This window comes from Nannocystis pusilla (assembly GCF_020073745.1).
Lineage (GTDB): Bacteria > Myxococcota_A > Polyangia > Nannocystales > Nannocystaceae > Nannocystis > Nannocystis radixulma.
In genome coordinates, this window is sequence record NZ_JAIRAU010000015.1 from 1 (window position 1) to 56,690 (window position 56,690).

The 56,690-nt window shown below is 71.9% G+C and carries 44 protein-coding genes, 1 tRNA gene and 3 pseudogenes (1 of these 48 running past the window's edge); 20 read left to right on the plus strand and 28 right to left on the minus strand.

Annotated features, from left to right (window positions below; translation table 11 throughout):
* Window positions 1-53: 53 nt before the first annotated feature.
* A tRNA-Gln gene (locus K7C98_RS13330) sits at window positions 54-124 on the minus strand.
* A 409-nt stretch (window positions 125-533) separates the two neighbouring features.
* Here K7C98_RS13330 and ggt point away from each other — a divergent pair.
* Window positions 534-2,147 (plus strand): gamma-glutamyltransferase, encoded by a 1,614-nt coding sequence (ggt, locus tag K7C98_RS13335; protein ID WP_224192015.1) that lies wholly within the window; start codon window positions 534-536, stop codon window positions 2,145-2,147.
* Between the two features lie 161 nt (window positions 2,148-2,308).
* Here ggt and K7C98_RS13340 read toward each other — a convergent pair whose 3' ends face one another.
* Window positions 2,309-3,784: a metallophosphoesterase gene (locus K7C98_RS13340; RefSeq protein WP_224192016.1), complete on the minus strand. Its 1,476-nt coding sequence runs from the start codon at window positions 3,782-3,784 to the stop codon at window positions 2,309-2,311.
* A gap of 113 nt (window positions 3,785-3,897) precedes the next feature.
* Here K7C98_RS13340 and K7C98_RS13345 point away from each other — a divergent pair, with 113 nt between their 5' ends.
* Together K7C98_RS13345 and K7C98_RS13350 are read left to right on the plus strand one after the other, a co-directional pair.
* Window positions 3,898-6,006: a (Fe-S)-binding protein gene (locus K7C98_RS13345; RefSeq protein ID WP_224192017.1), complete on the plus strand. Its 2,109-nt coding sequence runs from the start codon at window positions 3,898-3,900 to the stop codon at window positions 6,004-6,006.
* Window positions 6,003-6,341: a BolA family protein gene (locus K7C98_RS13350; RefSeq protein ID WP_224192018.1), complete on the plus strand. Its 339-nt coding sequence runs from the start codon at window positions 6,003-6,005 to the stop codon at window positions 6,339-6,341. Before K7C98_RS13345 ends, K7C98_RS13350 begins: the two co-directional genes overlap by 4 nt.
* A gap of 200 nt (window positions 6,342-6,541) precedes the next feature.
* Here K7C98_RS13350 and purM read toward each other — a convergent pair whose 3' ends face one another.
* Window positions 6,542-7,651: a phosphoribosylformylglycinamidine cyclo-ligase gene (gene purM, locus K7C98_RS13355; protein WP_263429472.1), complete on the minus strand. Its 1,110-nt coding sequence runs from the start codon at window positions 7,649-7,651 to the stop codon at window positions 6,542-6,544.
* Between the two features lie 92 nt (window positions 7,652-7,743).
* On the opposite strand from purM, the gene accD reads away from it, so the two are divergent.
* The 5 genes from accD to K7C98_RS13380 all read left to right on the plus strand — a co-directional run bounded on the left by accD (window position 7,744) and on the right by K7C98_RS13380 (window position 12,046).
* Window positions 7,744-8,637 carry an acetyl-CoA carboxylase, carboxyltransferase subunit beta gene (gene accD / locus K7C98_RS13360; protein WP_224192020.1) on the plus strand — a complete coding sequence of 298 codons (894 nt, stop codon included), beginning with the start codon at window positions 7,744-7,746 and terminating at the stop codon, window positions 8,635-8,637.
* A 6-nt stretch (window positions 8,638-8,643) separates the two neighbouring features.
* Window positions 8,644-9,870, plus strand: coding sequence for a bifunctional folylpolyglutamate synthase/dihydrofolate synthase (locus tag K7C98_RS13365; protein WP_224192021.1), 1,227 nt, complete (start codon window positions 8,644-8,646; stop codon window positions 9,868-9,870).
* Window positions 9,871-10,367: 497 nt separating this feature from the next.
* Window positions 10,368-10,712 carry an ArsR/SmtB family transcription factor gene (locus K7C98_RS13370; protein WP_224192022.1) on the plus strand — a complete coding sequence of 115 codons (345 nt, stop codon included), beginning with the start codon at window positions 10,368-10,370 and terminating at the stop codon, window positions 10,710-10,712.
* Entirely contained in the window at window positions 10,709-11,209 is a 501-nt protein-coding gene (locus K7C98_RS13375; RefSeq protein WP_224192023.1) for an SRPBCC family protein, read from the plus strand. Before K7C98_RS13370 ends, K7C98_RS13375 begins: the two co-directional genes overlap by 4 nt.
* Before the next feature lie 198 nt (window positions 11,210-11,407).
* Window positions 11,408-12,046, plus strand: coding sequence for a DNA-3-methyladenine glycosylase family protein (locus K7C98_RS13380; RefSeq protein WP_224192024.1), 639 nt, complete (start codon window positions 11,408-11,410; stop codon window positions 12,044-12,046).
* Between the two features lie 43 nt (window positions 12,047-12,089).
* Here K7C98_RS13380 and K7C98_RS13385 read toward each other — a convergent pair whose 3' ends face one another.
* Complete coding sequence (locus tag K7C98_RS13385) at window positions 12,090-12,428, minus strand: hypothetical protein (RefSeq protein WP_224192025.1); 339 nt, start codon at window positions 12,426-12,428, stop codon at window positions 12,090-12,092.
* Window positions 12,429-12,545: 117 nt separating this feature from the next.
* Window positions 12,546-13,112 (minus strand): 2OG-Fe(II) oxygenase, encoded by a 567-nt coding sequence (locus tag K7C98_RS44740; protein WP_224192026.1) that lies wholly within the window; start codon window positions 13,110-13,112, stop codon window positions 12,546-12,548.
* Window positions 13,113-13,152: 40 nt separating this feature from the next.
* On the opposite strand from K7C98_RS44740, the gene K7C98_RS13395 reads away from it, so the two are divergent.
* On the plus strand, window positions 13,153-13,863 hold the full coding sequence (locus K7C98_RS13395; protein ID WP_224192027.1) for a redoxin family protein: 711 nt from the start codon (window positions 13,153-13,155) through the stop codon (window positions 13,861-13,863).
* A 217-nt stretch (window positions 13,864-14,080) separates the two neighbouring features.
* On the opposite strand, the gene K7C98_RS45480 is transcribed toward K7C98_RS13395, so the two are convergent.
* Window positions 14,081-14,824 carry a MopE-related protein gene (locus K7C98_RS45480; RefSeq protein ID WP_224192028.1) on the minus strand — a complete coding sequence of 248 codons (744 nt, stop codon included), beginning with the start codon at window positions 14,822-14,824 and terminating at the stop codon, window positions 14,081-14,083.
* Between the two features lie 42 nt (window positions 14,825-14,866).
* On the opposite strand from K7C98_RS45480, the gene K7C98_RS13405 reads away from it, so the two are divergent.
* The 5 genes from K7C98_RS13405 to K7C98_RS13425 all read left to right on the plus strand — a co-directional run bounded on the left by K7C98_RS13405 (window position 14,867) and on the right by K7C98_RS13425 (window position 23,804).
* The gene (locus tag K7C98_RS13405; protein WP_224192029.1) at window positions 14,867-15,340 is read left to right on the plus strand and encodes a hypothetical protein; all 474 of its coding nucleotides are present in this window, start codon (window positions 14,867-14,869) and stop codon (window positions 15,338-15,340) included.
* Window positions 15,337-16,518, plus strand: a complete 1,182-nt coding sequence (locus tag K7C98_RS13410; protein WP_224192030.1) for a tetratricopeptide repeat protein — start codon at window positions 15,337-15,339, stop codon at window positions 16,516-16,518. The genes K7C98_RS13405 and K7C98_RS13410 overlap by 4 nt, the downstream gene beginning before the upstream one ends.
* Window positions 16,515-17,912, plus strand: a complete 1,398-nt coding sequence (locus K7C98_RS13415; protein ID WP_224192031.1) for an AI-2E family transporter — start codon at window positions 16,515-16,517, stop codon at window positions 17,910-17,912. Before K7C98_RS13410 ends, K7C98_RS13415 begins: the two co-directional genes overlap by 4 nt.
* Window positions 17,909-23,176, plus strand: coding sequence for a sigma 54-interacting transcriptional regulator (locus K7C98_RS13420; RefSeq protein ID WP_224192032.1), 5,268 nt, complete (start codon window positions 17,909-17,911; stop codon window positions 23,174-23,176). The genes K7C98_RS13415 and K7C98_RS13420 overlap by 4 nt, the downstream gene beginning before the upstream one ends.
* A gap of 196 nt (window positions 23,177-23,372) precedes the next feature.
* On the plus strand, window positions 23,373-23,804 hold the full coding sequence (locus K7C98_RS13425) for a hypothetical protein (RefSeq protein ID WP_224192033.1): 432 nt from the start codon (window positions 23,373-23,375) through the stop codon (window positions 23,802-23,804).
* A gap of 235 nt (window positions 23,805-24,039) precedes the next feature.
* On the opposite strand, the gene K7C98_RS13430 is transcribed toward K7C98_RS13425, so the two are convergent.
* From K7C98_RS13430 to ftsY, 3 genes are all read right to left on the minus strand, one after another.
* Window positions 24,040-25,020, minus strand: a complete 981-nt coding sequence (locus K7C98_RS13430; RefSeq protein WP_224192034.1) for an outer membrane beta-barrel domain-containing protein — start codon at window positions 25,018-25,020, stop codon at window positions 24,040-24,042.
* Between the two features lie 12 nt (window positions 25,021-25,032).
* A complete protein-coding gene (locus K7C98_RS13435; RefSeq protein WP_224192035.1) occupies window positions 25,033-26,040 on the minus strand; it encodes an outer membrane beta-barrel domain-containing protein in 1,008 nt (335 codons plus the stop codon).
* Window positions 26,041-26,572: 532 nt separating this feature from the next.
* Window positions 26,573-27,748, minus strand: coding sequence for a signal recognition particle-docking protein FtsY (ftsY, locus tag K7C98_RS13440; protein WP_224192036.1), 1,176 nt, complete (start codon window positions 27,746-27,748; stop codon window positions 26,573-26,575).
* A gap of 231 nt (window positions 27,749-27,979) precedes the next feature.
* Here ftsY and smc point away from each other — a divergent pair, with 231 nt between their 5' ends.
* Entirely contained in the window at window positions 27,980-31,606 is a 3,627-nt protein-coding gene (smc, locus tag K7C98_RS13445) for a chromosome segregation protein SMC (RefSeq protein ID WP_224192037.1), read from the plus strand.
* A gap of 531 nt (window positions 31,607-32,137) precedes the next feature.
* On the opposite strand, the gene K7C98_RS13450 is transcribed toward smc, so the two are convergent.
* Window positions 32,138-32,629, minus strand: coding sequence for an alpha/beta hydrolase (locus tag K7C98_RS13450; RefSeq protein WP_224192038.1), 492 nt, complete (start codon window positions 32,627-32,629; stop codon window positions 32,138-32,140).
* A 47-nt stretch (window positions 32,630-32,676) separates the two neighbouring features.
* On the opposite strand from K7C98_RS13450, the pseudogene aat reads away from it, so the two are divergent.
* Together aat and K7C98_RS13460 are read left to right on the plus strand one after the other, a co-directional pair.
* Window positions 32,677-33,357, plus strand: a pseudogene (aat, locus tag K7C98_RS44755) (leucyl/phenylalanyl-tRNA--protein transferase); the annotation flags it as partial.
* Between the two features lie 634 nt (window positions 33,358-33,991).
* Window positions 33,992-37,348, plus strand: a complete 3,357-nt coding sequence (locus tag K7C98_RS13460; RefSeq protein WP_224192039.1) for an amidohydrolase family protein — start codon at window positions 33,992-33,994, stop codon at window positions 37,346-37,348.
* Window positions 37,349-37,435: 87 nt separating this feature from the next.
* Here the strand turns inward: K7C98_RS13460 and K7C98_RS13465 are convergent, their stop codons facing one another.
* The 6 genes from K7C98_RS13465 to K7C98_RS13490 all read right to left on the minus strand — a co-directional run bounded on the left by K7C98_RS13465 (window position 37,436) and on the right by K7C98_RS13490 (window position 41,787).
* Window positions 37,436-37,957, minus strand: a complete 522-nt coding sequence (locus K7C98_RS13465) for a hypothetical protein (RefSeq protein WP_224192040.1) — start codon at window positions 37,955-37,957, stop codon at window positions 37,436-37,438.
* 40 nt (window positions 37,958-37,997) lie between these two features.
* Complete coding sequence (locus K7C98_RS13470; protein WP_224192041.1) at window positions 37,998-38,525, minus strand: hypothetical protein; 528 nt, start codon at window positions 38,523-38,525, stop codon at window positions 37,998-38,000.
* A gap of 156 nt (window positions 38,526-38,681) precedes the next feature.
* Window positions 38,682-39,032: a hypothetical protein gene (locus K7C98_RS13475; protein WP_224192042.1), complete on the minus strand. Its 351-nt coding sequence runs from the start codon at window positions 39,030-39,032 to the stop codon at window positions 38,682-38,684.
* Between the two features lie 32 nt (window positions 39,033-39,064).
* Window positions 39,065-39,661 (minus strand): HAD family hydrolase, encoded by a 597-nt coding sequence (locus K7C98_RS13480; protein WP_224192043.1) that lies wholly within the window; start codon window positions 39,659-39,661, stop codon window positions 39,065-39,067.
* Window positions 39,662-39,680: 19 nt separating this feature from the next.
* A complete protein-coding gene (locus K7C98_RS13485; RefSeq protein ID WP_224192044.1) occupies window positions 39,681-40,688 on the minus strand; it encodes a DUF294 nucleotidyltransferase-like domain-containing protein in 1,008 nt (335 codons plus the stop codon).
* Window position 40,689: 1 nt separating this feature from the next.
* Window positions 40,690-41,787 (minus strand): HD domain-containing protein, encoded by a 1,098-nt coding sequence (locus K7C98_RS13490; RefSeq protein ID WP_224192045.1) that lies wholly within the window; start codon window positions 41,785-41,787, stop codon window positions 40,690-40,692.
* A 118-nt stretch (window positions 41,788-41,905) separates the two neighbouring features.
* Between K7C98_RS13490 and K7C98_RS13495 the strand changes: the two genes are divergently transcribed.
* Both K7C98_RS13495 and K7C98_RS13500 read left to right on the plus strand, forming a co-directional pair.
* Window positions 41,906-42,385, plus strand: coding sequence for an EVE domain-containing protein (locus tag K7C98_RS13495; protein ID WP_346660285.1), 480 nt, complete (start codon window positions 41,906-41,908; stop codon window positions 42,383-42,385).
* Window positions 42,382-42,924, plus strand: a complete 543-nt coding sequence (locus K7C98_RS13500) for a class IV adenylate cyclase (RefSeq protein WP_224192047.1) — start codon at window positions 42,382-42,384, stop codon at window positions 42,922-42,924. The genes K7C98_RS13495 and K7C98_RS13500 overlap by 4 nt, the downstream gene beginning before the upstream one ends.
* A gap of 559 nt (window positions 42,925-43,483) precedes the next feature.
* Here the strand turns inward: K7C98_RS13500 and hemH are convergent.
* Window positions 43,484-44,572, minus strand: coding sequence for a ferrochelatase (hemH, locus tag K7C98_RS13505; protein ID WP_224192048.1), 1,089 nt, complete (start codon window positions 44,570-44,572; stop codon window positions 43,484-43,486).
* Between the two features lie 89 nt (window positions 44,573-44,661).
* Here hemH and K7C98_RS13510 point away from each other — a divergent pair, with 89 nt between their 5' ends.
* Window positions 44,662-45,414, plus strand: a complete 753-nt coding sequence (locus K7C98_RS13510; protein WP_346660282.1) for a 4'-phosphopantetheinyl transferase family protein — start codon at window positions 44,662-44,664, stop codon at window positions 45,412-45,414.
* A gap of 260 nt (window positions 45,415-45,674) precedes the next feature.
* Here the strand turns inward: K7C98_RS13510 and trpS are convergent, their stop codons facing one another.
* The 11 genes and pseudogenes from trpS to K7C98_RS13565 all read right to left on the minus strand — a co-directional run.
* Window positions 45,675-46,757, minus strand: a complete 1,083-nt coding sequence (gene trpS, locus K7C98_RS13515; RefSeq protein ID WP_224192049.1) for a tryptophan--tRNA ligase — start codon at window positions 46,755-46,757, stop codon at window positions 45,675-45,677.
* Between the two features lie 218 nt (window positions 46,758-46,975).
* On the minus strand, window positions 46,976-47,359 hold the full coding sequence (locus K7C98_RS13520) for a hypothetical protein (RefSeq protein WP_224192050.1): 384 nt from the start codon (window positions 47,357-47,359) through the stop codon (window positions 46,976-46,978).
* A gap of 176 nt (window positions 47,360-47,535) precedes the next feature.
* On the minus strand, window positions 47,536-48,003 hold the full coding sequence (locus K7C98_RS13525) for a response regulator (RefSeq protein ID WP_096332777.1): 468 nt from the start codon (window positions 48,001-48,003) through the stop codon (window positions 47,536-47,538).
* A 232-nt stretch (window positions 48,004-48,235) separates the two neighbouring features.
* Window positions 48,236-49,651: a tryptophanase gene (locus K7C98_RS13530; protein ID WP_224192051.1), complete on the minus strand. Its 1,416-nt coding sequence runs from the start codon at window positions 49,649-49,651 to the stop codon at window positions 48,236-48,238.
* Complete coding sequence (locus K7C98_RS45485; protein ID WP_431312833.1) at window positions 49,648-50,343, minus strand: sensor histidine kinase; 696 nt, start codon at window positions 50,341-50,343, stop codon at window positions 49,648-49,650. The genes K7C98_RS13530 and K7C98_RS45485 overlap by 4 nt, the downstream gene beginning before the upstream one ends.
* Before the next feature lie 203 nt (window positions 50,344-50,546).
* Window positions 50,547-50,664, minus strand: a pseudogene (locus tag K7C98_RS45490) (hypothetical protein); the annotation flags it as partial.
* Window positions 50,665-50,700: 36 nt separating this feature from the next.
* A pseudogene (locus K7C98_RS45495) lies at window positions 50,701-51,741 on the minus strand (GAF domain-containing protein); the annotation flags it as partial.
* Between the two features lie 159 nt (window positions 51,742-51,900).
* Window positions 51,901-53,271 carry a TrpB-like pyridoxal phosphate-dependent enzyme gene (locus tag K7C98_RS13550; protein WP_224192052.1) on the minus strand — a complete coding sequence of 457 codons (1,371 nt, stop codon included), beginning with the start codon at window positions 53,269-53,271 and terminating at the stop codon, window positions 51,901-51,903.
* Between the two features lie 414 nt (window positions 53,272-53,685).
* Window positions 53,686-55,407 (minus strand): alanine/glycine:cation symporter family protein, encoded by a 1,722-nt coding sequence (locus K7C98_RS13555; RefSeq protein ID WP_224192053.1) that lies wholly within the window; start codon window positions 55,405-55,407, stop codon window positions 53,686-53,688.
* A 74-nt stretch (window positions 55,408-55,481) separates the two neighbouring features.
* Window positions 55,482-56,447: a hypothetical protein gene (locus tag K7C98_RS13560; RefSeq protein ID WP_224192054.1), complete on the minus strand. Its 966-nt coding sequence runs from the start codon at window positions 56,445-56,447 to the stop codon at window positions 55,482-55,484.
* A 14-nt stretch (window positions 56,448-56,461) separates the two neighbouring features.
* Window positions 56,462-56,690: the end of a DciA family protein gene (locus K7C98_RS13565; protein ID WP_224192055.1), read on the minus strand. Its footprint extends 257 nt past the window's final position; the window shows 229 of its 486 coding nt (coding positions 258-486); its start codon lies beyond the right edge, outside the window — the gene reads right to left on this strand; the stop codon is at window positions 56,462-56,464.

Here is a 56,690-nt window from a genome sequence, read left to right on the forward strand (position 1 = left end):
GGCCAACGTCCTAACCGCTAGACTACAGGGCCAGAAACTCTCGGACGTGGTAGTTCGGGGACAGGGATTCGAACCCCGATAGGCGGTACCAGAAACCGCAGTCCTACCATTAGACGATCCCCGAAGAAGGGCGAAGCGCCGGAGTCGGGGGCTTTGGAACCGTTTCCGGTTCCGACCGCCCCCCTGGGCGCGTCCGAGGTGCGGGGGAGGATGCTTCAAGCTCGGGCGGGTGTCAAGCACCAAAATGCTCTTCCGATCTTCGTCTGGTCGTCGTCCTGGAGCGTGCGAATGGCGCGACAGGCAGGGTGAGGCCATGTAAGGTTCCAGCCATGTCCTCCGCCCCGAAACGGCCCGCTTCCCTGGCCCTGGCGTTCTGGCTCCTCGCTGGAGCCCTGGCGTGCAAACCCGCCACACCTGCGGCCGCTCCGTCCCCGGGCGCTCCTACTGCGCAAGAGGCGCAACAATCTTCGGACCTCGGTCCGGGGAGCGGGAGATCGCTCCCGGCCAAGGATGCGAGCGATCCTGCGACGGCGGTGGGGATCCACGGGGCGGTCACGTCGGCCGAGCTCAACGCCAGCGAGGTGGGCCTGTCGATCCTGAAGAAGGGCGGCAACGCGGTCGACGCGGCGGTCGCGGTGGGGCTCGCGCTGGCGGTGACGCACCCGAGCGCCGGCAACCTCGGCGGCGGCGGGTTCATGGTCATCCGCATGGCCGACGGGCGCAACGTCGCCATCGACTACCGCGAGGTGGCGCCTGCGGCGGCGACGCCGAAGATGTTCCTCGACGCCAAGGGCAACCCGACGCGCGAGAGCGTCGACGGCCCCAAGGCGGCGGGGATCCCCGGCACGGTCGCGGGGCTGGCGCTGGCCCACGAGCAGTTCGGCACCCTGCCCTGGCGAGATCTCGTGCTGCCGGCGGTGGCGCTCGCGCGCGACGGGCACAAGCTCGACAGCTTCCACGCCGAGGACCTCACCAACGGCAGCGAGAAGATGCTGAAGCTCAACTTCAAGGACGCGGCGGCGATCTACCGCCGGCCGACGGGTGAGCCGTACGTGGCCGGCGACGTGTGGAAGCAGCCCGACCTGGCGCGCACGCTCGAGACGATCGCCGACCAGGGGCCGCGGGCGTTCTACGAGGGGCCGCTGGCGGAGACGATCGCCCGCGAGGTCAAGGCGATGGGCGGGTTGTGGACGGCCGACGACCTCAAGTCGTACCGCGCGATCGCGCGGCCGCCGATCGTGTTCCAGTACCGCGGGCACGAGGTGATCACGATGCCGCCGCCCTCGGGCGGCGGGGTGGTGCTGCGCCAGCTGCTGGCCGCGCGCGAGATCCTCAAGATCTACGAGAAGCCGTGGCTCAGCGTCGACGAGCTGCACCTGTACGTCGAGTCGGCGCGGCGCACGTACGCCGACCGCAACTTCCTCCTCGGCGATCCGGCCTTCGTGCAGATCCCGCTCGAGCAGCTGACCGACCCGTCGTACCTGCAGGCGCGCCTGGCGGACATCGACCCGAACAAGGCGACGCCGTCGTCGAAGATCGCGGCGGGGCTCGGGACCAAGACGTCGATGCAGACGACCCACTACTCGGTGGTGGACGTGCTCGGCAACGCGGTCGCCAACACGTACACGCTCAACACCAGCTTCGGCGCGAAGGTGGTCGTGCCGGGCACGGGGGTGCTGCTCAACAACGAGATGGACGACTTCTCGGTCAAGCCGGGTTCGCCCAACACGTTCGGGCTGGTGCAGGGCGAGCAGAACAAGATCGAGCCGGGCAAGCGGATGCTGTCGAGCATGAGCCCGACGATCCTGGTCAAGGACGGCAAGCTACGCGCGGTGGTCGGGACGCCCGGAGGGTCGACGATCTCGACGACGGTGACCCAGATCGTGCGCGCGCTGATCGACTACGGCGCGACCATCGACCAGGCGGTGAAGGCGCCGCGGGTCCACCACCAGTGGATGCCCGACCGGATCACCACCGAGCCGACGCTCGACCCCAAGACGGTCGAGGGCCTCAAGGCCAAGGGGCACGTGATCGCCGAGTGGCCGTCGATCGGCCACGCGAACTCGATCGAGGTCGACCCGGCGACCCAGGGCTATCGCGCGGTCGCCGACGTCGCCCGCGACGGCGGCGCGGCGGTCGCGTACTGAGCTGTCCTGCGGGGCATGCTCGAAGGGGCATGCTCCAAGGGACGCAGTCGGCGCAGTCGGCGCAGGCGAGGGCGGCTCAGGTCGACGAAATTGGGTCCTGGAGGCGTGGGAGCCGGGCTCAGGAGGTATGGCTCTCAGGGCATGTTCGTGAGGACCTGTCTTTATGGACCTGTCGCGACGGGCATGTCCGAAAGCGATCGGTCGGCGACGACCTCGTCGTGCGGGGGCGCCGGCGGGGCAGGGGGCAGGCGGGCGCCGTCGAGGACGGCGACGGCGTCGTTGCGCCAGGCGCGGAGCTCGACCTCGGCGAGGCGGCCGGTGGCGGGGTCGCGGCGGACGACGAGGTGGGAGCCGTCGAGGAAGCAGCCGCTGTTGGCGTAGACGACCTCGTCGCCGCGGGCGATCACGCCGTAGTGGCTGTGGCCCATGAGGACGAGCGGGACGCCGGTGGCGCGGCCGACCTCGCAGGCGACGCGGGCCATGTCGTCGGCGACGGCGCGCGGGCGGCGGCGCTTGCGGAGGCGGCGGATCGACAGCCAGCCGAGGAGCGCGCCGGCGACCAGGCCGGCGAGCAGAGGGGCCCCGAGCGCGGCGGCGAGGCCGACGCCGATCCCCAGGCAGGCGAGGACGCTGAGGATCGCGTCGAGGGCGGTGATCCGCAGGACGCCGGCGACCGTGGCCGAGGCCGGGGGCGGGGCCATCGATTGCAGCGCGGTCAGGGTGCTCATCTGCAGGCCGGCGGTGGCGGCGATCCGCTCGAGGCGCGCGGCGTGCATCTCCTGGCCGGCGCGATCGACCCGGCCGGTGCGGGCCCACAGCGCCAGCAGGCGGAAGGCCATGCGAAAGTAGAGGGTGATGGCGTAGAGGATGAAGCGGAGGCCGCGGGCCCAGGCCCAGCGGATGTAGTCCCAGGGGGTGATGAACTTGTCGGCGGCGTCGTAGTCGATCTCCGGCATCGCGTTGGTGAAGCTGCGCGTCGCCACCTCCGCGAGCGACTGGACCAGGCGTCCGCCGCGCGTGGGCGCCAGCATCTGTCCTGTGTGACAGGCGGCGTCGAACACGTGTCCGTGCTCGATCCACACCCCGCCGGCCTCGCACAGGAACCACGGGACGAAGCGCACCCGCGCGACTTGGTCGAGGCGCGGGCTGCCGGTGTGCGTGATCGTGAGGGAGGCCTCGCCGAGGCCGGCGTAGAGGCGCGCGGTGAGGGCGCGACGGACGCCGGGGTAGAGGAATTCGGCGTCGTGGTTGCCGACGACGAACACGATGTTGTGGCCGGCCGCGAGGAAGCGGACCAGCGCGTCCTCGACGCCCGGGTAGGCGTCGAGCACGGCGTGGAGGCGGTGCACGGCCAGGGCCTCGCCGACGAGCTTTTTCTCCTGGCCGACCTCGATGTTCCAGAAGTCGATGAAGTCGCCGTTGATGACCAATTGCCAGCGCCCGGGGCCGCCGGCGTAGTGGTCGAGGAAGCGGGGCAGGCCGCGATCGATGTCGACGGCGAGGTGGACGTACTCGCCGCGCATGCGCGGCTTGAGGTGCGAACCGAGGTGCAGGTCGCTGATGAGGAGCAGGTCCGGAGCACGGACGCGGGGGCCGGGAGACGGCTCGCGGTCGGGGCGCTGATCGGACGGGAGCATCACGGGAAATGCGGGGGCCGACGAGTTGGCCGGCGGGGCGCGTTCTTGCGCATGGAGGCGAACGCTGGCCTCTACCCTGTGGTATAGCGTGCTTGCTCAAAGCCCGCCCTGCCATGCTCAAGCAGATCGCCTTCGCCGCCGCCGTCGCGTTCGCGCTCGGCCTCTTCACCTACAACGTGTCGGCGCTGATCCGTACCGTCGCGCTCGGCCGTCCGTCCGACCTCAAGGAGACCTGGGGCCAGCGGATCGCCAGCCTGATGGCGTTCTTCTTCGGTCAGGGCAAGGTCGTCGAAGAGAAGCGCAGCTGGCACCACCTGCCGATCTACTGGGGCTTCCTCGTCCTCACGGTCGCCACCGTCGACATGGGCCTCAGCGGCCTGTTCGGCCCCGGCATGAACCTCTCGCTGGTGATGCCCGACGCGGCCTACAGCGCGACGATGGCGGTGGTCGACGTCGCCAACGTGATCGTCGTCGCCGCGCTCGTGTACGCGATCACGCGCCGCTTCATCCGCCCGCCGTTCGTGCCGCTGAGCCTCGACGCGATGCTGATCCTGTCGGCGATCGGCCTGCTGTGCATCAGTCACTTCGGCCACCACGCGTTCGAGATCGCGGCGGTCGGGCACTACGTCGGCGGCGCGCCGGTGTCGGCGGCGCTCCACGGCGCGCTGTTCGCCGGCATGGACCCGCACCTGGCCCACATCGCGTCGGAGGTGTGCTGGTGGGTGCACATGGGCATCGTGCTGGCGTTCCTCAATTACTTGCCGTTCTCGAAGCACATCCACGTGCTGACGTCGGCGCCGAACATCCTGCTGCGCCGGCAGGGCCAGCGCGGGGCGATGCCGAAGGCCCAGCTGTTCGACGGCGAGCCGACCGACCCCAACGCCGAGCCGCTGTTCGACAACTGGGGCGTCGGCAAGGTCGAGGACTTCACCTGGAAGAGCCTGCTCGACAACTACTCGTGCACCGAGTGCGCGCGCTGCACGATGTACTGCCCGGCGTTCGCGACCGAGAAGCCGCTGTCGCCGATGCACCTCATCCACGACCTCAAGGACGAGATGAAGGAGCGCGGCAAGCTGCTGGTCAAGCTGCAGAAGGCCGGCGGCTCGCTGAAGGACGACGCGCCCGAGGGCCCGCAGAAGTCGATCATCGACAAGATCAAGGCCGACCTCGGGGCCCTGCCGCCGCTGGTCGGCGGCCGCGTCAAGGACGCGACGCTGTGGGCCTGCACGACCTGCGGGGCGTGTCAGGAGGTGTGCCCGGTGTTCATCGAGCACCCGCTGAAGATCCTGCAGATGCGCCAGCACATCGTGCTCAACGACGAGTCGGGCCGCACGCCCGGCGAGGTCACGCGCGTGCTCGGCAACATCGAGGGGGCCGGCAACCCGTGGAGCCTGCCGCAGGACGACCGCATGAAGTGGGCCGAGGGGCTCGAGGTGCCGCTGATCGACGACGTGCCCGACGCCGAGTACCTGCTGTTCGTCGGCTGCGCCGGCGCCTACGACGACAATGCCAAGAAGACGACGCGCGCGCTGGCCAAGGTGCTGCACGCGGCCAACGTCAAGTTCGCGGTGCTCGGCAAGCGCGAGAAGTGCACCGGCGACACGCTGCGCCGCCTCGGCGCGGAGATGGCGTTTCAGACGCTGGCGCAGGAGAACGTCGACACGCTGAACGAGGCCAAGGTCACCAAGGTGATCGCCTCGTGCCCGCACTGCTTCCACACGATCAAGAACGAGTACCCGCAGTTCGGCGGCAACTACGAGGTCATCCACCACAGCCAGCTCATCACCCACCTGCTGCAGGCGGGCAAGCTCAAGCTCGAGAACACCAGCGAGCGTACGTTCACGTACCACGACTCGTGCTACCTCGGGCGCTGGAACGGGGTCTACGACGCGCCGCGCGAGATCCTCGAGCACGCGACCCGCGGCAAGGGCAAGGTCCAGGAGCTCGGCCGCAACCGCGAGCACGGGTTCTGCTGCGGCGCCGGCGGCGGCCGCATGTGGATGGAGGAGGAGCCGGCCAAGCGCGTCAACATCAACCGCGCCAAGGAGGTCAGCGAGGGCGGCGCCAACGCCGTCGCCGTCGGCTGCCCGTTCTGCCACACGATGCTGTCCGACGGCCTCAAGGCGCTCGGCAAGGACGAGGCGATCGAGGTCATGGACCTCGCGGTGGTCGTCGCCAATCAGCTGCCCGCCGCGGCGAAGCAGCCGGAGGCGAGCGCGTGAACGAGGCTGTCCCTGCGGGCAGGCGCGCGCGGGCGCTGACCGAGGCCCTCACGGCCGCGTTCGCGCCCGAGCACCTCGAGGTGCGGGACGAGAGCCACATGCACGCGGTGCCGAAGGGCGCCGAGAGCCACTTCCGCGTCGTCGTCGTCAGCGCGGGCTTCGCCGGCAAGTCGCTGGTGGCCCGCCACCGCGAGATCAACGCCGCCGCGGCCGACGAGCTGCGCTCGGGGCTGCACGCGCTGGCGATCGAGGCGCTGACGCCCGAGCAGTGGGTCGCTCGCGGCGGGCAGGTGGCCAAGAGCCCGCCGTGCCTCGGCGGCAGCAAGGCCGGCTGAGCGAGCTGTCCCGCGGGACAGTTCCCGGCTGATGCGGGCTGTCCCAGGGGACAGACTCGGAGTGACTGCGCCTTGGCGTGTCACGTCCGAGCTGTCTTTGGGGACAGCTCGGACACGCCTGTCCCGTGAGGCAGGCGGACTATTGTCAGAGGCTGTCTTTGGGGGCAGTTCCGACACGCCTGTCCCCTGAGACAGGCGGACTACTCGACCTCGACGGCGCCGTGCATCCACGCGGCGCCGGACAGGCGGACCTGCGGGGCGTCCGCGGCCGCGCGGGGGACCACGCGGCCGAGCGTGGACGGCTCCTCGCCGATCGCGGCGAGCGCGGCGCGGACGACGTCGACGTGCGCGGGGTCGACGTAAAGGAGCATGCCGACGCCGCAGTTGAAGGTGCGCAGCAGCTCGCGCACGCCGACGCCCTGGGCGGCGACCGCGGCGATCACCGGCGGCAGCACCACCGGCGAGAGGTCGAGCTCGAGCGCGAGGTCGTCGCCGAGCGCGCGGGCCGGATTTTCGAGCAGGCCGCCGCCGGTGATGTGGGCCGCGCCGTGCAGCGGGGCGTGCTCGAGGCCACGCAGGGCCGCGAACGCGGGCTCGTAGATCCGCGTCGGCGCGAGCATCGCCTCGCCGACGCTGCGGCCGGCGGGATCGCCGGGCAGCGGGGCGTCGAACGACAGGCCGGCGTGAGCAGGGTCGAGCAGGGCCTTGCGCGCGAGGCTGTAGCCGTTGCTGTGGAGGCCGCTGGAATTCAGGCCGAGGACGACGTCGCCGGCGCGCACGCGGGTGGGGCCGAGCATCTTGCTGCGCTCGACGACGCCGACGGCGAAGGCGGCGAGGTCGTAGTGGTCACGGGCGTAGAGGCCGGGCAGCTCGGCCGTCTCGCCGCCGAGCAGGGCGCAGCGCGCTTGCTTGCAGCCGTCGACGATGCCGCTCACGAGGGCCTCGATGCGCTCGGGCACGACGCGGTCGCAGGCGATGTAGTCGAGCACGAAGAGCGTGCTCGCGCCGCTGACCAGGAGGTCGTTGACGTTCATCGCCACGAGGTCGACGCCGACGGTGTCGTGGCGATCGAGCGCGATCGCCACGAGCAACTTCGTGCCGACGCCGTCGGTGCAGGCGACCAGCACGGGATCGGCGACCCCGGCCGGGAGGCCCATGAGGCCGGCGAAGCCGCCGATGTCGCCGATCTGCTCGGGACGGCGCGTGCCGGCCACGAGGCGCTTGATCCGCCGCACGGCCTCGTTGCCGGCGCTGATGTCGACGCCAGCGCCCTTGTAAGTGAGAGGGTCCTTGCGATCCTGCACGGGCATGACGCGTACCAAGGCGCGGGCCTCGCGGCAACGGCCTTGAAAAGGCGGCGAGCCGCGGCGATGATGCGCCCCGGCAAGGGGGCCGTTTCAGCATGGCGTGGTGGCGACGCAAAAAGCAGCCGCTCGAGCAGACGAGCGAGAGCAACAAGGTGTCCGTGCCGCGCGGCTTGTGGACCAAGTGCGACGCGTGCGGTGAGATCACGTACACCGCCGAGTTCGTGCAGAACCTCCGCGTCTGCCCGGTGTGCAGCCACCACCACGTGATGCCGACGAAGGAGCGGATCGCGGCGATGCTCGACCCGGAGTCGTGGCAGCCGCTGGACCTCGAGCTGCGCTCGGGAGATCCGCTCGGCTTCCGCGACCAGGCGGCCTACAGCGACCGGGTCGCCAAGGCCGACCGCAGCGTCGGGCCGACCGACGCGTTCACCGCCGGCTTCGGCCGGATCGACGGCCTCGACGTCAGCGCCGGCTTCTTCGTGTTCGAGTACATGGGCGGCTCGATGGGCTCGGTGGTCGGCGAGAAGGTCACCCGCGTGTTCGAGCGGGCGCTCGAGCGCAAGATCCCCGCCGTGATCTTCAGCGCGTCCGGCGGCGCCCGCATGCAGGAGGGGATCCTGTCGCTGATGCAGATGGCCAAGACGTCCGCGGCGCGCGGCCGGCTGCGCGCGGCCGGGATCCCGTACATCTCGGTCTGCCTGCACCCGACCACCGGCGGCGTGGCGGCCAGCTTCGCCATGCTCGGCGACGTCATCCTCGCCGAGCCGCGCGCGCTGGTCGGGTTCGCCGGGCCGCGCGTGGTCCAGCAGACGATCGGCCAGGAGCTGCCCCCGGGCTTCCAGCGGGCCGAGTTCTTGCTCGATCACGGGATGCTCGACCGCATCGTCGGCCGCCTCGAGCTGCGCGAGCAGCTGGGGCTGATGCTGCGCCTGCTGGCCGGGGCGCCGGCCAAGGCGGTGGCGGCGTTGCCGGCGGCGCCGACTGGCTGATCGGACATGTCCCAGCGAACACCTCCTGCGTGGCAGTCGGCGCTGTTCGCCCGGCGCACGCTGGGGATGATCCGCGGGCTCGAGGCGGTGCGAGCGGCCCACGCGGCGCTCGGCCGGCCTGCCGCCGGGGTGCCGGTGGTTCACGTAGTGGGGACCAACGGCAAGGGCTCGACGTCGGCGATGGTGGCGCACGCGCTGCGGCGTCGCGGGCACCGGGTCGGCCTGTACACGAGCCCGCACCTGCACCGCGTCGGCGAGCGGATCCGCATCGACGGGGCGGCCCTGAGCGACGCGGCGATGCAGGCGCTCGTCGATCGCGTGCTCGCGGTCGAGGGGCCGGCGCTGCCGCGCGCGCTGACGTTCTTCGAGATCCTGACGGTCGCGGCGCTGCTGGCGTTCGCGGAGGCTGGCGTCGAGGTCATGGTCTTGGAGACAGGTCTCGGTGGACGCCTCGACGCGACCGGGGTGGTGCCGGCGACGGTGACGTTGATGACGCCGATCGACCTCGATCATCAGGCGTACCTCGGCGACACGATCGAGGCGATCGCCGGCGAGAAGGCGGCGGTGATGCGCGACGGGGCGCCGGTGTTCTCGGCGCCGCAGCAGCCGGCCGCGGCCGCGGTGCTGCGCGCGGCGGCGGCCGAGCACGGGGTGGTGCTGCGCTTCGTCGAGCCGCTGGCGCGCGCGCCCGCGGGGCTGCCCGGTGAGCACCAGCGGGTCAACGGGGCGCTGGCGCTGGCGGGCGCGCAGGCGATCGACGCGGCGGTGGCGGCGAGCGACCTCGACGGGGTGCACTGGCCGGCCCGTTGCGAGCGGGTGACGAGCGGCGGGGGGACGGTCGTGTTCGACGCGGGCCACAACCCGCACGGCATCGCGGCGCTGGTGACCTGGCTCGAAGGGCAGCCGCATCCGCGGCGCGCGCTCGTGTTCGGCTGCCTGGCCGACAAGGACGCGCCCGGCATGCTGGCGCAGCTGCGCCGGCTCGGCGCGCCGCTGTGGCTGGTGCCGCCGGCGCCCGACGCCTACGACCTGGGCGCGCTGGCGGGGGCCGACTCGACGCTGTTCGCCGACGCGGACGCGCCGGAGTTCCGCGCGGCCTGGGACGCGCACCTGGCTGCCGGCGGCGAGATCGTGGTGTGCGGCTCGCACATGCTCGTGGGTCGACTCCGCGGCGAGGTGCTCGGCGAGGCCGCGGACGAGGTGGCGCTCACGGACCCGCTGGCGCGGCGCTGAGGCTCGACCGCGCGCGAATCGCCGCGACGAGGTGCGCTGCGTGTCGGGGCCGCTCGCAAGGCTGGCTCATGGGACAGGTGCCGCGCCGGAGCGGATGACACCGACGGCGTGAGCAGAGCGGGCGCGCCGCGATGGGCCTGTCGAAGCTGCGCGCTCGACCATGGCTCGCAGGGGGCAGGCGATCGACGGCGCGTCGGCGCGAGGCGAGCTGGCGTAGGGGACAGGTGAACGCGTCGCGTGGGCAGCGGCGGCCCAGAACGAGCAGGCGTATGGGACGGAGGAGCGCCGGGGTGGCTCGCGCGACGAGTCGATGCAGCGCCGATCGCAGGCTCGTTCCTTCAGGGCACCCGGATGACATGACGCAAGGGACAGATCCAGGACGGGGGAGTGGGGCTCTGGGCCCCGAGACAAGTGAGCGAGAAAAGTGGCCGCCAGGCTTGACGGGAGGGCCGCTGTCGTCTATTTTACCTTTAGGTTAATTAAAAAGGAGACACGGCATGATGCAGCAGCGCGACACGCTCAGCACCACCTTCGCGGCGCTCGCCGATCCGACCCGGCGGGCGATCCTGGCGCGGCTGGCCGCGGGAGAGGCGTCGGTCACCGAGCTGGCGGCGCCGTTCTCGATCAGCCTGCCGGCGATCACGAAGCACCTGAAGGTGCTCGAGGGCGCGGGTCTCATCCGGCGCGGGCGCCAGGCGCAGTGGCGGCCGTGCACGCTGGACGCCCAGCCGCTGCGCGACGTGGCCGACTGGGTCCAGCAGTACCGCAAGTTTTGGGATCACAACTTCGATCGGTTGGAGGAATACCTCCGCGAGATGCACCCCCAGGAGAAGAAGTCATGACGACGAATCATTCCGAATCCACCAATCACGCCCGTTCCGCCGTCCACGCCAGCTTCGTCATCGAGCGGCTGATGCCCGCCACGCCCGCGCAGGTGTTCGCGGCCTTCGCCGAGCCGGAGGCCAAGGCGCGGTGGTTCGTCGGGCCGCCCGGTCAGTGGAAGAAGCTGGTGCGCGAGCTCGACTTCCGCGTCGGCGGGCGCGAGCGAGTGTCGGGCGCGTTCGCCAACGGCACGGTGTCGACCTTCGACTGCCGCTACCACGACATCGTCGCCGACGAGCGCATCCTCTATACCTACGACATGCTGCTCGACGAGCGCCGGATCTCGGTGTCGCTGTCGACGCTGCAGCTGCGGGCCGAGGGCGCCGGGACGCGCATGCACTACACCGAGCAGGTGGTGTTCCTCGACGGCTACGACGACGGCGGCAGCCGCGAGCGCGGGACGCAGAAGCTGTTCGACCAGGTGGAGGCGTGGCTGCGCGGGCAGCCCGTGGCGTGAGCGCGGTGGGGTCGCGCCGGGTGGAGCGCGTGGTGGCGGTGGTGGGGTGCGGATGGGGTGGATCCGGATGTGGGTGAGGTGGTGGGTCGGTGGGGTGGCGCCGCGCGGGAGCGCAAGGCGCGAGTCGGCCGCACGGCCGTGGATCGCGGGCGCGATTGCGCGTACAAGATCCACGGCCGCCGAGGCGGCGAGGCGACGATGGCGACGCGACCGCTCCCTTACGACACCGATGCCGCGGCGACGCACCTGCGCCGCAGCCACAAGGCGATGAAGAAGCTCGTCGATCGCCTCGGTCCGATCACGCTGCGGCGCGAGGCCGGGGCGAGCCCGTACGGGGCGCTGGCGCGATCGATCGTGTTCCAGCAGCTCGCGGGCGCGGCGGCGTCGACGATCTACGGCCGGGCCTGTCAGCTCGGCGAGGGCGGCAAATTCCCCGAGCCGGCGGCGCTGCTGGCGTTGCCGGCCGAGCGGCTGCGCGCCGCCGGGCTGTCGGCCGGGAAGCAAGCTGCCCTGAAGGACCTGGCCCAAAAGACACTCGATGGCGTGGTCCCGACGCTGCGCGCGCTGTCGCGGATGGACGACCAGACGATCATCGACCGGCTGACGGAGGTCCGCGGGATCGGCCGCTGGACGGTCGAGATGATGCTGATCTTCCGCCTCGGTCGGCCCGACGTGTGGCCGGTCGGCGACTTCGCGGTCCGCAAGGGCTACGCGCAGACGTTCGGGCTGGCCGAGTCGCCGACGCAGCGCGAGCTCGATGCGCTGGGTGAGCCGTTCTCGCCGTACCGCAGCGCGGCGGCCTGGTACTTCTGGCGCTCGCTCGACACGCAGACGTGAGGCGCTCGGGCGTCCGACGCTCGACGGCTCGCCGGCTCAGGTCTCACTCGCCGAGGCCGAGGCGGCGGCGGACGCGGGCGGCGAGGTCGCGGGCGCGGCCGGCGGGACCGAGCGCGCGGGGCGGAGCGGCGCCGGCGAGGGCCTCGGGCGCGACCTGGCGCTTGCGACCTGTCCGAAAGGACGTGCTCGCAAGGGCAGGTGCCTGCAGCAGCAGCTTGACCAGGGCGGTGACCAGCTCGACGGGGCTGTCGGCGCGGACCTCGAGGCCGACCTTGCCCGACGGATCTTCGGCGGCGCCGCGCGCGACCGTGCGCGTGCCGTCGGAGCGGACCTCGATGACGATCCGGCTGACGATCGGGAGATCCTCGTCGGCGCTGCTCATGGCGGCAACCTAGCACGTCGGCTGCGCGGGCGCCCCCGCGCCGTGCGCGTGCAGCGAGCTGTGCCGATCGTGACGTCGATGCGATCGTCGCGAAAGGCTGCGCGGGCGATCGATGGCTCAGCTCCGCGGGCCCTTGTAGAAGATGTCGCAGCGCACCGTGTACTTGCGGCCGGTGGCCACCGCGCGGTCCTCGTAGAGGTGGCGGTGCTGAAACAGCACGCCGAGGCCGGTGCGGGGCAGCACGGTCTGTTCGAGCTGCAAGAAGTGAGTCTCGCCGCCGGTGAAATCCTCGTTGAGGTGGACGATGAAGGTCAGCAGGCTGCGCTCGTCGTCGGCGCGGACGAAGGCGCCGTCGTAGTGGGGAGCGAAGCGCTCGCCGGGGTCGTAGCGGTAGCAGCGGAGGCGCTCGACGGGGCCGAGGATGGTCATGGCGCCGACCTGCGGCGGCACCGCGGGACGGACGCGCTCGAACAGCAGCGAGGCGAGCGCGGGGTCGTCGATGCACACGCGCTTGCCGGTGTCGAGCTCGGGTCGCAGCACCGGACCGCGCAGCCTGGTGACGGGCGTCGGCGTGGGACCGAGAGACTCGATGCGATCGATCAGCGCGGCGCACTCGCTGGGCGTGAGTACGTCGTCGACGGTCCAGACCGGCGGGTGTGACAGGTCCAGCGATCGGTGGTACACCGGCCCAGGATACGCAAAGAGCGCCACCCAGGAGCCTGCCGTGACCCCGCGAACCTTGCTCGCCCTCGCCCTCGCCCTGACCGCCTGCGACGGCGCAAAACCGCCGCAGGCGGCCGAAACGCCGAACAAGACGCCGCCCGCGGGCGGCGAGGCCAAGACCCCGCCGCCCCCGGAGTCCGCGCCCAGTCCGCTGGCCGATCCGTCGGCGGTGGCCGCGATCGGCAAGCCGGCGCCCGACTTCACGCTGGCGACGGCCGACGGCAAGACGGTCAAGCTGTCCGACCTGCGCGGCAAGACGGTGGTGCTCGAGTGGTTCAACCCCGAGTGCCCGTTCGTCAAGGCGGCCCACGACGCCGGCCCGCTCAAGGAGCTGGCGGCGAAGACGACGGCCGCGTCGCCGACGGTCGCGTGGCTGGCGATCAACTCCGGCGCGCCGGGCAAGCAGGGCCACGGCGCGGAGGTCAACCTGGCCGCCGCCAAGACCTGGTCGCTGGCGCACCCGATCCTGCTCGATGAGACAGGTGCGGTCGGGCACGCCTACGGGGCCACCAATACCCCGCACATGTACATCGTCGACGCCGAGGGGGCGCTGGTCTACCGCGGCGGCCTCGACAACGCGCCGATGGGCGAGCCCGACGGCGGTACGCGGGTGGCGCTGTTCGAGGACGCGCTGGCTGCCGTGCTGGCCGGCAAGCCGGTCGCCACCGCCGACACGCGCGCGTGGGGCTGCACGGTCAAGTACGCCAAGTGACGGCTGTCCTTCGGGGCAGGTGACGCGCCGGCCGAGCACACGCTCGCCGGCGCTTCGCTTTCGCGGGCGATGGGGTCAGTCAGCGGCTGTCCCTTCGGACAGGGGCGCAAGGACATGTTCTGGAGGGCATGTCCGATGCGACATGTCCGGACGCACAGACGCGAACGGCGCGGGCCCTGGAGGGCGCCGCGCCGCGGGACGGGCAGGAGCCGCCGGCTCACTTGCTCTTGAGCTTGGCGGCCTCCTCGGCGGTGAGGCAGCGGTCGTCGACGACGTTGTTGCAGTCGTCGTCGACGTTGTTGCAGATCTCCTGGCTCGGCTGGACGTTGGCGACGCACTGGATGCGGCCGCCGAGGCACTGCATGAGGCCGGGGGCGCAGGCGCCGGGCTTGCCGGTCTGGCAGGGGACGCCGGTGCCGGCGATGTCCTCGTCGATCTGGCCGTCGCAGTCGTTGTCCTCGCCGTCGCAGACCTCGGCCTTGATGGCCGGCGGCGGAGCGTCACACGTGGCGCCGAGGCCGTCGGGGTTGCACTTCCATACGCCCGAGGACTTGCACTCGCCCTTGCCGATGGTGCAGGTGGCGCCCTCGCGCTCGAAGTCGTTGTCGACGATGCCGTCGCAGTCGTCGTCCTTGCGGTTGCAGAGCTCCTTGACCGGCGTCACCTGGCCGGTGCACTGACCCCAGATCGCGTCGTCGCTGCAGGTGCGCGTGCCGTCCTTGCAGAGGCCGCGGCCAGAGGTGCCCTGCGGGCCGTCGTAGCAGGACTCTAGGATCTTCGGCTTGCACTGCGCGGGCTTGCTGCCGGCGGAGTTGAGCTCCTCGAGCAGCCGCTGCCGCTCGAGGTTCTGGTCGGTATTGGCGCACGCGCCGACAAAGGCGCCGATCGCGAGCCCGGCGAGGCATCCGCTGCGGAGGATCCCAGTGCCGAAAGCGAAAAAGGACGCTGCGGGGTTTCCCATGGCCGGGACTATACACCCCCTGTTATCATCCGCCGCACGAAAGTGTCCCTGCTGGGCAAAGTCTACCTCCTGGTCAGCCTCATCCTGCTCGCGCTGGGCCTCGTGTGGACGATCGCCACGCTGGGCGCCAACACCGGATGGGTCGAGGTGGTGCTCTGGTTGCCCGCCGGCGATCTTTCGCCGTCGCTCGTCCGCCGCCGCTTCGAAGTCCACAGCGCGGCGCTGCTGGCCGGTTGGGTCGCCACGGGCGCTTTGCTGGCGCTCTCGGCCATCCGCGCGCCGTTCAAGATCCGCGCTGCGGCGATCGCGCAACGACGCACCCGCGAACTCGAGCGCGAGGTGCTCGAGCTCCGCACGTTGCCTCTGCGACAGGAGGACGAGGACGAATTGCTGGCCCGCGAGGCCCACCTCAGCGACACGCGCCGACCCGTGATGCTCGGGACGTCGGCGCAGAGCATGGCGGCGCCTCGCGCCTGGTCGGGACCGCAGCCGCGGCGCGAAGGGGACGTCGGGTGAGCGAGGTGCTGGCGATCGTCGCCGCGGCGCTGGCCGGCGGCGGGCTCGGGGTGGCCCTGGCGTGGTGGCGCCTGGCGCCGCGACGCGAGGCGATCGAGCGGCTGGCCCGCCGCGGTCACGTGGTCCACGAGTTGGCCGAAGGCGACGTCGAGAACGTGGCCGAGGAGCTCGAGCGGATCGCCGAGGCCGAACCGAACGACGCCAGCGTGTTCCTCGCCCTGGCGGCCCTCGACCGCCGGCGCGGCCGCGTCGAGCGGGCCAAGGCGCTGCACCGCACCGTGCTGGCGTCGGCCGATCTGCCGCCCGAGCTGCGGGTCGCCGGGCTGGTCGGGCTCGGGCGCGATCTGCTGGCTCAGGGCAACGAGCAGGCGGCCGTGGGGGCGCTGACGCGGGCGATCAGTCTGGCACCGCGGTCGGTGGCGACGCTCGAGTCGCTGGCGCAGGCGCTCGAGCAGGCGGGGGCGTGGGAGCGCGCGGCGGCGGCGTGGGAGCGGCACGAGAAGCTGGCGCCGGCGCGGCGACGGAGGCAATCGCGGATCGGTCGCGGCCACGCGGTCGCGGGTCAGGCCCTGGCGGCGCTGCACGAAGGCGATCCCCGGAAGGCGCGCAAGCTGGTCGACCGGGCGCTCGAGCTGGCGCCCGACAGCGGGCACGTCTGGACGGCCCGGGCCCGCATCGACGCGGCCGCCGGCGAGCGCGAGCAGGCGCTGGAGGCCTGGCAGCGGGCGTGGGAGCTGGCGCCCGCGGGCGCGCACGCGCTGACGGCCGAGGCCTGGTCGTGGGCGGTCGAGGAGGGGGCGCAGGACGAACTGCTCGAGCGCATGCAGGCGAGCTTGCGCACGGCGAGCGCGAGCAGCCTCGTGGTGGCGCTGGCCGAGCGTGTGGCCCGGCGTGAGCCGGAGCAGGCGGCCGGGGCGCTCGAACGGGTCGCGTCGCGCTCCCCCGCGGCGGCGCTCGGCCTGATACGCTTGCGCCTCGCCCAGGGGCCGCGCGATTCGGCCCCTGGCGTCTCCGTCCGCGACGCCGCGATGAAAGACATCACGCCCCCCACGCTCGTGTGCCGGCAGTGCGCCGCGCCGATGGTCAGGTTCGGCTTCCGCTGCAGCTGCGGGGCCTGGGACAGCGCCGTCGCGGTCGAAGACTTGAGCCCGCGCACCAGCAGCAGGAGCCGGGCATGACCGAACCGACGCCGCCGTCGCGCCGCCGCGAGCTGCTCGCATCGATCGGGCAGTTCCTCCGGCTGTGGGGCTTCCTGCTGTTCCCGGTGCTCCTCGCGATCGTGTTCCGCGAGGTGATGGTCCCGTTCGTGTTCGCGTTCGCCCTGGCGTACCTGATGGCGCCGGTGATCAACCGGATGCAGGTCCGGCTCGGACGTGTCCTTTCGGTCATCCTCGTCTATCTGTCGCTGTTCGGCCTGATGACGGCGTTCCTGACGCTGTTCCTGCCGGCGCTGGTGCAGGACTTCTCGCGCCTGCGCGACACGGCGCCGGCGGCGATCGAGTACCTCGACGAGAACGTGCTGCCGCAGGCGTCGCGGTGGGTCGACGGCTCGCTCGGCACGCTCCACCAGCTCGACGAGGCGGCGCTGGCGACCGCGCCGCCGGAGCCGCCGAAGAAGTCGGAGCTGCTCGCGCGGCCCAACGGCGACGGCTCGTGGTCGATCAGCCTCGAGGGCGCGCACCTCAGCATCTCGGAGGCGGGCGACGGCCGCTACGACATCGCGGCCCCGAGCTCGACCGAGGAGAAGAAGCTGACCGACACCCTGCGCAAGCTGGTGATGTCGAAGGGCACCGAGTACACCGGCCAGATCGCGGGGTTCTTGCGCAGCCTGGTCAGCGGGGTCACGACGTTCCTCACCAACTTCACGATCACGCTGATGCTCGCGGCGTTCATCCTCGTCAACCCGCAGCGGGTGATGGGGTTCGTGCGGGCGATGGTGCCGATCCAGCACCGCCGCACCTACGACGAGATCACGGGGCTGCTCGACGTCGGCCTCGCCGGGGTCATCCGCGGCCAGCTGCTGATCTGCCTCGTCAACGGGGTGCTGACCTACATCGGCCTCGTCATCTTCGACATCAAGTACAGCTTCTTGCTGGCGGTGGTGGCGGCGGCGTTCAGCCTGGTGCCGATCTTCGGCACCATCATCTCGTCGATCCCGATCCTGCTGGTGGCGCTGGTGTCGAACGAGGCGGGCCTGGCGTTCGGGCCGCCGCTGCTGATGCTGGCGTGGATCGCCGGCATCCACCTGCTCGAGGCCAACGTGTTCAACCCGAAGATCATCGGCGACGCGGCGCACATGCACCCGGTGGTCGTGATCTTCGCGCTGCTGGCCGGTGAGCACGTGTACGGGCTGACCGGGGCGCTGCTGGCGGCGCCGGTGGCGAGCATGCTGCAGACGCTGTTCCTGTTCGCGTTCCGGCGCTCGCGCTACCACCACGGGCCGAGCACGTCGGGCGACGTGGTGCCGGCGATGCAGTCGGTGACGACCTCGGTCGACGTGTCGCGCGTGGCGGCCGACTCGGGCAGCTTCGCCGGCGACAGCGGCTCGTCGGACCGCTTCCCCGGGCCGTGACGGAGGCAGCCGTGGGCGGTGAGGAGCGCGACCTCGCCTTCGGCCTGCCGCCCCGGTTCGTCGCGGTCGCGCGGCTGGGCGAGGGCGCCGAGGGCGGGACGTGGACGGCGCTCGACGCCGACGCCGGGGGTCGCCGCGTCGCGCTGAAGCGCGTGCCGCCGGAGCGCGCGGCCCAGGTGCGGCAGGCGTTCCGGGTGCTGCGGCGCGTCAGCTCGCCGCACCTGCCGGCCGCGCTCGAGCTGCTCCATGAGACAGGTGGCGGCGCGTGGCTGGTGACCGGGTGGATCGACGGGGCGCCGCTGCGGGCCGGACCGGCGCCGGCCGCCGAGGCGCTGGCGGAGGCGATCGCGGTGGCCCACGCGCTGCGGGCGATCCACGAGGCCGGCACGCACCACGGCGACGTCAGCCCGGGCAACGTGCTGGCGGGCGAGGGCGGGGTGGTGCTCACCGACTTCGGCCAGGTCGGCTGCCTCGGTTGCGGCACGCCGGGCTTCCTCGCGCCGGAGGCGCTGGCCGGCGGCGGCGGGCCGGCGGCCGACGTGTTCGCGCTCGGCTGTCTGCTGTGCTTCCGCCTGTTCGGCGCGGCCCCGTGGTCGCGCCCGGAGGCCCTGGTGGACGCGCTGCGCCGCGGCGAGCGGGCGGTCGACGCCAGGCTGGCGGAGCTCGCCGAGGGCAAGGCGGCGCCGGACGAGCTGCTGGCGCTGCTGCGCCGACTGCTGGCGCTCGACGGGGCGCGCCGGCTGGTCGACCTGCGGCTGGTGCTGGCGCGCCTGCAGGCGGCGCTCCTGACGTGTCGTGCAGGACATGGTCCATCGGACATGGTCTCGGAGGCAGGTCCCACGTGGTGGCTGCCGGCCCGCTGGCCGTACGCGGGCACGTCGCTGGCGCCGGCGCTGGCGCTGCTGCTGCCGGCGCCGCGGGCCCGGCTGATCGCCGTGGCCGGACCGCCGGGCTCGGGCCGCGCGCGCGTGGTCGAGGAGCTCGTCGCCACCCTGCAGGCCCAGGCCGAGGGCCCGCCGGCGCGGCTGTGCCCGGCGGAGCGGCTCGGTGCGGCGCTGGCGGTGCCGGCGGCCGGGTGGATCGAGGCGTGGATCGCCGGCGCGGAGGAGGCGGTGTTCGGGCTGCCGGAGGCGCCGCCGTGGCCGGGTGACCTGGCCGAAGAGTCCGGTGACGAAGAGCATGTCGCAAGGCGCAGGGCGGCGGTGCTCGCGGCGGCGGCGGCGATGGCCCGGACGACGCTGGTCGTGCCGGTGGCGCCGGAGGTCGGGGCGGCGCTGGCTCGCGCGGGCGCGGAGGCGGCCGGGCGCGGCGAGCCGCCGATCGCGGTGCTCGAGCTGCGGCCGTGGTCGGCGGACGAGTTGATGCAGGCGCTGCAGCCGGTGCTCGATCCGCCGGAGGAGCGCGAGGGCTGGGCCTCGGCGCTGCGCGCGGCCACCGGCGGCTGGCCGGGAGCCACGATCGAGGCGATCGAGGCGTGCGCGCGGGCGTCGCTGTCGCGGCCCACACCCGAGGGGATCGCCGGGGCGTCGGCGACGGCGCGCGGGGCCCTCGACGCCGGGCGGGCGCGGCTGGTGCTCGAGGCCGCGTGGACGGCGGAGGGCCGCGAGGCGGCGGTCGCCACCGGGGCCGGCCTCGGCGCCGCGCACCTGTTCGCGCCGGGCGGGGTGCCGCTCGGCTGGGCGCTGGCGGCGGCGCGGCGGACGTTCGGCCCGCGCGTGCGCGAGCTGGCGCGCGAGCGGCTGGCGGAGCTCGGGGACGCGCCGGGGCGCGACGAGGCGGGGGGACGCGCGGGACATGGCGAAGAGGACATGTCCCGAGATGCAGGTCAGAGTCGGGCGGGCGACCCGGCGTCGGGACGTGAAGCACATGTCGCGGAGGACATGCCCCGGAGTGCAGGGAGAGGGATGGCGGCGGAGAGTGCGCTCGACGCATCGGAGCGCGAAGGACATGTCGTGGAGGACATGTCCGATCGATCCTGTGAGAACGGAGCGGGCGGGCGCGGGGGCTCCGGGCCCGAAGAACATGCCCTTGGAGACATGTCGCCAGGCGGGAGGCGCGGGGTGTCGCTGGCGCTGGCGGTCGACGCCGAGTCGCCGGCCGCGGTGGCGCGCTGGCTGGCCGCGTGTCCGGAGACGGGTGGCGCGTGGGAGCGCGACCCGGCGCTGCCGCGCCTGCTCGAGCGGATCGACGCGGGGTTGCCCGACGCGGCGCGGGCCAAGCTGGCCGCGGCGCTGCTGCGCGCCGGCCAGGCCGGGCGGGCGCTGGCCCTGGCGGAGGCCGGGGGACCGCGCTGCGGGCTGATCGCGGCGCGGGCGCTCGAGCAGACCGGGCGCGCGGGCGAGGCGCTGGCGCGGCTCGACGCCCTGCTCGACGACCCGGAGCTCGCCGCCGAGCTGCGGGCGACGGCCGTGGGGCTGCGCTGGCGGGCGCTGACGGACCTCGGGCGCGCGAGCGAGGCGGTGCTCGAGGCGCGCCGCCTGGCGGAGCCCGCAGCGGCGGAAGAGACAGGTTTGAAGGGACAGGCGAGCCTGGCGGAAGCGACAGGTGATGTCGGACATGTCCCAGAGGACATGCTCGAAGCGGCGCTGGCGTCGACCGGGCCGGGGGCGGCGGAGGCGTGGCTGTGGGCCGCGCTGGCGGCGATCTACGGCGGCGCGGAGGGGCGCGCGGAGGGCTGGCTGGAGCGCGCAGATGAGCGGCTCGGGACGGCGTCGGGGTACCCGGGGCTGCAGGCGCGCATCGAGCAGGTGCGCGGCAACCTGGCCCACCTGCGCGGGCAGCTGGGGCTCGCCGAGGCGGCGTACGGACGGGCGGCGTCGGCCTTCGAACGGGCGGGCGAGGCGATAGGGCGCACGCTGCTGGCGGCCAACCTGGCGGCGCTGGCGATCGTCAGCGGCGAGCTGGGTCGCGGGCTCGAGTACGGGCGGCAGGCGCTGCGCGGGTACCTGGCGCTCGGGCGCGTGCAGGCGCTGCCGGAGCTGGCCGAGAACCTCGTGCAGCTGCTGGTGCGCGCGGGGGCGCAGGCCGAGGCGGTGCGCCTGTCGGTGCTGCTGGCGCAGACGCTGGGGGACACGTCGAGCTCGCTCGCGCGGGCGCGGCTCGGGCGGGTGCAGGCCGAGCTGGTGTGGGGCGAGCGACTGCGCGGGCGCAGCAGCGACGCCGCGGTGGCGCACGCGTTCGCGGCGGCGGCGGACGAGCTGCAGCGGGCCGGGGCGGCGCGCGACGCCAGCGAGGCGTGGCTGCGGGCGGCGGCGGCGGCCCGGCGCTGCGGCCAGCCGACGCGAGCCGCCGAGCTGCTGGCGGCGGCGGAGCAGGGGATCGACGCCGGCGACGAGGAGCTGCGGGTCGGCGCGGCGCTCGAGCGGCTGCTCGCGGCCGCGGCCAGCGGGGCGGCCGGCGAGCTCGCGCGCGCGGGTCAGCTGCTGGCCGAGTTGCCGCGGTCGACCGATCTGGCGGCGCGCGGGCGCCTCGAGCTGGCCTGGCAGTACGACCAGGTCCTTCACGCTATCCTGAGCCCGAGCGACCCGCGGCGACCTGCGCTGGCGCGTCGCGCCGCGCACACCTGGGAGGCATTGATGAGCAAGATCCCCGACCTCGACAAGCCCGGCGCCCGCGCGGCCCTGCTCGCGGAGTCGGGCGATCGCGCGGCCCTCGCGGCGCTCCTGAGCGACCTGCCCGAAAGTACAGGTGAGGCGGCGAGCGAGCCGACACCCGCCGAGCCGGAGCGTCGGGCCGGCGATCCCGGGCACCTGCTGCGGATGTATCGCCGGCTGGTCCGCGAGGACGACCTCGGCCGCTTGCTGGCGCAGGTCGTCGACGCGGCGATGGAGCTGTGCGACGCGGAGCGGGGGGCGATCGCGGTGTTGCCGGCGCCGACGCGCAGCGGTCCGACGGAGCCGACCTTGATCGCGCGCGAGCTCGCGGGCGGGCCCGGCGGGACGTTCTCGCGCTCGGTGCTCGACCGCGTGATCGCCGAGGGCGCGCCGATCCTCAGCGTCGACGCGATCACCGACGATCGCTTCGGACAGTCGCGCTCGATCAGCCACCTCAACCTGCGCAGCGTGCTGGCGGTGCCGCTGGTGCACCGCGGCGCGCTGCTGGGGGCGCTGTACGTCGACCACCGGCTGCGGCGCGGGGCCTGGGGCGAGGCCGACCTGGCGCGGCTCGAGGAGTTCGCCGAGCTGGCGGCGCTGGCCATCGCGCACCGCGGTGCGGTCGCGGCGCTGGCGGAGCGCGGGCGCGAGCTGGCGGCGCTGCTCGAGGAGCGCGAGCTCGAGGTCCGCGGCCTGCGCGAGGCGGCCCGCACGCCCGAGCGACGGGGCTACGGGGGCATGGTCGGAGGGACAGGTGCGATCCAGGCGGTGTTCCGCCTGGTCGACCGCCTGGCCGACAGCGACGTGCCGGTGGTGATCTACGGCGAGAGCGGGACCGGCAAGGAGCTGGTCGCGCGGGCGATCCACGACGGCGGACCGCGGCGGGCGCGGCCGTTCGTGGCCGAGAACTGCGGGGCCATCCCGGAGACGCTGCTCGAGAGCGTGCTGTTCGGCCACGCCAGGGGCGCGTTCACCGGGGCGCAGCGGGCCACGCCGGGGCTGTTCGAGGCGGCCGACGGGGGCACGCTGTTCCTCGACGAGATCGGCGAGATGAGCCCGGCGATGCAGACGAAGCTGCTGCGCGTGCTGCAGGAGGGCGAGGTCCGGCGCGTCGGCGACACTGCCGTGCGCAAGATCGACGTGCGGGTCATCGCGGCCAGCAACCGCGACCTCGACGCGATGGTGGCGGCCGGGCAGTTCCGCAAGGACCTGCTGTACCGGGTCCGCGTGGTGAAGGTCGAGCTGCCGCCGCTGCGCGCGCGCACCGAGGACCTGCCGCTGCTCATCGAACACTTCCTGGGCAAGTACGATCGCGGGCGGCGGCTGACGGTCAGCGCGTCCGCCGTGCGGGCGCTCGCTCGCTACGCCTGGCCGGGCAACATCCGCGAGCTCGAGAACGAGGTGCAGCGGTGGGTCGCGCTGTGCGAGGCGCGCGTGGAGCCGGACGATCTGTCGCCGGCGATCCGCGAGGCGCCCGCGGCCGGGACGCCCGACCCCGACGACCTGCGCCTGCGACCGCGCGTCGAGCGGCTCGAGCGCGAGCTGATCGACCGGGCGCTGCAGACGGCCGGCGGCAATCAGACGCGCGCGGCGACGCTGCTCGGGCTGTCGCGCTTCGGGCTGCAGAAGAAGCTGCGGCGGCTCGAGAGCGGCGGCGACGACGAGGACTGAGCGGCCTGCGCGGGCGAGGGCGGGTCGCCAACCATGTTGGCAGGATGGCCTCCCTTCGGCATCGCAGTTGCGGGGCAGCCGGTCTTTATCCAGCGATCTCGGAGCATCGGGGTTGGTGCAAGGTTTGCAAAATGCGATGGTGGTCGCAGACCCACGGCCTCGCCCGTGCGTCGGCAACCGCTCGGAGTATCGGTCCATGCCCTTCCGCGCCATCCTCGTCGCTGCCCTGGCGGTCCTGAGCGCCTGCAACACGCACCTCGTCGGGCGCACCGACAGCCCGTTCACCGGCCAGTTCGGCATCTCCGTGCCGGTGCCGCCGCCGAGCCTCAAGGCGGCCCCGGTGCAATACTTCGACGTGCAGGGGAACCTCGACGTCGAGGACCCGGTGGTCGACACGCGGGTGTTCCTCTACGACCGTTCGAGCGGGCGCGGCTTCTTCGTCTACGCCGACCAGTACGGCGAGTTCGAGTTCAGCGCCGTCAAGCTCGACCTCACCGACAACTGCCTCGAGGTTTGGTCCGAAGAGCCAGGTCCTGACGGACAGGCGAGCCGACACACCTTCTACGTCGCCGACATCGATGCGGACGACAAGACGGTCGTGACGATGGAGCTGGCGGAGGAGTGCTGAGGACGAGACCGAGGGCCGCCTGAGCGGCGGCCGTGCCGGCTGGCCTGAAGGGCAGGTCGTACGGAGGCCGCAGCGCGCGGATGTGTCAGCGGGCTTGCTCGGTCTGTCTCGCGTCGACGCCTCGTCGACGCCCGACGTAGGCTGGCCCGAGGGACAGGTCGTACGCGGGCGGAAAACGCGAAGGCCCGTCAGCGGGGCTGACGGGCCTGTGTCGGGGCTCGAGCGCGGCGGGCGCTTACTTGGCGCCGGCCGGCTTGTTGCCGCCGATCTTGAGCTGCGAGCGCTTGGCCTTCGGCGGGAAGTAGAACGTGACGCCGAGCGAGAACATCACGTTGTGGTTCCAGTTGGCGTCCTGCTTGTCGACCTTCGGCGGCACGTCCGTGGTGGTCGCGTTGAGGCCGGCCGCGTTGTTGTAGGTCATGATGTCGTGGACATCGAGGTTGAGCGAGGCGAAGTCGGCGAGGAAGATGTTGACGCCGCCGCCGAAGCTCGGACCGACCTTGATGCCCGTGTCGGCCTTGACCGGGTGCAGGTAACACTCGCGGTTGGTGTCGCCGTTCATCTCGAGGCAGTAGGTGGCCGGGTTGCTCAAGTCGGTGTTGAGGCCGAGCAACTCCGAGGTCGACTTCGCGTTCGGGTAGTGGCGACCGAAGTTGGCCAGGCCGAGGCCGGCGAACAGGTACATGTCGTACTCGGTAAAGATGCCCGAGAACAGGCCCAGCTTGCCGCTGAAGGGCTTGAACACGACGTCGAAGCTGGCCAGCCAGTTGTTGCGGGTGAGGCCCGACTGGAAGTCGTGGAGCAGCGGCGCGGGGCTGTTGAAGTCGGAGAGCTGTCGTTTCGGCGCCAGCGACTGGTTCTCCTCGCTCATCGGCGGGATGCCGCGCGGGAGGCCGCCGGACTCGTCGTTGAGCGCCTTGAGCAGCTTGGCGTCGCGGTTGATCACGCCGTACGCGAACTTCGCCTGGATGCCGATCCAGTCGGTGAAGTCGAAGTGCAGCTTGCCGCCCGCGTAGCCCTTGTGGACGAAGGTCTGCGACAGGCTCATGCCGACGAAGGGCGTGATGCCGAAGCGAAGCTTACGCAGCTCGAGCTTGCGGACGACGACCGGCTTGCCCTCGAGCGGGCTCTTCCGCTTGGCCTGCGCGGTGTCGGGGAGCAGCGTAACGGCGACCAGGGATGCCGCCAGAACAGTGAGCGATCGAATCCTGTGCATGTCGAGGTGCTCTTAGCGGCGGGTGGTGTACTGGAAGGAGGTGGGGAAGTAGAAGCTGAGCCCCAGGAAGAAGACCACGTTGAAGGCGAGCTTCTTGACCGCGTTCTCCTTGGCGACGCCCGCGTCGTCGTACATCGCGAGCTGGTTCGGGCCGGGGCCGCGCTCCGTGGGCTCGAGCTTATCCTGGTAGATCCAGGTGCGAACGCCGAAGTTGACCGAGATCCAGTCGACCCGCGGCCCGTAGAACCGGGCGCCGATGGCGAAGTTGCCCTGGCCGGTGAGGTGGCGGAACGGCTCGTGGATCGCCTCGTAACGCGGAATCACCTGCGTCTGGATCGCGCCGCCGCCGACCTGGATGTACGACTCCCAGTGCATCAGCGCGCGGTTGAACACCGCGATCTTGCCGTAGAAGGGGTTGTAGAGGAAGTTGACGCTCGCCTGCCAGAGCGTCTTGTTCGCGGTCAACAGCACGCTCTCCTGGAAGCGGATGTTGGTGTACCGCGAGGTCTTGTTGCCGATGAAGGCCGTGCCCGTGAGGCCGACCGCCATGCGGTTGGTGATCCAGTAGTTGAGCTCGGCGCCGACGGTGAAGTGGCGGACGAAGGGATCGTTGACCGTGATGCCGACCTGCGGCTGCAGCTCGAAGCGCTTCTTCTTCAGGAAGCGCTGGCGCTGCACGACGGTGATGAACGCCTTGTCCTGCTTCAACTGGTCGGCTTCGGAGGTCGCGCTGACCTTGCCGGCCTCGCCCGTGGGCGCCGCCTTGCCCTTGTTCTCGTCGCCGAACAGATCGGTCGACCCTCCGGCCTCGGCTTCGGCGCCGCCTCCAGCCTTGGCATCGCCGGCGGGCTTGGCAGGCGTCTCGCCTTCGGCCTCGTCGAGGACGATGGTGTCGTCGTCGGCCGGTGCCGCAGGTGCGGCGGGGGCAGGGGCGGGTGCGGGTGCCGCGAGGGCGGTTCCAGGAGCAGTGAAGGCCCAGGCTGCCAGGAGAACAGCCGAGCCGGTCAAAGAACGTCGCATGCTCACCTCAAGGTCGACTGGCACGTGGGTATCTCGGAGGTCAGGCCCAGCGGCCTGTGGAGAGGCCCTGGTGGGCCGTAGGGACGAGGCTTCTGGCCCGAGGGCCGGAGGACAAGTAGCAGGAACTCGAGTGCAGGCCCAGATGGGCGGTTCCAGGCCGGGAGGGCCGTGAAGAGAATGCCGGAGCGGGAAGAGCTGGGGGAGGAAATCAGCAGGCCCAGAGGGCACCCGACTACCGATGCCATAGACACCGGTTTAGGGGTGTCGGACGGTATCACAGCCAACCACTAGGTCACAACAGGACAAGCTATCTTTGATGCCGGGCGCTGTTTGGAGCAAAGGCACGCATGGGGCCGCGTAGGCCCCAGGGCCGGCATTCTCGCAGGTGAAGGCCCGACGCCGGAACGCCGAGCCGGCCGCGAGATTGCGGAAGACGATCTCCGCGCCGGGGGTTACGTGACCCGTCACGAGCGTGCGTCGAGGCGTCGAGGGCGCAATTTCAAACACGGTATTGAATCGTAGAAAGTGCCAGTCACTGGGGATCGCCGAACATCGCTTCCACGAACGCGTCGGGGTCGAACGGGCGCAAGTCGTCGATCTTCTCGCCGATGCCGATGAAGCGGACCGGCACCCGCAGCTCGTCGCACACCCCGAGCACCACGCCGCCCTTGGCGGTGCCGTCGAGCTTGGTGAGGACGAGGCCGGTGAAGTCCATCGTCTCCTTGAACAGGACCGCCTGGGCCAGCGCGTTCTGGCCGATGGTGGCGTCGAGCACGAGGAAGGTGTCGTGCGGGCCGTGGACGTCGCTCTCGCCGACGCCGCGGGCCCGCGCCAGCGCCTTGGCGCACGAGCGGCGGATCTTCTGCAACTCGTCCATCAGCTCCTTCTTGGTGTGGAGCCGACCGGCGGTGTCGCAGAGGACGACGTCGAAGCCCTCGCGGGCGCCGCGGGCGATGCCGTCGTGGATCACGCTCGAGGGGTCGGCGTTCTCCTTGCCGAGGTGGATCTCGCAGCCGACGCGGCGGGCCCAGATCTCGAGCTGCTCGCCGGCGGCGGCGCGGAAGGTGTCGCCGGCGACGAGCAGGACGCGGCGCCCGGCGGCCTTGTGGAAGGCGGCCAGCTTGCCGAGCGTGGTGGTCTTGCCGACGCCGTTGACGCCGATCATCAGGAGCACGTACGGCGGCGGGTTCGGGCTGTAGTCGAGCGGCGCGGCCGGGACGTTCAGGATCTGGCGCGCGGCGCTGCGGATGACGGTCCAGACCTTGTCGGCGTCGGCGACGTCGCTGGTGTTGAGGAGATCGGTGACCTGATCGAGCAGCTTCTGCGCCGCCTTGGCGCCGATGTCGGCGGTGAAAAGGACGCTCTCGACCTCGTCGCGCAGCTCGGCGCTCACGCGAGGGCGGCCGCGGAACAGGCGCGCGAGCTTGGCGACGAAGCCGCCGCGGGTGCGCGCGAGGCCCTGGACGTAGCGCTCCTGCTCGGCGGCGCGGGCGAGCTCCTCCGGCGTGAGCGGCCGGACCGGGGCCTCGGGAGGGCGGCGCACCGGCGCTTCGGGTCCGGGCGCGAGGGCCCTGTCCGCTTCGCCAGCTGGCAATTCGGGCGGCGCCTTGGCCGGCGGGAGGGCGCGCCGACGCGCGTAGACGACGCCGCCGGTGACAAGGAGGGCGCCGAGGATGGCGAGGAGCAGGTAGATCTCGGTCGAGGTCATCGGCGACTGCCACTGCAGCGGTAGCACAGCCGGCGCCGCTCTTGAAGGGTTCGCCCGTCGCTCCGCGAGATCTGGGAGATCTCCGGGCGCGGGTCGCGGGCGCCGGCGGGTCCGGGCGTGCCCCGGGTCGCCAGACCCGCAGTTCGTCGCCGGAGATCGTCGCGGCGGGCTTTTCCAGGGCGGCGGGTGGTGCTATCTCGCGGACGCCAGCGTTTTTTTGCGCGCCCAGCGATGCGAATCAAGAAGATCGAGGTCAACGGGTTCAAGTCCTTCGCGGACCGCGAGGTCATCCATGTCGACGACCACGTGACGGCGATCCTCGGTCCCAACGGCTGCGGCAAGTCGAACGTGGTCGACGCGATGCGCTGGTGCCTCGGCGAGCAGCGGGCCAAGCACCTGCGCGGTCAGGGCATGGCCGACGTGATCTTCGCCGGCTGCTCGACGCGCGGGCCGGGCAACGCGGCCGAGGTGACGCTGACCTTCCAGAACAACGGGCAGGTCCCGGCGGCGTACCTCAACTTCGCCGAGATCGCGGTGACGCGCCGGCTGTTCCGCGACGGCACCAGCGAGTACCTGATCAACAAGGTGCCGTGCCGCCTGCGCGATATCCAGGAATTGATGGCGGGCACCGGCGCCGGCACCCGCGGCTACTCGATCATCGAGCAGGGCCAGGTCGGCCGGATCGTCAGCTCGAAGGCGGAGGAGCGCCGCTACATCATCGACGAGGCGGCCGGCATCACCCGCTTCAAGGCGCAGAAGCAGGCCGCCGAGAAGAAGATCGAGCAGACGCAGCAGAACCTGCTGCGCGTGTCCGACGTGCTGTCGGAGCTCGAGGCGCGGGTCGGCAACCTGCGCCGGCAGGCGCAGAAGGCCGAGCGCTACAAGCGCTACCGCGCCGAGCTGCGCGACCTCGATCTGTGGATCGCCAGCCATCGCTTCCTCGAGCTCGAGGCGACGCGGCGGGTGCTCGAGAAGCGGCGCGGGGAGCTCGGCGAGCAGGTCGACGACATGCGGGCCACGCTCGCGGCCGCCGACGCGCGCGGCGAGGCCCAGCGCACCGAGCTGCTGCAGCGCGAGGAGGAGCTGCGCGCGGCCCAGACGGCGGTGTTCGACCTCGACAACCGCATCAAGCTGGCCGAGAGCGAGGGCCAGTTCCGCCGTCGCGAGCAGGAGGGGGCGCGCCAGGCGGTCACGCAGGCGCGCGCCGAGGCGGCCGCGGCCGAGCGCTCGCTGGCGGCGCTGCGCGGCGAGCTCGAGCAGGTCACGGCCCAGCTGGCCGAGCTGCGCGAGGGCGCCGACGAGGGCCACGACGAGGCGGCGGCGCGCCTGCAAGAGGAGCACGACGGGCTGGCGGCGCGGCTGCGCGGCGAGGTGTCCGAGTTCGAGCGCGGGCGGCAGAGCCTGGCCCGCCTGCACCAGCGCGAGGCGACCGCGGCGGCGCAGCTGCAGGCCCGCGCCGAGGGGTTGTCGGATCTCGAGCAGCGGATCTCCGGCCTGTCCCAGGAGACAGAGCTGCTCGGGATCCAGCTCGAGCGCGACCGCGGCGACCTCGAGGTCGCCGAGGCGGCCCGTGAGGCGGCGCTCGAGCGGGTGGCCGCGCTCGGCGAGCGCCGCGCCGCCCACGACCGCGAGAAGCAGGCGCTCAAGGGGCAGATCAAGGCGGCGGAGCAGGCCCACGACGGCGCCCGCGCCCAGCTGCAGCGGGTGCAGTCGCGGGTGCAGTCGCTCGAGGAGATCCAGAAGCGCTACCGCGGCTGCGCCAGCGGGGTGCAGGTGGTCATCCAGAACCGCGAGGCGCTGGGGGCCGAGGCCGGCGGGGCGATCCTCGGCATCCTCGCCGACCACCTGGCGGCGCCGGCCAACCTCGAGGCGGCGCTGTCGGCGGTGCTCGGCGACCGCCTCCAGGGCGTGGTCGTCGACGGGGTGCGCGCCAGCGCCGCGGCGGTCGCGCTGCTCAAGGCCAAGCAGGAGGGCCGCACCTCGTTCCTGCCGCGCGAGTGCCGGCCTCGTATGGCTGGCGCCGAGGGCATGTCCGAAGGGGCAGGGTCGTTCGGCCCTGGTCTCGAGGACATGCTCGAACGACCAGGCGTGGTGGGTCGCCTGGTGGACGCGATCGAGGTGCCCGGCGAGCTGCGGCCGCTGGCCCGGGCGCTGCTCGGCGACACGGTGGTGGTCGAGGACCTGCCGCAGGCGCTCGAGCTGTGGCAGGCCGGGGCGACGGCGCCGCTGGTCACGCTGGCCGGCGACCGCGTCGAGCCGACAGGCGTGGTGATCGGCGGGTCGGCGCAGGGGCTCGACTCGGCGCTGCTGCAGCAGAAGCGGGAGATCCGCGAGCTGCACGAGCAGGTGACCGCCCGCGAGGCGGAGGTCGCGGCGGCGTTCGAGCAGCTCCAGCTGCTGGTCGAGCGCCAGAGCCAGCTCGAGGCCGAGCGCGAGATGAGCGAGATGGAGCTGCTCGAGTCGGAGCGGGTCAAGCTGGCGCGCGTGCAGGAGGTCAGCCGCCTGCAGCGGGAGATCCAGCAGCTGGCCCAGCGGGTCGAGCAGCTGACGAAGGAGCGCAACAAGCTGCAGGCGTCGCTCGGCGGGCGTGAGGAGGAGCGCGCGCGCCTGACCGAGGAGCTGGCGCAGGTCCGCGAGGAGCTGCCAGGGCTGCAGCAGACGATCGTCGACGCCGAGGCGCGCATCGAGATGCTGCGCGAGCAGCAAGCCCAGGTCGCGGAGATGCTGACCGAGGCGAAGGTGGCGCTGGCGCGCTTCCAGCAACAGCTCGGGGCGCTGACGGCGGCCGAGGCCCGGCTGTCGCGCCAGGTCGCGGCGGAGGACGAGCGCCTGCAACGGCTCGGCCAGGCCCAGGTCGAGGGCGAGGCGAAGATCGCGGCGCTCGAGGAGGCGCTGCAAGCGGCAGAGGCCGAGCGCGAGCAGCAGCTGGAGGCCCACCGCACCGCGACGACGACGCTGCAGGCGGCGCGCGAGGCCCACGACGCGGTCCGCACGGCCACCGACGAGCTCGACCTGTCGGTCCGCAAGCTGCGCAACGGGCTCGACGAGCAGCGCGAGCGCCTGGCCGAGGTGGAGAGCGCGCTGAAAGAGCAGCGGATGGAGGCGCAGCACCTGGCGGCCGACATCCGCGAGCGCTTCGACGCCGAGCTCGAGCTGTCGCTGTGCGACTACCACGACCGCCCGCTGGCCGGCCCCGACTCGGCGGCGCGCCAGCAGGAGCTCAAGCGCGTGCTGGCCCGCATGGGCGAGGTCAACCTGACGGCGATCGAGGAGTTCGAGGAGGTGTCGAGCCGCTGCGAGTACCTGTCGACGCAGAAGCGCGACCTCGAGTCGGCGATCTCCCAGCTTCAAGAGGCGATCGACAAGATCAACAAGACGACGCGCGAGCGGTTCCTCGAGACGTTCCGCGAGATCAACGAGCGGTTCCAGCAGGTGTTCCCGCGCCTGTTCAACGGTGGCCAGGCCCTGCTCAAGCTGACCGACCCCGGCGACCTGCTCGGCACGGGGGTGGAGATCCAGGCCCAGCCGCCGGGCAAGCAGGTCCGCAACCTCGAGCTGCTGTCGGGCGGCGAGAAGGCGCTGACGGCGGTGAGCCTCATCTTCGCCATCTTCCTCATCAAGCCGAGCCCGTTCTGCCTCCTCGACGAGGTCGACGCGCCGCTCGACGAGGCGAACGTCGGCCGCTTCGGCGCGATGGTCCAGGAGATGGCGCAGAACACCCAGTTCATCATCATCACCCACAACAAGCGGACGATGGAGATCGCGGACCGCCTGTACGGCGTGACGATGGAGACCCGCGGCGTGTCGAAGCTCGTCAGCGTGAACATCAAGCGCGCGGTCGAGATGGCGGTGGCCTGAGCCGCACGCCCGTCGAGAGTTGCAGCACCGGCCGGCGTGTTGGCGGCTCGAGGCGATCGAGCGGGCGATGACGGTGCTGCCCGGCGGGGCGTCTCGTGTGGGGAGTCGCGGGGCGTGGAGAGTCTCGGGTGCGGGGTCGCGGGGCGTGGAGAGTCTCGGGTGCGGGGTCGCGGGGCGTGGAGAGTCTCGGGTGCGGGGTCGCGGGGCGTGGAGAGCGTGGCGGGGCGGCCCGGGGACGGCGCAGCGGGTCCCTGCGACGCGGGTCCTTCCACACCAGGTGCTCGACGCCGCAGGCGAGTGGGGCGAGTCCGGAGATAGGCCCGGCGTCTGCGCGCCAGGTGCAGAGCCCCCCGCTGCTTCCCGCTGCGCCGTCCCCGGGCCGCCCCGGCGGAGTGTGTGGTGGCCCCGCTCGTGGCCGGGCGGAGATGGGCGAGTGTGGATGGCCGCAGGGACATGCTCGTACGCGCATGTGCGAATGGGCATGGCCGATCGGGTATGTTCGTGAGGACATGCCCGCGGACGGCGGGGAGGTCAGCCGGCCAGGAGTTCGCGGGTGGCGGCGACGATGCGGTCGAGCGAGTGGGCGAGGACGTGGGCGTCGTCGACGACGTCGAGGCGGACGCGCGGGTGGGCGGCGGCCCAGGCCTCGACGGCGGCGACGGGGATGAGCTCGTCGTGGCGGCCGTGGATGGCGATGGTGGGGCACGGGGGGGCGAGGTCGAGGGCGTCGGCCGGGGGCTCGTGGACGATGAGGGCGGGGGCGCAGAGGACGAGGCCGTGGACGTGACCGCCGGCGCGGGCGTGGAGGATCGCGCCGCACAGGGCGGTGAGGCCGCCGTAGCTCGAGCCGACGAGGACGCAGCCGTCGTGGGCGGCGAGCTCGGGCAGGAGGGTGGCGACGCGCGCGGCGAGGTTCATGCCGGTGAAGTCGGGGGCGAGGAGGTCGAGGCCGGCGGCCCGCAACGCCCGCGCCTTGCGTCCCTGCGGGCTGCCCTCGAGGCCATGACAGAAGACGACCTTCATGCGCGGGAGGATACGCGGCGGACCAGCCGCCGTGGTAGGCCATGCCCATGCCGGTGTTCGCGTTGACGGACGAGCTGGTGTTCCCCGACCCGAGTCAGGCCGAGCCGGACGGACTGCTGGCGCTCGGCGGAGATCTGCGTCCGGAGCGGCTGCTGCTGGCGTACGCGCACGGGATCTTCCCGTGGAGCAGCGAGGACGAGCCGCTGCTGTGGTGGTCGCCGGCGCCGCGGGCGGTGCTGGTGCCGGGCGCGATCGAGGTGCCGCGCTCGCTGGCGAAGGCGATCCGCCGCCGGCCGTACCGGATCACGCTCGACCTGGCCTTCGAGGCAGTCATCGCGGCGTGCGCCGAGACGCCGCGCCCGGGTCAGGACCGCACGTGGATCACGCCGGGGATCCGGGCGGCGTTCATCGATCTGCACCGCCGCGGCCTGGTCCACAGCGTGGAGGCGTGGGACGGCGAACGCCTGGTCGGCGGGCTGTACGGGCTGGCGATCGGGTCGGTGTTCTGCGGCGAGAGCATGTTCGCCCGCGCGGACGATGCGTCGAAGATCGCGTTCGTGGCCCTCGCCGAACAGCTGCGCCGGTGGGAGTTCTCGCTGATCGATTGCCAGGTCGAGACGGCCCACCTGCGCCGCTTCGGGGCGGCTCCGGTCGAGCGGGCGGAGTTCATGCGCCGACTGACGGAAGGGGTGGCACGCCCCTGGCGCGTGGGAGTGTGGCGGCTCGACGAGGACCTCGCCGGGCGCAAGGACGGCGGACCGCCGCCGCGCGAGGCGCCGCCGCCGGTGATGTGGCGGATGTCCCGAGAGACAGGTGATGCGGGCGAGGGAGCGCGCGAGGAGCGACCGCCGGGGCGCCGCAAGCGGCGAGGGAGCGCCGCGCGCGTACACGCGGAGGGGCCCGTGGGCGGCGATGAGATGGCGCGAGGGACAGGTGAGGAGACGGGGGCGGGCGAGGCAGCGCGAGCGGCCGGCGCTGCGGCGGAGATCGGCGACATGGCGCATGGGACAGGTGAGGGGACGGGAGCGGACGAGAAGGCGCGAGGGGCAGGCGAGGGCACGGGCGTGGGCGACATGGCGCACGGGACAGGTGAGCAGGCGAGCGCCGGGGCCGGGTCGGGAGCGGCGGAGGTCGGTGCGGGCGGGGCCGAGACTGGGCGATCGCGGGGCGAGGGCCTGGCGCGAGGGACAGGTGAGGTGCCCGACGGCGAGGGGGCGCAGGGGCCGGGGGGCGGGGCGAGCGGCGGGTGAGGGTCGGGTCGGCGAGGGCGACGCCGCGGCGCAGCGGGCTCGCAGGGGCCATTCGGCTGCGTCGGGCGTGACGGGCGGAGGTGCGCGGGGGTATCATCCGCGCCCCAATCGCATGCCACGCTCGCGCGTCGTTCGCCTCCTCGCACCGCTCCTCTTCACGGCCTGTACGACCCGTACGGCGGCTCCCACGCCGCCGCTGGCGCATCAGCCGGGCGCGCCGCCGCCGGCCCCGGCGACGCCGGGCAAGGCCGGCGCCGACGGCAAGGAGGAGGCGCCGAAGTGGGACGTGAACGATCCGCCGGGCGAGGAGACGGAGGTCGCGATCGACGTCACCGAGGGCACGTGGATGAGCCTCGACGTCAGCCCTGACGGGACCGAGATCGTGTTCGACCTGCTCGGCGACCTGTACACGCTGCCGATCGCGGGCGGCGAGGCGAAGGCGCTGACGTCGGGTCTGGCGTGGGACATGCAGCCGCGCTACAGCCCCGACGGCAAGTGGATCGCGTTCACCAGCGATCGCGGCGGCGGCGACAACGTGTGGGTCATGCCGCGCGTGGGCGGCGAGGCGCGGCAGGTGACGAAGGAGGACTTCCGGCTGGTCAACTCGCCGGTCTGGTCGCCGGACGGCAACTTCATCGCGGCGCGCAAGCACTTCACCAAGCACCGCAGCCTGGGGTCGGGCGAGATCTGGCTGTACCACGTGTCGGGCGGCAAGGGCCTGGCGATGACCGAGAAGCCGAACGACCAGAAGGATGTCAACGAGCCGGCGTTCTCGCCCGACGGCAAGTACGTGTACTTCAGCCAGGACACGACGCCGGGGTCGCGCTTCGAGTACAACAAGGATCCGTACTCCGGCATCTACACGATCCGCCGGCTCGAGCGGGCGACGGGGCGCATCGAGAACCTGGTCGGAGGGCCAGGTGGCGCGGCCCGCCCGACGCCGTCGCACGACGGCAAGTCGCTGGCGTTCATCCGCCGGATCGGGGCGACGCCGCAGCACCCGGGCTCGACGGCGCTGTACGTGCGCGACACGAAGAGCGGGCTGGAGCGGCTGGTGGCCCGCGGGCTCGAGCGCGACAACCAGGAGACGTGGGCGATCCACGGGGTGTACCCGGCGATGGCGTTCACGCCCGACGACCGCGCGATCGTGTACTGGAGCGGCGGCAAGCTGCACCGCGTCGACGTCGCCAGCGGCAAGGTCAGCGACATCGCGTTCCACGTCAAGACGACGCGCAAGGTCCAGCCGGCGCTCCGCTACCCGGTGAAGGTGGCGCCGCCGGAGTTCGCGGTGAAGATGCTGCGCTGGCCGACGGTCAGCCCCGACGGCAAGTCGGTGGTCTATCAGGCGCTCGGCAAGCTGTACGTGAGGACATTGCCCGACGGACAGCCGAAGCGGCTGACCAGCCAGAACGAGCACGTCGAGCTCTACCCGACGTTCACGCGCGACGGCAAGTCGATCGTGTACGCGACGTGGGACGACCAGGGGTTCGGCAGCGTGCGCGTGATGCCGGCCAAGGGCGGCAAGAGCCGGGTGCTGACGAGCGAGCCGGGCCACTACGTCGAGCCGACGGTGTCGCCCGACGGGCAGACGGTGATCTATCGCAAGGTGGCGGGCGGGTGGACGCGCTCGCCGGCGTGGTCGGAGGAGCTCGGGCTGTACGCGGTGCCGCTCCGCGGCGGGGCGCCGAAGCGGATCGTCCGCGAGGGCGAGCAGCCGCACTTCGGGGCGGCCAACGACCGCCTGTTCTACGCGCTCGAGGGCGACGACAAGGTGCAGCTGTGGAGCGTGGGGCTCGACGGGACCGAGCCGTATCACCACGCGAACAGCGAGCTGGCGACGGCGTTCAAGGTGTCGCCCGACGGGCAGTGGATCGCCTGGCAAGAGGGCTTCCAGGCCCACGTGGCGCCGTTCCCGGCGACGGGGCGGGTGATCGACCTGGCGCCGCGGATGGAGGCGGTGCCGGCGGTCACGGTGTCGAAGGACGCGGGCAACGAACTGCACTGGTCGGGCGACAGCAAGCGCCTGCACTGGTCGCTGGGGCCGCAGCTGTACACGCGCGCGCTCGACGAGGCGTTCGCGTTCCTGCGCGCGGACGCGAGGCCGCCCGAGGGGCCGCTGCCCGACGCGCCGGGGATCGAGATCGGGTTCACGACGGCGACGGCGCGCCCGAAAGGCGCGGTGGCGCTGGTCGGCGCGCGGGCGATCACGATGAAGGGCGACGAGGTGATCGAGTCGGCGACGATCGTGATCCAGGACGACCGGATCCAGGCCGTCGGTCCTCAAGGACAGGTGGCGATCCCGGCCGGCGCGCGCACGATCGACCTCAAGGGCGCGACGGTGATCCCGGGGCTGGTCGACGTGCACGCGCACTTCTCGGCCGGCGAGCAGGGCATCGTGCCGGAGCAGAACTGGCACCACCTGGCGGCGCTGGCGTTCGGCGTGACGACGCTGCACGACCCGAGCAACGACACGGCGACGATCTTCGCGGCCAGCGAGCTGCAGAAGGCGGGGCTGATCGCGGCGCCGCGGCTCTACTCGACCGGGACGATCCTCTACGGGGCGCTGGCGCCGTTCAAGGCGCAGATCGACTCGCTCGACGACGCGCGCTCGCACCTGCGGCGCATGAAGGCGGTCGGGGCGTTCTCGGTCAAGAGCTACAACCAGCCGCGTCGTGAGCAGCGCCAGCAGGTGCTGGCCGCGGCCCGCGAGCTCGAGATGATGGTGGTGCCCGAGGGCGGGGCGCTCTACCACCACAACATGACGATGGTGACCGACGGCCACACGGGGGTCGAACACTCGGTGCCGGTGGCGACGCTCTACGCCGACGCGCTGCAGCTGTGGGGCGGCACGAAGGTCGGTTACACGCCGACGCTCGGGGTCGCGTACGGCGGGCTCGGCGGCGAGAACTACTGGTACGCGATGACCGACGTGTGGAAGAACGCGGCGCTGACCCGCTTCGTGCCGCAGCACGCGTTCGCCGGCGTGGCGTACCGGCGCGTGACGGCGTCGGAGGGCGACTGGAACCACTTCCGCTCTTCGGCGTCGGCGAAGAAGCTGCTCGACGCGGGGGTCGGGGTGAACCTCGGCGCGCACGGCCAGCGCGAGGGCCTGGCGGCCCACTGGGAGCTGTGGATGCTGGCCCAGGGCGGGATGACGCCGCTCGAGACGCTGCGCGCGGGCACGCTGAACGGGGCCCGTTACCTCGGCCTCGACGCCGACATCGGATCGATCGAACCCGGCAAGCTGGCCGACCTCGCGGTGCTGGCGAAGGACCCGCTGGCGGAGATCCGCAACACCGACTCGGTGACGCACGTGATCGTCGGCGGCCGCGTGTTCGAGACGGCGACGATGCGCGAGCTCGGCGGGCTCGGCTACGTGCCGCAGCCGCTCTACTGGGCGACCGCGGAGGGGCAGGCGAGCCCGGCGACGGCGCCGAAGCACGCGCGCTGCGATCACGGCGAGGGGTGAGGGGCGGGCTCAGGCCACGGCCGACGCAGGTCGTCGCCGTGGCGTCGTGCGTCGCCGCTGTCGAACTCCAGGACGCGTGAGCAGCTGTCAGTGCCGCGGCACGACGTAGGTGACGGCGGTGGCGCTGTTCTGCTTGAGCGCGTCGCCGAGGTCGAACACCCAGGTCGCGTGGCCGTCCATCTCGCACGTGTCGTGCGCGATGTCCTCGCACAGATGGAACGGCAGCGGCGAGCCCTGGCCGGGGACGACGGCGAAGCCGGTCCAGCGCGGGCAGCCGCCGTACCACAGGTTGAGCGTCATCTTGCAGTCGGCGAGCTGCGGCTCGCCCTCGCGCAGCCTGTCGGCGATCCGGGTGCCGTCGGGGCAGCGATCGAGGACGAGGCCGACGTAGTTGTTGCCGTCCTTCTTGAGGGCGAAGGCGGGATCCTTGCTGCGATCGTTGGTGCTGACGGCGCCAGGATCGCTGGAGGAATGGGCCGGTTCGGGCTTGGGCTTGTCGGGCTCGGCGGCCTTGGTGGCCGGAGTGGCCGGAGCGGGAGCCGCCGCAGGCTTGCCGCTGTCGCAGGCCGCGAGCGAGAGGAGGGTGAGGAGGACGAGCGAGCGTTCCATGGGCATCTCGCGGGAGGAGAAGGTTGGTGGAAGCGATGGCTCAGCGAACGCCGGCAGGGACGCTGTAGGTGACCTCGGTCGCGCTGTTGATCTGCAGCGCGGCGCCGATGTCGAACAGCCAGGTCTTGTTGCCGGCGAGCTCGCACTTGTCGGCCTCGGGATCGACGCAGACGTAGAACGGCAGCGGTGAACCCTTGCCGACGACGACGCTGTAGGGTTGCCAGGTCGGGCAGCCGCCGAAGTGAAGCTCGAGGCGGAGCTTGCCGTCGGCGACGGCGGGCGCGACCTTCGGGGCCGGGGCGCTGTAGGTCCCCTCGGGGCAGGCGTCGCGGACAGGGCCGAGGTAGTGGTCGCCGTCCTGCTCGAGGGCGAAGGCGGGATCCTTGCTGCGATCGACGACCGCGGGACTGGCAGGCTTGGCCGGCTCCGCCGAGTTGGCCGGCTCTGCGGTCTTGACCGGATCTGCGGGCTTGGCCGGATCTGCGGTCCTGGCGGGGGATGGCTCGACGCCGCCGCACGCGGTCGCGCCGAGGAGGAGGGTGAGGATCACGGCTCGTGGCATGGACATGTCTCGCGGTGGTGTCTCAACGCCGCGACGGAGAGGAACCCTACCCTGGTTTCGTCGAGGACACCGCGACGAGATGTCCCAGACGACCTCGGGGTATGGCAGGCCTCGCCGCCCGAGGGCGGATGAGACCTGGTGCTCAGGACATGTCCTGAAGGCCTAGTCCCACTCGCACACGCCGTCGTGCTTGCACTTCTGGCCGGGGGCGCAGTCGGCCGCGGTGGCGCAGGCGTAGAGGCAGACGCCGTGCTCGCACAGCAGGCCGGCCGGGCACTCGGGGTCGCTGTCGCACTCGAAGGTGCACATGCCGCCGTCGCACTCCTTCTTGTCGCAGCAGTGACCCGAGCCGCACTCGTCGTCGGCTTCGCAGAAGGCACCGACACCCCCGGGACAGTGCGGGTCGTAGCGGCAGTCCCCCCCGGGCGGTCCCGGAGGCCCGCAGGTGATGCTCAGCAGGGCGCCGAGGGTGAGGCCGAGGAGGGTGGGCAGCCAACCGGGCGATCGTGGCATGAAGGCGAGGATCGACCGGGCGGGCGTCGCCGTCAACGGGCGAGGCGGCGGTCGGCGGGCCCCGCAGCGCCGGGGGCGAGAGCGGCGAGGAGCCGGGCCTCGAGGTCGCCGCCCGGGAGCGCCCACACGCCCGTGAGACCGGCCACGCGCGCGGCCTCGATGTTGTCCCGCTGATCGTCGACGACGACGACGGCGGACGCGAGGCCGCGAAGGTGGGCCCAGAAGCGAGGATCGGGCTTGGCGACGCCGAGCTCCCCGCTGCACACCCAGTGATCGACGAGGCCGGCGTCGCCGAGCCGCTCGCGGACGACGGCGAGCCACGCGCTTGCGAAATTGGTGGCGAGCGCGATCCTGTGGCCGCGCGCGCGCACCCGCGAGACGAGGGCCAGGCGATCTGTCCGCAAGCGCAGGCAGGCCCGGTAGGCCGCCGCGGCGTCGCGGTCCCAGAACGCGTCCTCGTCGATGGCGCCGATCCGCAGGCGGTGCCAGCGCTCGCGGTCGGGGGCGCCGTGGATCTCCCGCCACGAGGGCTCGGCGAGCACGCCGATCAGATCGAAGGCGACCAGCGGCAGGTCGGCGGATTGGGTTGGATGTTCGGACATGTTCTTGAAGGCCTGGTCGTCTATCATGTCCTTGTGGACATGTGCTTCAGAGCAGGCCGTAGCGGACCAGGTGATCGGGGGAGCGCTGCCACAGGTGGCCGACGACGGCGGTGGCGGCCACGTCGAAGCGCTCGGCGCCGGCGCGGAGGCGGCGGAACACCGGCGAGGCCTCGCGCGCGTCGTAGGCGAGGAGGTCGAGGGCGCCGCGGGTGTCGGGGTCGGCGAGGGCGGCGAGGAAGGCGTCGTAGGCGGTGACGAGGCCGGCGCACAGGGGGAGGCCGCCGAGCGGGCGCAGGGCCTCGGCGGTGCGCAGGAGCGGCGGCTGCGGCAACATCTCGGCGAGCCAGCCGTCGCGGGCGTCGTCGGGCAGGAGGGCGGCGCGACAGAACACGGCGAGGTTGGCGAGGTGCCACAGCTTCCGCGAGTGGCGGAGCTTGAAGTAGCGGACGGCCCAGTGCTTGCCGGCGTTCTCGACCTTGAACCGGTAGTCGACGCAGATCGTGCGGTAGTAGCGGTGGAGGTCGTTGCTCAGCGAGGTGAGGTAGCGGCCGCGGGTGGTGGCGCCGCCGGCGTAGGCGCCGAACACGGCGTCGACGACGGCGGCGGCGTCGGCGGCGTCGGCGAGCCAGGCGCCCTCGGTGAGGAGGAGGGCGCGGTAGGTGAGGTGGTCGTTGCTGTCGCCGCGGCCGCCGATGTCGCCGAGCAGGTCGTCGAGCGCGACGGCGCTGTGGAAGGTCTTGTCGGGGACGTCGTAGCCGCGCCGGCGCAGGACGGCGGCGACGGCCTCGCGCGCGCTGCGGGCGGCGTCGGGGTCGCAGGCGCCGCGGCGGTAGACGACGGCGAGGTCGAGGTCGCTGAGGGCGCTCGACTCGTGGCGCCCGAGCGAGCCGAGCGCGAAGGCGGCGCAGCCGGGCGGGACGAGGCCGGCGAGCAGGCGCCGCAGCTCGGCGAGGCGGGTGTGCGAGCCGGCGGCGGCTTCGAGGACGTGGACGGCGTCGGCGTCGGTCAGGCCGAGCTCGGTGAGGAGAGGGCGGTAGTCGACCGGGCCGCGCACGTCAGATCTCCGGGCCCTCGGCGCCGGGTAAGACTGTCCATCGGGACATGTCCTGGTGGACATGGTCGTCGAGACCGATGGGGAGCGTCAGCTGGGCGGCGGCGTGGCGCGGGCTGACGAACGCGAGCTGGCGGGTGTGGCGGTAGCGGCGCGACCACTGCTTGCGCGGCAGGCCGTGCGGGCCGGCCTCGACGCTGGTGTCGACGAAGTAGCGCTTGTGCACGCGCGGGACCACGTCGTCGCCGGCCTCGGGCGGGACGCGGGTGCGCTGAAAGCGGTCGTCTTGCCCCTCGGACAGGCCGCTGCGGCGCGCGTGGGCGTCGGCGAGGGCCCGCAGGGCGGCGTCGTCGAAGTCGGCGAAGCGGGCGAACACCCGCGCGTCGAAGGCGTCGGCGACGGCGCGCGACAGCTCGGCCTCGCAGACGATGTTGGAGGGGAGGTTGATGACCTCGCTGTAGATCCGGTCCTTGAGGGCCCAGAAGCGGTCGATGACGGGGAGGGCGTCGGCGTCGATGAGCAGCTCGCGGCCGTGGCGGACGAACACGGCGCGCGGCAGGCGGACGCCGGCGCGGCCGAAGGTGCGGGCGGTGCGGACGATGCCGTCGAGGGTGTCGAGGTTGATCGGCGCGAGCAAGAGGGCCGAGAGGTCGAGCGCGAGGCCGTCGTCGCGGCCGCCGATGATCGCCCACACGCGCTCGGGGTCGAGGTCGACGGCGCGGAGGACGGGGCGCAGCGAGAGGGCCTCCGGGATGGCGCCGTTGCCGAGGACGATCCACTCGCTGACGCCGTGGTGCGCGACGCCGAGGGCCCGCTCGAAGCCGGGCTCGGCGGCGTGCGACAGCGGGAAGTGGCCGATGTCGTGCAAGAGGCAGGCGGCGACGAAGTGGCGCAGGTCGCCGCGCGCGAGCTCGAGGGCGGCGCCGAAGCGCCGGCCGAGGGCGGCGACGCCGAGCGAGTGATCGAGGCGGGTGGCCGGGTCGTGGCTGCGCGGGTGCCAGTCGAGGGTGCCGAGGAAGCTGATCCGGGCGAGGCGCTGCACCCACGGCGAGTCCAGCAGCGGGGCGCCGAGCAGGCGGACGAGGGCCGGGGGGGCAGACACGGCCCCCGGACGCTGGCACAGGCCCGCGAAGCTGCCAAGGGGTGGGGTCGCCGCGGCCGCTTGCAAACCGGCGCGCGCTCTGCGAATCAGGCGAGGCGTGACGAAGAAGAGCGCGAAGATCCGCCACTGGCTCATGAAGAGCGAGCCCGACGTGTTCTCCATCGACGACCTGCAGCGCATGGGCAAGACGGCGTGGGAGGGCGTGCGCAACTACACCGCCCGCAACTCGATGCGCGACGACATGAAGATCGGCGACCTGGTGATCTTCTACCACTCGAGCGTCGAGCCCGCCGGGGCGGTGGGGCTGGCCCGCGTGTGCAGCGCGCCGTACCCGGACCCGACCCAGTTCGACGACAAGAGCGAGTACTTCGACCCCAAGTCGACGCGCGAGGCGCCGCGCTGGATCCTGGTCGACGTCGAGTTCGTCGAGAAGTGGGGCCGCATGGTCACGCTGGCCGAGCTCAAGGCCGACAAGGCGCTGAAGGACATGCTGGTGGTGCAGAAGGGCCAGCGCCTCAGCGTGCAGGCGGTCGCCGACAAGCACTTCGAGCGGGTGCTCAAGAAGGCCGGCGCGAAGCCGGCGGAGGCCCGGGGATGAGCGCGGCCCGCAACATCGAGCTCAAGGCCCGCTGCGCCGACCTCGAGGCGGCGCGGGCGGCGGCGGAGCGCCACGGGGCGCGGTTCGTCCGCGTCGAGCACCAGCGCGACACGTTCTTTCACGCGCGCCAGGGGCGGTTGAAGCTGCGTGAACGGACATGGCGCGAGGGACAGGACTCGGAGGACAGGTCGGATGCGGAGCTGATCCCGTACGAGCGGTCCGACGTCGGCGAGGCCCGCGAGAGCCGCTACCACGTGGTGCGGGTGATCGAGCCGCAGGCGCTGATCGCGGCGCTGGCGGCGGCGCTGGGGATCCGCGGGGTGGTGGCGAAGCGGCGCGAGCTGTGGATGTGGAAGAACGTGCGGATCCACCTCGATGCGGTCGAGGGGCTGGGGTCGTTCATCGAGTTCGAGGCGGTGATGCTCCCCGGCGAGACCGACGCGGAGGCGCACGCGCGGGTGGCGGCGCTGCAGGCGGCGCTCGGGCTGGCGGACGCGAGCGTGGTGCCGGTGGCTTACGCGGACCTGCTCGGGCTGTGAGGGGCGGGGCGATCGAGCGCCCCGGGGGCGGAGAGGCGCGTCCGGAGGCGCGGGGCGTGGAGAGCGTGGCGGGGCGGCCCGGGGACGGCGCAGCGGGTCCCTGCGACGCGGGTCCTTCCACACCAGGTGCTCGACGCCGCAGGCGGGTGGGGCGTGTGCGAGGATAGGCCCGGCGTCTGCGCGCCAGGTGCAGAGCCCCCCGCTGCTTCCCGCTGCGCCGTCCCGGGCCGCCCTGCGGAGAGTGTGGTGGCCCCGCTCGTCGCCGCTCGGAGGGCGCGCTCAAGGTGGCGCGTGCGAGGAGAGGCCTGGGCGTCTGCGGAGAGCATGGTGGCCCCGCTCGTCGCCGCTCGGAGGTCGCGCTCATGGTGGCGTGTGCGAGGAGAGGCCCGGTGTCTGCGCGCCAGGTGCAGAGCCCCCGCGGCGTCCCCGGGCCGCCCTGCGGCGAGTGGGGCGGCCGCGCTCGTCGCCGCTCGGAATTCACGCTCATCGACGAATTCGTCGACGAGCGGAGGTCAGGCCGGGGCGACGAGGCGGATGTCCTGCGGGACAGGTGCGGCGCTCAGGCGGACAGCGGGGCGGCGGAGGAGCTGTCCGTGAGGACAGGTAGGGCGCGCGGGTGCGGGGCGGACTCGCGGATGATGATGGCGAGCGCGGCGACCCACACGGGGTGATCGTTGAGGCAGGGGACCAGGCGCAGGTCCTCGCCGCCCGCGGCCTTGAAGGCCTCGGCGGCGCGGATCCCGATCTCCTCGAGGGTCTCGAGGCAGTCGGCGACGAAGGCGGGGCAGAACACGGCGAGGCGGCGGACACCGCGGTGCGCGAGGGCGACGAGCTCGACGTCGGTGAAGGGCTGGATCCACGGGGTGCGGCCGAGCCGCGACTGGAAGCAGATCGTGGTGGCCTCGCGCCGCAGGCCGAGGCGGTCGCGCAGGGCGCCGGCGGTGGCGACGCAGTGGGCGCGGTAGCAGTTGCGGTTGTTGACGCCGATGCTGTCGCAGCAGCCGGGCCGGGTGAGGCAGTGAGCGCCGCTCGGGTCGCTCTTCTTGACCTGGCGCTCGGGGATGCCGTGGAAGCTGAACATGACGTGGTCGGGGCGGAAGTCCTCGAGGACAGGTGCGCCGACGCGCGCGAGGGCGTCGATGAAGGCGGGGTGGTCGTAGAACGGCGGGACGATGGTGAGGAAGGGGGTGTTCCACGGCTCGCCGGCGGCGCGGTAGAGCGCCTCGACGGTGGAGCCGGTGGAGCTGGCGGCGTACTGCGGGTACAGCGGGACGGCGACGATCCGGTCGCAGCCGCGCGCGCGCAGGGCGTCGAGGCCGCTCCGCAGAGAGGGCTCGCCGTAACGCATGGCGAGCTCGATGTCGACGTCGGGCATGGCGACGCGCAGGGCCTCGGTGAGGCGGCGCGAGTGGTGCAGCAGGGGCGAGCCGTCAGGACCCCACACGGTGCGGTAGGCGGCGGCCGAGCGGGCGGGGCGGAAGGGGAGGATGAACAGGTGGAGCAGCAGCCAGCGCCCGAGGGCGGAGATGTCGAGGACGCGCGGGTCGGACAGGAACTCGCGCAGGTAGCGGCGCACCGCGGGGGCGCGCGGCGCGTCGGGCGTGCCGAGGTTGACGAGGAGGACGCCGAGCTTCGGTTCGGGTCGCATGCGCGGCGGCATCGTGGCGCGGTTCGGCGAGGCCCGCAACTGGGCCGCTCGCTTGACGCGGGGCCGGCGCGCGCGCCACGGTGACGGGCGTGACGCCGCAGACGAGCCTTCCGCCGGGCGAGGTCCATGTGTGGCTGTGCGCCGCCGAAACGACGGTCGACGCCGACTGGCTGGCGGCGGCGCGCGGGCTGATGAACGCGGAGGAGCAGGCGCGCCAGGATCGCTTCGTGTTCGAGCGCAACCGGCGGCAGTTCGCGGTGGCGCGGGTGCTGGTGCGTCAGATCCTGGCCGGCTACACCGGGATCGCGGCGAGCGAGCTGTGCTTCTCGGCCAACCAGTACGGACGCCCGGCGCTGGTGATCGCGGGCGAGCGCGTGGAGTTCAACCTGTCGCACACCGACGGGCTGGCGGCCCTGGCGGTGACGCGGACCGGCGAGGTCGGGGTCGACGTCGAGGACGCAGAGCGCCGCTCGCGGCCGGAGGAGGTGGCCGACCACTTCTTCGCGCCGTCGGAGGTGGCGAGCCTGATGGCGCTGCCGGAGGAGCAACGACGAGCCCGCTTCTTCGACCTGTGGACGCTCAAGGAGGCGTACATCAAGGCGCGCGGGATGGGGCTGGCGATCCCGCTCGACGCGTTCGCGTACGACCTGTCGCGCGGCCGGGCGGCGATCGACCTGGCGATCGACGCGTCGCTCGGGGACCCGCGCGCGGGCTGGCAGTTCCGCCTCGAGGACCCGACGCCGCGGCACCGCCTGGCGCTGGCGGTCCGCTTGCCCGAAGGACATGCCCCAAAGGTCAGCTATCGGTGGGTCGGGCCGGCGGCGCCCGGACGGCTGGGCTGAGGCCGCAACCAAGGGCGCGGGGCGTGGAGAGCGGCGCCGGGGGGCCCGGAGACGGGCGCAGCGGGCCCCTGCGACGCGGGTCCTTCCACACCAGGTGCTCGACGCCGCAGACCGGCGTCTGCGCGCCAGGTGCAGAGCCCCCGCTGCTCCCCGCTGCGCCGTCCCCGGGTCGCGCTGCGGAGAAGGTGGCGGCCCCGCGTGGCGCCGGCTGGCTCTCGGGTCAGGGGACGTCGACCCGAGAGCGGCGGCGCTCGTGGCCGTCAGCCCTTCTGGTTCTGATAGAACGGCTTCTTGCGCTCCTCGGCGCGCGACTGGGTCGCGTGGACGAGGCCGGACCACAGGTTCTCCAGGCCCATGGCGTCGCGGACCTTGCCGAGGGTCTCGTAGGCGACCTTGCGGGCGGTGATGGTGCCGTCGACGATGATCTCCTCGGTGCGGTGCTGGTCGGCCGCGAACTCGGCCCGGCGCTCGCGGATCGGCACGAGGGTCTTCTCGAGCGCCTCGATGACGCGGTCCTGCACGGCGGCGAAGCCGATCGCGCCGCGGTCGTACTCGGCGTGCAGGTTGGCCAGTTCGTCGGCGTCGCGGATGAACGCCTCGGCGAAGCGGAACAGCGGGGCTCTGGTCGACTCGCCGGGGGCCGGGCCGGGCAGGGTGCGGATCTTGCGGGCGACCTCGTCGGGCGAGTCCTTGAGCCAGATCGCGTTGCCGGCCGACTTCGACATCTTGCGGTCGGCACCGCCGGCGACGGTGTTGACGCCGGGCAGCGCGGGCGTGGCCGAGACCGTCGGCGAGGGCACGGCGAACACCTGGCCGTAGGCGTCGTTGAAGTGCAGGGCGATGTCACGGGCGAGGGTGACGTGGATCTCGTTGTCGGCGCCGACCGGGACCAACTCGGCGTTGGCCATGAGAATGTCGGCGGCCTGCAGCACCGGGTAACCGAGCAGACCGAGCGGGACATCGGCGTCGCCGAGGCCGGCGTTCTTCGCCATGTCGTGGATCGACTGCATGCCCGACAGGCGCGCCACCGGGGTGAGCATCTGCAGCAGGATGGCGATGTCGTAGACGGCCGGAACGCCCGACTGGAGGTAGATGGTCGAACGGCCAGGGTCGACGCCGACGCTCAACATGTCGAGCACGACGTCGCGGACGTGGTTGGGCAGGCGAGCAATCTCGTCGCGCCGCGAGCGGGTCGTGAGCGAGTGCAGGTCGGCGACGATGATGAAGCACTCGTGGCTTTCCTGCAGCTTGACCCGGCTCTGCAAGGTGCCGACGAGGTGACCGAGGTGAAGCGGCCCCGTGGGGCGGTCACCAGTGAGCAATCGCGGTTTGCGAGCGTCCATCGAGCTCAAGGTTCATGGCGCCTGGCGCAAGTGTCAAGCCGCCGGGTTCGCGCGGGGCGGAACGACTCACAGCTGTCCGATCGGACAGCTGTGCGTGGACCTGCGACTCGAGCGGTGCGCTGCGGACAGCGACGGACCAAACGCAGAGCGCCGCGACCGCCAGGCGGTCACGGCGCATCTGCGCTCCACTGTCACTACGCCACCGCGAGCCCGTCGGCTCAGCGCAACGCTTCCCGCAGGCGCGGTTTGATGTCGGGGAGCACGACGCTGACGAGGATGCCCAGCTGGGCCTTGCTGCAGTCGACGGCCATACCCCAGCGGTACTTGTCCGTCAGGTCGACCACCACGATCATGACGACGCCCTCATCGCCGAGGCGGAGCATGGTCTCGTTCAGATAGTCGGGGACGGGCAGACCCGACTTCTTGATCGTCTCCATGATGCGCTCACAAAGGATGTTGAAGAGCGCGCATGCCTTGGGGCTGCTGCGAACGCCGGCGACCGACATGCCGGATGTCTTGCTGAAGACGTCGGACGCGGCCAGGCCGCCCATCAGACCGTCTTCGACCTCAGCGAGCAGTTGGTTTACGACTTTGAGATTCATTTCGAGTTCCTTCGTGATCCGTGCAGTCGGGGCCAGGTCATGGTAGCCGTGGCGCGGGGCTACGATCTATCATTTTTTTGCACGATCCGGACATTCGTCCAAATGCGCCGGAGGGCGACCGCAAGGCCCGTGGAGCCCACAAGCCTTGCGGTCACGAGCCGCGGAGGCGCGGCGCCTCAGAAGCTCAGGCCGCGGATCGGCGGCGGCGCATCTTGCTGCGTCTCTTTGAGGTAGTGCTTCGCAGCCCGTCGCAACAGCGCCTTGAGATCCTCGGTGTCCCAGGGCTTCGTGACGTACTGCCACATCAAACCCTCGTTGAGACCGCGGATAACCACGTTAATGTCGGAGTAGCCGGTGATCAGGATCCGCACCGGCGTCGGGTTGATCTCCTTGAGCTTGCCGAACAGCTCGACACCCGTCATCTCCGGCATGCGCTGGTCGCTGAGCACCAACTGGATCTCGTTGGCGCGGAAGATCTGCAGCGCCTCGGTGCCCGAGTTGGCGGTGTAGACCTTGAACATGTCGCGGAAGCTCTCCTCCAGCGTGTTGAGGATGCCCCGCTCGTCATCGACGATGAGCAACGAGAGGACCTGCTTGTCCTCCTGGCCGATCGTCCCGGTCTTCTGGAATTCCTTCCAACTCATGCAATACCTCGCTTCTCGCTGGGCAACCGGTCGTAGCGCGGGGAACCCTCGATGCGAGAGAGAGTCTGCTCCGTTCGCGCATGGTGGCAGGGGCGCATCCTCGATGCAAGGCTCGACAGCAAGCCCGTCACGAGCTCGCTGGAGCGCTGGTGAATGCAGCCGGGGCCGAGGAGCCCAGACGGCCGGAGAAGCGGCCCGTGAGGCCAGCTGGGGCCTTTTCGCGCGTGAGTGCTCACGGTAAGTCTCCTGTACCACCGTCCGACCCGCGCACGTAGCGGAAAGTGGACGCAAAGTGGCGAATTCCAGGGGCTTCGACCTCGAAGCGAAGGCCGTGGCGCATGCGCTGGCCCTTCTCTTCGAACACAGTACGCACCACGTCGGCGACGTACTCGAGGTGTTCCATGGTGTAGACGCGGCGCGGAATGGTGATCCGGCACAGGTCGAGGTTGGGGCGGATGTTCTCGCCGGTGTCCGGGTCGCGGCCGATGAGCACGCTTCCGACCTCGACCGCGCGCACACCGCCCTCCTTGTAGAGCTCGACGCACAGCAGCTGCGCCGGGAACTCGTCCTCGGGGACGTGCTGGAAGAACCGCCGCGCGTCGATGAACACGGCGTGACCGCCGAGCGGCTCGACCAGCGGGATGCCCGCCGCCATCAACAGCTCGCCGAAGCGCTTGACCTGGCCGATGCGGTAGGTGAGGTACGGCTCCTCGGTGACCTCGCGGAGGCCCTGCGCGAGCGCCTCCATGTCGGCGCCCGACATGCCGCCGTAGGTGTAGAAGCCCTCGAACAGGATCGTCGGGGCCTTGAGCCGCTCGTACAGCAGGTCGTCGCGCACCGCGATGAAGCCGCCCATCGGCACCAGCGCGTCCTTCTTGGCGCTCATGATCGCCGCGTCGGTGTAGCTGCACATCTCGGCGACGATCTCCTGGATCGTCTTGGTCGCGTAGCCGGGCTCGCGGTGCTTGATGAACCACGCGTTCTCGGCGAAGCGCGCGGCGTCGAGGATGACGAGGAGGCCGTACTGGTCGGCGATCCGCCGCACCTCGCGGATGTTCTCCATCGACACCGGCTGACCGCCGCCCGAGTTGCACGTCACCGTCATCAGGATGTAGGCGACGTGGCGCGGGCCGTACTCGCGGATGACGCTCTCGAGCCGCGCGAGGTCGACGTCGCCCTTGAACGGGTGGTAGCCCGTCGAGCTGCGGCCGGCGTCGATCGTGCAGTCGATCGCGCGGCCGCCGGCGAACTCGATGTGCGCCTTGGTCGTGTCGAAGTGCGAGTTGCCCGGCACGATCATGTGCTTCTTGATCAGCACGAAGTCGAGCACACGCTCGGCCGCGCGACCCTGGTGCACCGGGATCGTGTAGCGGTACCCCATCGTCTCGCGGATCTGCCGCTCCATCTCGAAGAAGGAGCGCGACCCCGCGTACGCCTCGTCGCCGATCATCATGCGGCCGAGCTGGGCCGCCGAGAGGGCTCCGGTGCCGGAGTCGGTCACGAGGTCGATGTACACGTCGTGCGATGCGAGGCGGAACAAGTTGTTGCCGCACGCCTCGATCCGCCGGACCCGCTCCTCATAAGGGAGCAGCGCGATCGGCTCGACGACCTTCGCCTTGTACGGGATGATCTGTCTGGCTCTGCTCATGGGCTCTCCGCGGCCTTGGCGGCCCCTTCGGTCCTCGTGCCCGGGTCCTTGGGCTCGGTCGGGATCCGAATGAGGAAGGTTACCCCCGCCGTTTCGTTGCGCGTCACTGCGATCGTTCCCTGGTGCTCCATCACGATTCGATAGCTGATCGACAGGCCCAGACCCGTGCCCTTGCCGACCGGCTTGGTGGTGAAGAACGGGTCGAAGATCTTCGAGATGTTGGCGTCCGAAATGCCCTCGCCGTCATCCCTCACCGCGATCTCGACCCAGGCACCGTTGACCCGCGTGTCGACGTGAACTTCGCCCCCGCGCGGGGTGGCGTCGATCGCGTTGTTCACGAGGTTGAGTACCACTTGGTTGAGCTTGGCGGGGAAGCAGGCGTAGGGGCGCGTGAGCGTGAGATCGGACGTCAGCTTGACGCCCTTGTCCCGCGCGTTGTTGGAGAGGATCATCAGGGTCTGCCGGATCCCCTCGTCGATGTCGGCGTTCTGGAACTGCGCCTCGTCGAGGCGGGCGAAGTTGCGGAGACCGAGGACGATCTCCGCCATGCGATCGAGGCCGATGAAGCACTCCTCGAGCACCTTCTGCGTGCGCGCGAGGACCTCGTCGATCGAGCCTTCCTTCTGCTCGCGGCTCTGGCTGACGTAGCTGAAGAACATCTTCACCAGCTCGAGCTGCTTCGGCGCCGGCATGCTGCCGAGGTCGGCGATCACGTCCTTGGCGTCGGGGCCGAGGTCCTTGTCTTCCTTGAGCTTGTCGAGGATCGCCCGGGCCGCGGCGACGCGCGCCTGGGGATCGCCGCCGCTGCCGGCGTCGAGCCAGCGCTGCACCGCCAGCCGCCGCGACACCTTGGTCACGCGCTCGTGGGCGAGGTGCGTGTTGTTGCGGCTGAACGCCAGCGGGTTGTTGATCTCGTGGGCGACGCCGGCGGTCAGCTGGCCGAGGCTGGCGAGCTTCTCGCCCTGGACCAGCTGCGCCTGGGTCTGCTTGAGCTCGACGAGGCTATCCTTGAGGCCCTCGAACAGCTGGGTGTTCGTCAGCGAGATCGCGGTCTGGCTGGCGAGCGAGAGCGTCAGCTCGAGCGCGGCGTCGTCGTAGGGCAGGACGACGTTGTCGATGTCGGCGGCCGTCAGCGTGGCGGTGCGCGAGATCTTGCGGTTGATGAGCTGGAGGACGCCGATGACCTGGTCGTCCTGGTTCTTCATCGGCAGCACGAGCATGCTGCGCGTGCGGTAGCCGGTCCGCTGGTCGAAGGCGGGGTTGAAGCTGTACTCGGCCTTGGGATCGAGCAGGTAGGCGTCGGGGATGTTGACCGGCTCGCCGGTGACGGCGACGTAGCCGGCGAGGGTGCTCTTGCTGACCGGGATGGTGAACTTGACCAGCTCGAGGTGCGGCAGCGAGTCGTTCTGCGAGTTGTTGAAGCGCAGGCGCTTGGTGCCGGCGGCGTCCTTCTCGACGATGTAGAGCGAGCCGGCGTCGGAGCAGGTGAAGTCGCGGGCGGTGGTGAGGATGAAGTTGAGCAGCCGCTCCTGATCGCGCTCGGTCGAGAGGGCGATGCCGATCCGGTTGAGCTTGGTGATCTCGCCGGCGAGGCGGCGGCGCTCGGCCTCGAGGGCGTGCAGGCGATCGTCGGCGGCGGCGTCGCGCAGGGCGGTGCGGATGGCGACCAGCAGCGCGGCGGCACCTGGCTCTGGGGACAGGATGGCCGAGACCGCGTCGCCGAAGCGCTGCTGCATGACCTCGGCCGCGGAGCCGGGCAACAGGCTGATGAGCCGCGTCGGGCCGACGGGCTGCAGCTCGACGCGGCCGTCGTCGCCGAGCAGGTGCTCGTCGAGGAGGACGACGCAGGCGCGACCAGGGCGACGCGCGGCGACGGCGGTGCCGAGCTCGCGCGACGTGACCGGCCGCAGCTCACCGGCCGAGCGGCACGCGGCGGCGGTCACCGAGCCGGCGAAGGCGGGCGAGCACAGCAGCAGCGGCGCGGACGACTCGACGCGAGGCGACGGATCGGGTCCCGACCCGGAGGGTTGCGCCGCGCCACCCGAGGTGGCGGTGCTGGCTGCGTCATCCGCCTGCACAGTGTTCACCATGGTCGGAGAAGCGAGGCGCAAAAACAAGGGTCACCACAGCATGTCCGCAGCATCTCCACACGAGAGGTCGACGACGTCGCGAGTCGACACGCGGTCGCGACAACGAAGCGGCGCGGCCGCACCGCGTCGCCTCGACGTCTGTCGCGGACGATACCGCGCTCAGATGTTGACTTCCGGCAGCTCGGCGAGGGCCGCCTCGATCGCCGCCTGGGGGTAGGCGTAGTCGGTCAGCTCGCCGCGGAAGTAGGCGTCGTAGGCCGTCATGTCGAAGTGGCCGTGGCCGCAGAGGTTGAAGAGGATCACCGGCGAGGTGCCCTCTTCCTTGGCGCGGATGGCCTCGCGGATCACCTGAGCGACGGCGTGGCCGGCCTCGGGCGCCGGGACGATGCCCTCGGCGCGCAGGAAGGTCACGGCCGACTTGAAGACCTCGAGCTGCGGCACCGAGTAGGCCTCGATCAGCTTCTGGTCGTACAGCTCGCTGATGACGCTGCCGACGCCGTGGTAGCGCAGGCCGCCCGCGTGCACCGGCGGCGGGATGAACTTGGCGCCGAGGGTGTGCATCTTGACCATCGGCGCCATGCCGGCGGTGTCGCCGTAGTCGTAGGCGTAGACGCCCCGGGTGAGGGTGGGGCAGGCGGCGGGCTCGACCGCGACGACGCGCACGTTGCGGCCGTGGACGATCTTGTCGCGCAGGTAGGGCACGGCGATGCCGGCGAAGTTGCTGCCGCCGCCGACGCAGCCGACCACGATGTCGGGGCTGTCGCCGGCGCGGTCGAGCTGCAGCATCGCCTCCTGGCCGATGATCGACTGATGCATCAGCACATGGTTGAGCACCGAGCCGAGCGCGTACTTGTACTTGCCGCCGCTCTTGGCCGCCATCTCGACGGCCTCGCTGATGGCGATGCCGAGGCTGCCGGTGCTGTCGGGATCCTGGGCGAGGATGGCCCGCCCGGCCTCGGTCTTGTCGCTCGGGCTGGCGGTGACGTTGGCCCCGAAGCTCTGGATGATGGCCCGGCGGTACGGCTTCTGGACGAAGCTGACCTTGACCATGAAGACGTAGCACTCGAGGTTGAAGAAGTTGCACGCCTGCGACAGGGCCGTGCCCCACTGGCCTGCACCTGTCTCTGTGGTCACGCCGACGACGCCGGCCTGCTTGTTGTAGAACGCCTGCGGGATCGCGGTGTTGAGCTTGTGGCTGCCGCTCGGCGAGACGCCCTCGTACTTGTAGTAGATCTTCGCGGTGGTCCCGATCGCCTTCTCCAAGCGCCGCGCGCGCATGAGGGGGGTCGGGCGCCACAGCTTGTAGATCTCGCGGACCTCCTCCGGGATCTCGATGAAGCGCTCGCGCGAGACTTCCTGGTTGATGATCTCCTGCGGGAACAGCACTCCCAGGTCGTCAGAAGTGACCGGGCTCTTGGTGCCGGGGTGCAGGACCACGGGGAGCGGGCGCGGAAGATCGGCCTGGATGTTGTACCAACGTGTCGGAATTGCGCTCTGGGGGAGTTCAAAACGCGTCAGGGACTCGGTCATTCGCGGCGCTCCAGTCTCGCTCGCCCTTTATATCGCGAGGCGACGCTGCGACAAAGGCCCGCGGGTCGGTCGATGCGCCTTCCGTCGGGTTGGGCCGTCGGGACCCGACTCTCGTCGATGCGGCCGCAACGGGTGCTGGGATGTTCTTTCGGCCATGCGCACGCGCACCGGCCCAATTCGCGGGGCGCGCCGGCCGCTGCGCATGCGCCAGCGCTCATGCGCGTGGACGCGCCCTCCGATGCACGCCGTCGGGCGTGGAGTCACAGACCCGCAGGGCCGTGGAGCGCGGACCCTCAGGCGCGTCGCGTGGGCCGATCGAGGACGCATGCTCGGACGGGTCGCGGCCTCGCGGGCCCGCGGAGCCGGTGACGTGGCAGGCCGACGGGCGCCGCAGGGCCTCGCAGGCGGGCGATCTTAGGGCCGCCGAGCCGCGCGCACACGCGCGAAGTAGCCGCGGTAGGCCCGCATGGCCACGCCGGCGAACAGCAGCGTGATCGGGATGTTGACCCACAGCATCACGCCGGTGCCGACCGAGGTGATGTTGTCGAGCTCCGTCTCGGACCGGATCCAGCCTGCGCAGGCGAGCAGGATGCTCAGGCAGTAGACGATCTTGTACGGGACGATCGAGCGACGTCCCGCCATGTAGACCATGCCCTGCTCGCCGTAGTAGGCGTACGAGATCATCGTCGAGACCGCGAACAGCCACGAGGCGACCGCGACCAGCCACTTCCCGAGGCCGGGGGCCACGCGATCGAAGGCGTGGCTGGTGAGCGCGGCCCCGACGTAGTCCTTGTAGACGTCGAGGCCTGCGAGCGCAGGCGCGCGGGCGAGCGGCGCGGCGGCCGAGCCGACGGGATCCCAGTTCACATAGAGGCGATCTCCCGCGCCGAGGACCACGGTTCCGGTCACCCGCTGCAGGTCGCCGCCGGTCGCGGGGTCGATCGACCCGTAGCGCGCGAGCATGAACACGGCGTCGCGCTCGCGCCAATCGCTGCCGGCGATCGCCAGCGCAGCCGGATGTTTCTCGGGCAATGGCGTATCGGACAGGTCCCAACAGCCAGGTTCGATCTCGACGGCGGCCGGCGGGGCGGGGAGGGTGGTCTCGCCCTCGCGGCACCAGGCGCCGCTGGCCAGCACGACCAGCGAGGTGAGGGTGCAGACGACGATGGTGTCGATGAAGGGCTCGAGGCCGGCGACCACGCCCTCGCGCACCGGCTCGTCGGTCCTGGCGGCGCAGTGGGCGATCGGCGAGGTGCCCTGGCCGGCCTCGCTCGAGAACAGCGCCCGCTTCATGCCCCACACGAAGGCGGCGCCCGAGGTGCCGCCGACGAACGCGCCGGTGGCCTCGGCCGGGGAGAAGGCGGAGGCGACGATGAGCCGCAACATCTCCGGGATGTCGGCGACGTGGACGGCCAGCACGTACAGCGCGGCGGCGAGGTAGAGGATGCACATCGCCGGGACCAACTTGCCGGCGACGGCGCCGATCCGCTTGATCCCGCCGAGGATGACGAGGCCGACGAGGAGGGCGAGGACGAGGCCGGCGACCTGCTGCGGCACGCCGAAGCTCTCTTCGGTGACGATGCCGACGTTCCACGCCTGGAACATGTTGCCGCCGGTGATCGTGCTGATGAGGAGGGTGATGCAGAACAGCACGCCGAGGCCGCGACCGACAGGGCGCAGCTTGTCGCTGCGCTGGGCCAGGCCGTCGTCGGCGACCCACATCGGCCCGCCGTTCGGCTCGTCGGGGTTGTCGACGCGGCGATACAGCATCGACAGGGTGACCTCGACGGTCTTGAGCGCCATGCCGGCGAGGCCGACGATCCACATCCAGAACACGGCGCCGGGGCCCCCGAGCGTGATCGCCACGGCGACGCCGCCGATGTTGCCGAGGCCGACGGTGGCCGACAGCGCGGCCGACAGGGCCTGGAAGTGACTGATGGCCCCGGGCGCGCCGGGCCTGTCGTAGTCGCCGCGGATGACCTTCACGCCGTGGGTGAGCGCGTGGTACTGGCAAAAGCCGCTCCACACGGTGAACAAGAGGCCGACGGCCAGCACGGCGTAGAGCACGCTGTCGTGCCACAACACCGCGTTGACGGGCGTCAGCCAGTCGTTGAAAACGATCCGCAGGGTCTCCACGAGCGAACGAGGGCCGCATCATGGCGGCCCGGGCTGCGCGGCGCAATCGCTGCAGGGCTTTTAATAAAGGATGCTCACGGCCCGGGCGCCGGGGCGGGCGGAGCGGCGGGTGCTTCGCCCGCAGGTCCGATCGCGGGTGCTTCGCCCGCAGGCCGCGGGGCGGCAGCGTCGCCGGCGGCGTCTGCGGGCGCGGGCTTGCCGAGCCGCGGGGCGTCGGGACGGATCCCCGGCGGGACCTCGACGCGCTCGCCGACGGTGATAAGGCTGGCGTAGCGCAGCAGGCTGACCTTCACCAAAAGATCGGAGAAGGCCCACTCGGTCTCGAAGTTGGTGGCGACGGGGATCTCGACGGCGCCGTCGGCGTCGGGCGCAGGCAGCTCGCGCGAGGGCGTGCGCGTGGGCGGGCCGTAGACGCCGGTGTAGAAGGCGACGGCGTCCTGGTAGTCGGCGAGGGCGGGCGCGGGATCCTTGGAGGTCCGCTGGTACGAGACGTGACGCAGCGGGTGCTCGGCGCTGTCGAAGACGAACAACAGGCGACCCTCGGAGGAGGGTCGCGGGCGATCGGTGAGCTGCTGGCTGCGCGTCTTGGGGCAGCTGTAGCGGACCTGCGGGTTGGCCTCGCGCTTGCTCTTGCGATCGAGCAAGGAGGCGGAGGTGACGGCGTCCTCGCCGCGCGCGCGCGCCTCCTCGATGCGCTTGCGCTCGGCCTTGCGCCGACCCTCCATGGTGGCGCGGATCGAGGTGTCGCTGCAGCCGAGGCCGAGCCGCGCAGCGAGGGCCTCGACGTCGGCGACGCGGTGCAGGCCGACCTCGCTGTGCATGGCGGCGGTGACGGGGGCGCGCGGGCCGGCCTTGGGCTCCTTGAATTCGAAGCGCCACTCCTGCTCCTTGGGCCCGAACAACCCGGCGAGGCCAGCCCCGGGCGCGCCGGGGGCCGGCTCGCCGGCCGGAGCGGGCGCGGCAGGCGTGGGCTCGGCGGCGCCGCAGGCGGGGAGGCCGAGGACGCAGGCGAGGGCGAGGTGGCGCGGGTGGATGACCATGAGGACAGGTGCGGTCAGGCGCGACCGAGCAGGACGCGCGCGCCGGCGATGGCCTGGCGCAGCTCGGGATCGACGACGTCGGCGAGCGCGCGAGAGGTGCCGTCGCTCGGCTCGGCGCTCATGGGCGGCGGACCCGAAGGCGGAGCCGGCAGCGCAGCAGGCCGCGGGCCGGCGGGCGGGACGACGCCGAGGCGGAAGCGCAGGCGGCCGAGACGAGCGTCGGGCGCGAGCTGCTGGAGCTTG

What these genes read in the sequence shown, in the direction of transcription:
- K7C98_RS13340 (WP_224192016.1), bottom strand. Translation starts at nt 3,784, where the DNA reads ATGCTCCCGTCCGATCAGCGCCCCGACCGCGAGCCGTCTCCCGGCCCC.
- K7C98_RS13345 (WP_224192017.1), top strand. Translation starts at nt 3,898, where the DNA reads ATGCTCAAGCAGATCGCCTTCGCCGCCGCCGTCGCGTTCGCGCTCGGC.
- purM (WP_263429472.1), bottom strand. Translation starts at nt 7,651, where the DNA reads ATGCCCGTGCAGGATCGCAAGGACCCTCTCACTTACAAGGGCGCTGGC.
- accD (WP_224192020.1), top strand. Translation starts at nt 7,744, where the DNA reads ATGGCGTGGTGGCGACGCAAAAAGCAGCCGCTCGAGCAGACGAGCGAG.
- K7C98_RS13365 (WP_224192021.1), top strand. Translation starts at nt 8,644, where the DNA reads ATGTCCCAGCGAACACCTCCTGCGTGGCAGTCGGCGCTGTTCGCCCGG.
- K7C98_RS13370 (WP_224192022.1), top strand. Translation starts at nt 10,368, where the DNA reads ATGATGCAGCAGCGCGACACGCTCAGCACCACCTTCGCGGCGCTCGCC.
- K7C98_RS13375 (WP_224192023.1), top strand. Translation starts at nt 10,709, where the DNA reads ATGACGACGAATCATTCCGAATCCACCAATCACGCCCGTTCCGCCGTC.
- K7C98_RS13380 (WP_224192024.1), top strand. Translation starts at nt 11,408, where the DNA reads ATGGCGACGCGACCGCTCCCTTACGACACCGATGCCGCGGCGACGCAC.
- K7C98_RS13385 (WP_224192025.1), bottom strand. Translation starts at nt 12,428, where the DNA reads ATGAGCAGCGCCGACGAGGATCTCCCGATCGTCAGCCGGATCGTCATC.
- K7C98_RS45480 (WP_224192028.1), bottom strand. Translation starts at nt 14,824, where the DNA reads ATGGGAAACCCCGCAGCGTCCTTTTTCGCTTTCGGCACTGGGATCCTC.
- K7C98_RS13415 (WP_224192031.1), top strand. Translation starts at nt 16,515, where the DNA reads ATGACCGAACCGACGCCGCCGTCGCGCCGCCGCGAGCTGCTCGCATCG.
- K7C98_RS13425 (WP_224192033.1), top strand. Translation starts at nt 23,373, where the DNA reads ATGCCCTTCCGCGCCATCCTCGTCGCTGCCCTGGCGGTCCTGAGCGCC.
- K7C98_RS13430 (WP_224192034.1), bottom strand. Translation starts at nt 25,020, where the DNA reads ATGCACAGGATTCGATCGCTCACTGTTCTGGCGGCATCCCTGGTCGCC.
- K7C98_RS13435 (WP_224192035.1), bottom strand. Translation starts at nt 26,040, where the DNA reads ATGCGACGTTCTTTGACCGGCTCGGCTGTTCTCCTGGCAGCCTGGGCC.
- ftsY (WP_224192036.1), bottom strand. Translation starts at nt 27,748, where the DNA reads ATGACCTCGACCGAGATCTACCTGCTCCTCGCCATCCTCGGCGCCCTC.
- smc (WP_224192037.1), top strand. Translation starts at nt 27,980, where the DNA reads ATGCGAATCAAGAAGATCGAGGTCAACGGGTTCAAGTCCTTCGCGGAC.
- K7C98_RS13450 (WP_224192038.1), bottom strand. Translation starts at nt 32,629, where the DNA reads ATGAAGGTCGTCTTCTGTCATGGCCTCGAGGGCAGCCCGCAGGGACGC.
- K7C98_RS13460 (WP_224192039.1), top strand. Translation starts at nt 33,992, where the DNA reads ATGCCACGCTCGCGCGTCGTTCGCCTCCTCGCACCGCTCCTCTTCACG.
- K7C98_RS13465 (WP_224192040.1), bottom strand. Translation starts at nt 37,957, where the DNA reads ATGGAACGCTCGCTCGTCCTCCTCACCCTCCTCTCGCTCGCGGCCTGC.
- K7C98_RS13470 (WP_224192041.1), bottom strand. Translation starts at nt 38,525, where the DNA reads ATGTCCATGCCACGAGCCGTGATCCTCACCCTCCTCCTCGGCGCGACC.
- K7C98_RS13475 (WP_224192042.1), bottom strand. Translation starts at nt 39,032, where the DNA reads ATGCCACGATCGCCCGGTTGGCTGCCCACCCTCCTCGGCCTCACCCTC.
- K7C98_RS13480 (WP_224192043.1), bottom strand. Translation starts at nt 39,661, where the DNA reads ATGATAGACGACCAGGCCTTCAAGAACATGTCCGAACATCCAACCCAA.
- K7C98_RS13500 (WP_224192047.1), top strand. Translation starts at nt 42,382, where the DNA reads ATGAGCGCGGCCCGCAACATCGAGCTCAAGGCCCGCTGCGCCGACCTC.
- hemH (WP_224192048.1), bottom strand. Translation starts at nt 44,572, where the DNA reads ATGCGACCCGAACCGAAGCTCGGCGTCCTCCTCGTCAACCTCGGCACG.
- trpS (WP_224192049.1), bottom strand. Translation starts at nt 46,757, where the DNA reads ATGGACGCTCGCAAACCGCGATTGCTCACTGGTGACCGCCCCACGGGG.
- K7C98_RS13520 (WP_224192050.1), bottom strand. Translation starts at nt 47,359, where the DNA reads ATGAATCTCAAAGTCGTAAACCAACTGCTCGCTGAGGTCGAAGACGGT.
- K7C98_RS13525 (WP_096332777.1), bottom strand. Translation starts at nt 48,003, where the DNA reads ATGAGTTGGAAGGAATTCCAGAAGACCGGGACGATCGGCCAGGAGGAC.
- K7C98_RS13530 (WP_224192051.1), bottom strand. Translation starts at nt 49,651, where the DNA reads ATGAGCAGAGCCAGACAGATCATCCCGTACAAGGCGAAGGTCGTCGAG.
- K7C98_RS45485 (WP_431312833.1), bottom strand. Translation starts at nt 50,343, where the DNA reads ATGCCGGCGCCGAAGCAGCTCGAGCTGGTGAAGATGTTCTTCAGCTAC.
- K7C98_RS13550 (WP_224192052.1), bottom strand. Translation starts at nt 53,271, where the DNA reads ATGACCGAGTCCCTGACGCGTTTTGAACTCCCCCAGAGCGCAATTCCG.
- K7C98_RS13560 (WP_224192054.1), bottom strand. Translation starts at nt 56,447, where the DNA reads ATGGTCATCCACCCGCGCCACCTCGCCCTCGCCTGCGTCCTCGGCCTC.